Source organism: Parerythrobacter jejuensis (assembly GCF_039536765.1).
Classification (GTDB): domain Bacteria; phylum Pseudomonadota; class Alphaproteobacteria; order Sphingomonadales; family Sphingomonadaceae; genus Parerythrobacter; species Parerythrobacter jejuensis.
On sequence record NZ_BAAAZF010000001.1, the window covers coordinates 1869459 to 1924253 of the forward strand.

Below are 54795 nucleotides of genomic sequence, written 5' to 3' on the forward strand. Positions count from 1 at the left end.
CGACGTCGCCGCAAGTTTCTGAAGTGGTTGATCTTCTCTCCGCTATGACGCGCAAATCGGTTGGCACCGAACTACCCGCTTTGCTCGATCGCCTCGACGCCTCGGGGCGATATGCGCTGTTGAAGCTGGCTACAGGCGCGATGCGGATCGGGATCTCCTCCCGCCTTGCCAAAGTCGCCTTTGCCCAGGCTTTCGACGTCGATGTCGAGGAGGTCGAAGAATATTGGCACGGGCTCAAACCACCCTATGCCGAGCTGTTCGCCTGGGCCGCCGATGGCGCCGCGCCACCCGATATCGACAACCTGCCCACTTTCCGTCCCTTCATGCTCGCCCATCCGCTGGAAGACAGCGTGGTCGATATGAAGGACTACGCCGCCGAGTGGAAATGGGACGGCATTCGGGTCCAGCTGGTCCATGCCGGCGGTGAAACCCGCGTCTTCTCCCGCTCGGGCGATGACATATCACGGACATTTCCCGAAATGCTGGATGCGCTTCAAGTGCCGGCCGTACTGGACGGGGAGCTACTGGTTCGGGGTAGTACTCAGGGTGGGGAAGCCGGATCGCGCAGCCAGGGCGGTGCTGCCAGCTTCAATGCGCTGCAACAGCGGCTCGGCCGCAAGACCGTGTCCAAGAAGATGCTGGCGGAAAGCCCCGCCTTTGTGCGGCTCTACGATGCGCTCATACTTGAGGGCAACGATCTGCGCGAACACGCATGGGAGGATCGCCGGGCGCGTCTCGAGGAATTCATACCGCGGCTGCCCGATACGCATTTCGACATCAGCGCGATTGTGGAGGCCGACAGTTTCGAGCATCTCGCCAGCATCCGCGAAGGCGCGCGCGAGGACGCGATCGAAGGGCTGATGCTCAAACGCCGCGACAGCCCCTATCTGGCCGGCCGCAAAACCGGGCTGTGGTACAAATGGAAGCGCGATCCGCTGCTGGTCGATTGCGTGCTGATGTATGCCCAGCGCGGCAGCGGGAAGCGATCAAGCTTCTATTCGGACTACACATTCGGCTGTTGGGACGGCGATCCCGACAAGGGGGCGGACCTTCTGCCGGTGGGCAAGGCCTATTCCGGCTTCACCGACGAAGAACTGAAGAAACTGGATCGGCTGGTGCGCCAGACAACCCTTAATCGCTTCGGCCCGGTGCGCGAAGTCGAGCGGACCCTAGTATTCGAAGTTGCTTTCGACAGTGTCCATACCAGCAAACGCCACAAATCGGGCCTCGCCATGCGGTTCCCCCGCATCCATCGCATCCGCTGGGACAAGCCGGTGCACGAAGCAGACCGCATCGCCGCGTTGCATTCTTTGATCCGCGATTAGGTTGTAATTCAAAACTTACCTCTCTAGATCGAGGGCAAAGGAGAATTCCATGTCCCTCTATGATCTCGCCATCCCGACCTATCGCAACATGCTCCAGGCCCTCGACCGGTTTTTGGCAAAGGCCGAAGACCATAGCGAAGGTGACGCGCTGCTGGCCGAGCGCCTGAGCGAAGACATGCACCCGCTTTCGACCCAGGTCCGCTTTGTCACCAATTTGCCCTTCGAGGGACTCCAGCGCCTGACCGGCAAGCCTTTCACTTCACTGGAGGAGGATCCCGAGACGCTGGCAGCTTCGCGCAAGCTGGTGGCGGAAGCACTGCAGCGGCTGGCGACATTCACGACTGATGACTTCCCTGCCGCCGATACTGCTCTCGAAATGGAAATTCCGAACGGCATGACCTTCGATCTGACGGCGGAACAGCATTTGCGCGACTGGAGCTTTCCCAACTTCTATTTCCACACCAGCGCGGCTTATGCGATCTTGCGCATGAAGGGCATTCCGCTGGGCAAGCTCGACCTGATGGGGCACATGATGCCCTATCTGCGCCAGCCGACACCAGCCTGACCCAGTAGTAGCGCAATGCAACTTTGCGCTGTCTTTCAAGTAGCGTTGTCTGCAAACGGCTGCTGTTCTTTGCCACCTTCAACCCAACAATCCCCCGGGCGGTGTCGGGTTTGCCACCCTGTCAGGCCTTGCTGCCGTCAGCCCAGAGCTTTTACCGCCGCTTTGTGATGCCGGGCGTTCTCGACATAGTGCGCCACGCCGGCCCGCATGCCCATCACCGCCGGGTCGCTCAAATCCTTGAGCGGCTTGGCCGGGCGGCCCGCCCACAGGCTGCGCGGTTCCATGACTTTCCCTTCCGTCAGCATGGCGCCCGCTGCCAGCATCGCATCGCTGCCGATGAGCGCTTTGTTCATCGCAATCGCCCCCAGGCCGACAAAGCCGCGATCCTCGATCACGCAGCCATGGACCATCGCCATGTGGCCGATCAGCACGTCATCCCCGATCAACAGGGGGGAGCCATCCGGGTCGCCTGGTCGCTCGGGATCGCAATGCAGAACACTGCCATCCTGCACATTGCTGCGCTGCCCGATTACGATGCGGCTGACATCGGCGCGCAGCACGCAATTATACCAGATCGAGCTGTCTGCCCCGATTGTGACATCGCCGACCAGTATGGAACCAGGCGCAATAAAGGCGCTGTCGTGGATTTGCGGTGTCTTGCCGTGGATCGGGATGATGCGGACACCAGGTGGCGGAGTGGTCACTTCGAATTCTCCCATTGCTCTCGGGTCAGCGAATACTGGATGGTCGGGTTGTCATCCGGCGGGAAAGCCGGATCGTCAAAATCCAGATCCGGCCTGCGCTCCATGCCAAGCTTCTCCATCAGGCGCCAGCTTGGCACATTCCGCTCTGCGGTAAGAGCTACCAGAACAGGTGCATCATGACGGGTAAAGGCCCAATCGATTACTGCACGCATAGCTTCACCGGCATAGCCGCGACGCCAGCGATCTTCGCGCACCAGCCAGCCGATTTCGAAATCCCCCTGGTTGGGTGCAGCAGGATGGTCGACCTTCTTCAGCCCTGCATGGCCAACCAGTGCTCCGCTCGCCTTCTCGATCATCATCATGAAACCAAAGCCGTCGCGGGCAAACGAGCTCATCGATTTTGCGTGCTTCGCCTCGATCTCGTGCAGCTCCTTCACGCCGCCGAGATGCTCCATCACAATAGGCGAGTTGAGAACGCGAAACTGCAGCGCTGCGTCACTCTCCTCGATCGTGCGCAAGACCAGCCGACCAGTCTCGAGGACGAGATCAGCCATCGCGCCGGGCCGCCCAGCGTTCCCTGCTTATGAGATAGACGATGATGTTCTGGCCCGCCGCCCACGATTCGTGGTCGGGAAAGTCCATATCTGCCCGCCGCTCCATACCCAGGCGGCGCATCAGGCCCCAACTCGGCGCGTTCTCTTCTACCGTCAGTGCGATAACATGCGGGGCGTCGAATTGCGTGAAAGCAAGATCAATCGAGGCCTTGGCCGCTTCCTTGGCGTAACCGTGGCCCCAGGCATCCTCGCGCAACCGCCAGCCGGCCTCCATATCGCCGAGTGGGCCATTCTCCTCATTACACCGCTTGAGTCCGCAGAACCCGATGATTTCACCCGCCAAATGGCCGCCATCATCTTTGCGCTGCGTTACCCAGAATGTGTGCCCGTGATCGCGCTTGTAGCCGAGTAACCGTTCTTCTGCATGGCGGCGGACCTCCTCGCTAGCCAATCCACCAAGATGGCGCATAACATTCGGCGTATTGAGATGCCGCCAAAACGGCTCCCAATCCTCATCGCGCCAATCGCGCAGGACCAGGCGTTCGGTTTCGTGGCGAAAGTCAGCCATTGAGCAATCTGGCGGCATCTGGCGCATGATAGGTCAGCACCCCACTGCAACCGGCGCGTTTGAAGGCGATCAGCTTTTCCATCAGCAACGCGTTGCGATCACCCACGCCGGCGGCGGCACCTGCTTCGATCAGGGCATATTCGCCGCTGACCTGATAAGCGAAGACCGGCACGCCGAAGGCTTCTTTCGCGCGCCAGATAATGTCGAGATAGGCGAGGCCCGGCTTGACCATCACGCTGTCCGCGCCTTCGTCGATATCCAAGGCGATTTCGCGCAAGGCCTCGTCGCCATTGGCGGGGTCCATCTGGTAGCTCTTCTTGTCTCCCTTCAGCAGCCCGCCGGAGCCGACAGCATCGCGGAACGGGCCATAGAATGCCGAAGCATATTTGGCGGCATAGGCCATGATCTGGACATTGGGATGCTCACCCATTTCCAGCGCCATGCGGATCGATTTCACCCGTCCGTCCATCATATCGGACGGGGCAATAATATCGGCACCAGCTTGGGCCTGGTTGATGGCCTGGTCCACCAAGACGGCAACCGTATCATCGTTCACCACATATCCGGCGTCATCCAGCAATCCGTCCTGTCCGTGGCTGGTATAGGGATCGAGGGCGACATCGGTCAGGATACCAATATCATTGCCGCATGCATCACGGACCGCCTTGATAGCACGGCACATCAAATTGTCGGGATCGTAAGCTTCCTTGCCATCATCCGATCGTTTTTCCGGCGGCGTATTCGGGAACAGCGCGATGCACGGAATACCCAGATCAATGGCCTCTTTCGCCCGCGCAACGATCCCGTCGACAGACCAGCGTGATACACCGGGAAGGCTGCCAACCGGCTCTTCCTGCCCTTGACCCTCGATAATGAACAGCGGCCAGATCAAGTCGGCAGGCGTGAGCACCGTCTCGCGATGCATGGCGCGGCTCCATGCGGTGGCACGGGTACGGCGCAGGCGGGTGTTGGGATAGGCAGCAGGCATGGCGCGACTGTTGCCGCAAAGCAGGGCTGTGCGCAATCACTGGAAGCCGGGTTAGCCTTCGACCTTCCGCGCATAGGTCGCCGCGAGCTTGTCAATTTCGCGCTGGGGCTGCTCCTGCTCCTCCACGCGGGGGGCGAGATCTTCCAGCGCAGAGCCGGTCTCAAGCGTCTTGAGCTGGGACAGCGAAGAGCGGAACCGGCGCAGCTCATCGCCCGAAAGCTGGGCCCGGGTGACATAACGCACCGACGCCGGATTGATCGAACGCCCGTTACGATACATTTCGTAGTGCAAATGCGGGCCGGTGGAGAGGCCGGTCGATCCGACATAGCCGATCACCTGGCCGCGCCGGACGCTCTGCCCGCGGCGAACCGCCATCTTGCTCATGTGGCAATAGCGCGTTTCGAGACTACCCGCATGTTTCAACCGCACGGCAATGCCGCAACCGCCCATGCGCCCTGCCCCGGATACCCGGCCATCGGTAACAGCGCGGATCGGCGTTCCATATCCGGCCCGATAGTCGAGCCCGCTATGCATCCGGCGATATCCGAGGATCGGGTGGCGCCGCATACCGTAGCGCGAGCCAACCTTGCCATTCACAGGCGCAACCAATCCGCTGCGCTGCTCGCCTACACCCGAAGCTTCGAAGAACTTGCCGTCACTGCCCCATCGCATCAGCTGGGTCTTGGCCTTTCCGTCGCGCTCGATCCCGGCGAAGAGCAGCTTGCCGGCCTGGCGCTCCCCCGTGGCAGCGCGGCGGTAAGATACGATCATGTCGAATGTGTCGCTTGACCGCGCCGAACGGTCGAGATCGGTATGGTCGCCGAGCACTTTGAGATATTGCTGGACGGCACTGGCCGGTGCTCCGGCCGCCCGAGCCGAGCGGTACAGGCTGGACCCGACCGTCCCGCGAATGCGCAAGGGTGTATCGTCGACCCGAATTGGCTTGCGCTGCAATGACAGATTACCGTCATCACCACGCTGTATTGCCAAGGCGAGATCGAACTTCGCGCGGAAGTCGAGCGCTTCCAATGGGCGCGTGGCGCCCGGTTCGGGGCGGCGGCCCAGGGTTATGTCCAGCTGCGTGCCGGACTGGATATCACCAAGCGCTATGCTGCGTGACACCAAGTCGACAACCCTGTCAGCATCGCCTGCGCCAACTCCAGCACGGCGCAGCATGCGGCCAAAACTGTCGCCCTGCGCCAGTGTCGCGACCATCTGGATCTGCGGACGCTCGGGAGCTGAAGGCAGATCGGTAACAGATTGGGCTGCCCCCATCCGACTGCCGCTGTCACTGCCCAAGGCAAGCGGCATGATGGCCTGGCTGCGAAACTCTTCGCGCGCCTGCTGGTCCAGTTGGACGGCAGGAGCAGCCTCTAGTGGAGCAAAGCTGGGCCAGAAAGACAGCGCCGCTGCGGAAAGGCCCAGCAATGTCACGAGGCCACGGAACCAGCGGACCGTTCCGATTTGTTCGGCAAGGTCCGGCGCCAGATCGAGGGCTTCGAGCCTCTCGGTCGCCTCGAAGCGCCAATTGTGAATTTTTTCGCGCACATTGCTGGCGCGCTGCAGGACGCGGGGGCGATCAGCTTCGATGACCTGGGCATGCGAAAGGGTAACGGTGCGCCAATCGCCGCCGTTTTCCTGACCGGACATATCCCCGGCCCCCGTTTCTACACGCGCCTGATACAGTGCGCCCTCCTTGCTCAAAGGAGTCGCCGGCAGTTGTTGCCTGGTGCGACCCGACCCGCCGGACTCCATGCCTCAACGGGTTGGCTGATTAAAGTTAATGTCGGTTTAAGACGGGTTGAGTCGAGTCCCGCCTGCGACAAATGCACAAGGCTGTCCACGGCCTTGCGGCGATCGCGTCCAAATGCCACACGAACGGGGTGACCGACAGTATCATCCGGGCGGTTCTCGGCCCCACCAATACCGGCAAGACGCATCTCGCCATAGAACGGATGTGCGGGCATTCGAGCGGGGCGATCGGCTTTCCGCTGCGACTGTTGGCACGCGAAGTGTATGACCGTGTGGTGGCGATCAAGGGCGAAAAGCAGGTCGCGCTGATCACCGGCGAAGAACGAATCGAGCCGCCTGACGCCCGGTATTTCCTTTGTACCGCAGAAGCCATGCCGCCAGATGGCGGCGGGCATGCCTTTGTCGCGCTGGACGAGGCACAGCTCGCCGCAGATCGTGAACGCGGTCACATATTCACCGATCGCCTCCTGCACGCTCGCGGGCGAGAAGAAACGATGCTGTTGGGCGCGGCCACGCTTGAGCCGGTCCTCAAGAAGTTGGTCCCCGCCGCTGCGGTCGAGGAGCGGCCGCGCTTCTCAACCTTAACCCATATCGGCCCGCGCAAGCTTTCCCGCCTTCCGCCAAGAAGTGCGATTGTCGCTTTCAGTGCAGAGCAGGTTTACACTGTCGCTGAAATGTTGCGCCGGCATCGCGGTGGATCTGCTGTCGTCATGGGCGCTCTGAGCCCCGAAACCCGCAATCGCCAAGTCGAGCTCTTCCAATCCGGCGAGGTGGATTACATCGTCGCCACAGATGCCATCGGCATGGGGTTGAACCTTGACGTCACCCATGTGGCCTTTGCCGCCCTGACCAAGTTCGACGGCGTCAGGCAGCGTCGGCTGCAACCAGCGGAGATGGCGCAAATCGCGGGGCGCGCCGGTAGACACCAGAAGGATGGAACCTTCGGCACCCTTTCCGGAGGGCGCGGGTCGGCGCTCGAATTCGATGAGGAAGAAGTCTACGCCATCGAAGAGCACCGTTTCGCGCCCATCACACACCTGTGCTGGCGCGATAGTGAACCCCGCTTCGATACCATCTCGACCTTGATCGCGGATCTCGAGCGAAAACCGCACGAGCCCGAGCTGCGTCCCGCCCCTGAAGCTATCGATCTGGCTGTACTCAAGAAGTTGGCCGGCGAACCGATCGGCGCTGCGGTAAGGGGAGCCGGCAACATCCGCAGGTTCTGGGAAGCGTGTTCCCTGCCCGATTTTCGCCAGTCGGGCGCCGATACTCATGCCAGGTTCGTCGCAAGGCTCTGGCAGGACCTGCGCGAGGGCTATCTCGGTGCAGACTATGTCGCCGCGCGGATTGCAGAACTGGACAATATGCAGGGCGATATTGCCACGCTACAGGGTCGTATCGCCGCTATTCGTAGCTGGGCCTATATCTGCCAGCGACCTGACTGGGTGCTGGCGCGCGATGAAATGGCATCGCGGGCCCGGGGCGTAGAAGCGAAATTGTCGGATGCGCTCCATGCGCGGCTGACTGAGAGATTTGTGAACCGGAGGACGGCAATCCTGATGAAGAACCTGGGCAACGATCCCAACCTGCTTCCCGTCACCCTAGATGGTGACGGCGCTTTGCGTGTTGAAGACGAGGCAATCGGTACGGTCGAGGGCTTCCGTTTTGTTGTCGATCCCGGTGCCAATCATGCTGATCGCAAGATGCTGCTCTCGGCAGGCGAAAAAGCGCTCCCGCGCATTCTGGCAGGCATCGCTGCGAAGCTGCGGGAAAGTGGATTTGACGGTGTTGAACTGTCACGAGGAAAAATCATGTGGGGGCCGCAGGAGCTGGCCAGTCTCGATGATGGAGCAACAACGTCGAGGGCCCGCTTGAAGGCAAGCCGGGAGGTCGATGCCATACCGGATCCCGAGAAGAGTGCCTTTCTCACCGGGTTGCAGGCATGGACCGAACAGAAGTTCGCCTCGCTGGCGCCGCTCGAAAAGCTCGAACAGGCATCCGCCAGTCCTGATGCTGGTTCGGAGGCGCGAGCGTTGCTGCTCAATCTGACTGCCGGCCACGGCTATGTCGCGCGCGAAGACGCAGGCATCCAGCATTTGCCCAAGGAAATGAGACCATTCCTGCGCCGCCTTGGTGTCACCTTCGGGGCGCTTGACGTCTTTGCGGCTGCCTTGCTGAAACCAGCGCCGCGCGCTGCATTGCACGCAGCCGGGATCGATCGACGCCCATTGGAAGCTGCAATGCGATCCGTCTTGCCAGGAGCCCATGCAGTCCCAGCGGGCTATCGCCCGGCAGGAGAGCAGCTCGTGCGAGTCGACGTAGCAGAGAAACTGGTGCGCCACGCCCATGAGACAAGGTCGAAAGCCAAGGACGAGAAGAGTTTTGTCATTGACCCCTCTCTGGCAATTTCGACAGGGCTGACAGAAGCGAGCATTCGCCGCCTTCTGGGCGCGGCCGGCTTCAAATTGCAGCAGCCCAAAGCGCTGGCCGAGGGCGGGTTTGGCCCGCCAGCACCGGACAAGTGGAGCTGGCGCCCCGGCGCGATCGGCAGAAGCAAGGGCAAACGGGGCGGGAAGAAGCCAACTGGAAAACACGCCCGCAAGAACCAGAAGCAATCGTCGCAGCCGAGCGAAAACAGTCCATTTGCCGGGCTTGCCGACCTGATCCGCTAATGCGGCTGGACCTCGTTTTGTGCCGGCTCAGGATCGTCAAGACGCGCAGCATCGCCCGCGCATTGGCAGAGAGCGGGCATATGCGGATCAATAGCCGGCGAGTGCAATCGGGAAGCCATCCGGTCGAAACCGAAGATGTGCTGACGATACCGCAGGGACAAGCCGCCATCGTGATCGAAATACTTCGCCTTCCCGAACGGCGCGGTCCGGCCAGCGAAGCACAAAGCTGCTATCGGAAGCTTGACCCGTAAGGCGAAAGCGCTTTAGCGCGTATGGAAAGGCCTGCGGACAGGGCCGGAAGTGAAGAGGAATCGACTGCCATGACCTACGTCGTCACCGACGCATGCATCAAATGCAAATATACAGACTGCGTCGAGGTATGCCCGGTCGATTGTTTCTACGAAGGCGACAACATGCTGGTGATCAATCCCAGCGAATGCATCGATTGCGGTGTTTGTGAACCGGAATGCCCGGCCGAAGCCATCCTGCCCGATACGGAAGACGGCTTGGAAAAATGGCTTGAGCTCAACACCAAATTGTCTGCCGAATGGCCGAATATCACCCAGAAGAAAGATCCCCCTGCAGACGCGGACGATCACAAGGGCGAAGAAGGCAAATACGAGAAATTCTTCAGCGAAGCGCCCGGCGAAGGCGATTGATCGCCGCATTGCGCGGTCGAAAACGCTGACATCACAGACCCCACCCAAAAGAAATGCGATTCGCTGATTCCGCATCGGAAATCGGCTGCCGGGCTGCGTGCTGGCAATTTTGTTGCGAATCTGTTATATAATCGATCAACCGTGCACGCTCCGATTCCGTGTACGGACGATTATGGAAAGGTTGGATCGCGGATTTCGGACAGATTGGGTGCACTGGTAGGCGCGTTTCGCGTGGCCGGAGAACTCACCAACTGTCCCCGCAAGACCCTGCCTTTTGAAAGGAAGGACTCTACATGGCAGCCAAGGCTCCCGCCTTCGATGTAGGCGATTATGTTGTATACCCCAAGCACGGCGTGGGCCGTGTGATCGAACTGCAGAATGAAGAGATCGCCGGCATGCAGCTGGAACTCTATGTCTTGCGGTTCGAGAAAGAGCGGATGACCCTGCGGGTCCCGACCAACAAGGTCGAATCCATCGGCATGCGCAAGCTCTCCAGCGACAAGACGCTGAAAGAGGCGATGGAAACGCTCAAGGGCAAGCCCAAGGTCAAGCGGACCATGTGGAGCCGCCGCGCCCAGGAATACGAAGCCAAGATCAACTCCGGCGAAATTGTTCTGATTGCCGAGGTCACTCGTGATCTGTTCCGGCCTGATGACCAGCCCGAGCAAAGCTATTCCGAACGCCAGATCTTCGAAGCGGCCTCCAGCCGCCTCGCCCGGGAACTGGCCGCAATGGAAAAGACTGACGAGCCGACCGCACTCGAGAAAATCCTCGATGTTCTGCGCGAGCATGCTCCGCAGTATTACAACACCGAGGAAGAAGAAGCCTGATCGACAGGCGACTGACGGAATTCGATGAGGGCCGCTCCGAAAGGGGTGGCCCTTTTCTGTTGCGGCTTGTCCTGGCCTGATCGCTGTATTATATCAGCAATACACATTTCGGGAGGAATCCATGCTCAACACGTTTTTCAAAAAGATCATGCCTGTCGCGGCCATCGGAATGGGCCTGGCCCTGTCCGGCTGTGACGGAATGAACATTTCCATCGGCGATAGCGATGGCGTGCCTCTGGCGGAGCTCGACATGAGCGGCCCTGCCCCCACGGAGCTGGTCCTGGCAGGTCCGGACACAGTGGTGGTTACCGAAGGTGACGAACTATCCATCGATGTCGAAGGCGATGCTGCGGCCATCGAAGCGATGCGCTTCACCCTCGAGGATGGCACACTGGGTATCATGCGCGAGAAAGATGGCTGGGAAGACAACGGCACCACGACGGTCCGCGTCACCATGCCCAATCCTGCCGAAGTCGTATTGGCCGGTTCAGGCCGGGCAGAGTTGGCTGGCTTGGCAGAAGCCGCCGAAGTCACGATTGCCGGGTCCGGCACGGCCAATGCAGGGGAAATCGCTGCCAGCAAACTTGAAGTTACCGTCGCGGGATCGGGCAGTTTCGAAGCGGCCGGCACAGCGACCAGTCTGGAAATGACTATTGCTGGATCGGGTGATGCCAAAATGTCCGGGTTGAAAGTGGACACGGCTGAGATCACGATCGCTGGCTCGGGCAGTGCAGAATTCGCCTCCGACGGAACGGTCGAGGCTAGCATTGTCGGATCAGGCGATGTCGTCGTCACTGGCAACGCAACCTGTACTGTCGATTCGATGGGCTCGGGTACCGTCACCTGCAAAGCCACAGCAGCGGCCCCAGCTGATGAAGCGGTGGAAGAAGCGACCGACGAAGCGGCCACTGACGAAGAAGCCTGACCGAAAAGGTTCATGGACGGCTCATGGCTGCGCCTCTATCACGCGCAAAAGCCAAGGAGCTGTCCATGCGCCCCCTTCCTATCGCCACGTTGTTATTTGCCAGCCTTGCCCTGCAGGGCTGTCTCGCGGCTTCCGCGATTGATCTCGCCGGGAAGGCCGTGACCGCTCCGGTCAAGATCGCCAGCAAGGGTGTAGACCTTGCCACAACCAGCCAGTCCGAAGCCGATGAGAAGCGCGGCCGTGACCTGCGGAAGAGGGAAGAGCGGCTCGGCAAGCTCGAGCGACGTTACGACAAAGAGCGGGCGGATTGCGCCGAGGGCGACCGCGGTGCGTGCGAGGATGCGCGCGCAACGTATGACGAGATCCGAGATTTGTTGCCGACCGTCCCGGTAGAACCGGACGACGACTAGGCCGCTGCCCGGCGTAACCTGTCGTTGATGGCTGCACCGAGTCCATCGTCCGGGATAGGGGCAATCGCAATCCGGGCACGCACACTTTCCGCACCGCGATGCAAGCCAGCGTAGAGCCGCGCGGCTGCCTCTGTCAGACTTCCCTCTGGGGAGAGCGACCAGTCGCCAGCCACGTCACCAAAGCCGATATGAAACTCGTCAGATGATGCGCTGGTGGCATTGAGGCGCACCGGCTTTCCAGGCGCATAGTGGCGAGCCAATTGTCCCGGCGCCTCGATCGAAGACGTCATGGCGTTTTCGCAAGGGCCCAGGATCTCGGACAATTCACCTTCTTCGATCGGGCCAGGCCGGAGCAGGTTCCACGTTCCGTCATCACGCAGTGCCACAATGGTTGACTCCAACCCGTCAGCACTAGCGCCGCCGTCAAGAACTGCATCGATCCTTCCACGCAGAGTTTTCAGGACATGATCGGGACAGGTCGGACTGACCGTTTCACTGGCATTGGCGGACGGTGCCGCCAAGGGTGCTTCCGTTTGCGCCAACACTGCGCGCATGGTCGGGTGCGCGGGCATCCGCACCGCCAAAGTTGGCAATCCCGCCGTCACCGCCTTAGCGAGCCCGGAATCCGGGCGAACCGGCAGGACCATCGTAAGCGGGCCGGGCCAGAATCTCCGGACCAGTCCCGCGGCCCTTTCGTCCATATCGACGAGGCGCTCCGCCTGCTCCAGATCAGCGACATGTACGATCAGCGGATTGAAATCGGGACGACCCTTGGCGGCATAGATAGCTGCGACGGCGTCTGCCCGGTCTGCGCGCGCAGCAAGGCCGTAGACCGTCTCGGTCGGAACCGCCACCAGCCCACCGGCATTGAGAATTCGCGCCGCTTGCGCGATTCCCGCTGCATCTGCCCGCAGCACTTCCGTAGCGTTCTTGCCGCCCATCCCTGCGCGCTATATCTGATGCCACGATAAGCCAAGAGGACATTACTGCCGTGACACCTTTTACCCCGCCCACCCAGGACCAGTTGCTTGCCATTCGCGTCAATGCCGGAATCGACGAGCTGGGTCGCACCGAGCGATTTGCGTCCGCAGAGCCTGATATGGTGGAAGCCATCGTCGAAGGTGTGGGACAATTCGCCGCAGGTGAATTCGCACCGCTGAACCGCATTGGCGATCTTGAAGGGGCCAAGCTTGAGAACGGGGTCGTGCGCCTGCCTGACGGCTTTGCCGAAGCCTATGACGAGTATGTTGCCCAAGGCTGGAACTCGATTGCATCGCCAGTCGCACATGGCGGGCAAGGGCTCCCCTTTACGCTGGCCTGCAACGTCCTGGAGAATCTCGGCACGGCCAATATGGCCTTCAATCTGCTCCCGATGCTGTCAGTCGGTGCGATTGAAGCGCTGGAGCATCATGGCAGTGAGCAACAGCAGGCAACATATTTGCCGAAACTCGTTAGCGGCGAATGGTCAGGAACAATGAACCTCACCGAGCCTCAGGCCGGGAGCGATGTGGGCGCTTTGCGCGCAACGGCAGAGCCTATCGAAGAGGGCGAACATGCCGGGAAGTACCGCATCCAGGGGCAGAAGATCTATATCACCTGGGGCGATCACGAACTCGCCAAGAACATCATCCATCTTGTTCTCGCGCGGACCCCGGGCGCACCGGCGGGCAGCCGGGGTATCTCTCTGTTCGTCGTCCCGAAATATCACGTCAATGACGACGGAACCCTCGGACCGCGCAATGATTTGCGACCGGTCAGCCTCGAACACAAGCTGGGCATCAATGCCTCGCCCACCTGCGTTATGAGCTATGGCGACAATAATGCATGCATTGGCGAATTGGTCGGCGCGGAGAACAAGGGTTTAGCCGCAATGTTCACGATGATGAACAATGCCCGCATCAATGTCGGAGCCCAAGGCGTACAGATCGGGGAAAGGGCGACACAACAGGCCCTCGCTTATGCAAGGGACCGGGTGCAGTCCTCCCGTGCGGGGTCTCCGGATCGGACGCCGGTGGCGATCGTCGAACACCCTGATGTCCGGCGCATGATTCTGCGGATGAAAGCCATGACAGAGGGCATGCGGGCGCTGCTGTATTTCACAGCCGGACAAGTCGATCGCGGCACTCTGGGCGATGAAGCCGCAGCCCAACGCGCCGAAGTGTTAGTCCCGATGTTGAAAGCATGGGCGACCGATGTTGGCATCGAAGTCGCCTCGATTGGCGTACAAATTCACGGCGGGATGGGATTCGTCGAGGAAACGGGTGCCGCACAGCATTATCGCGACGCCCGCATCGCGCCGATTTATGAAGGCACCAATGGCATTCAGGCCGCCGACCTCGTAACCCGAAAGCTCGGCATGGATGGCGGCAACGCTGTCCTCTCTCTTTTCGAAGAACTCGCGCATGATGCAGCAGGCGAGTCTGCTTTGTTGGCGCTGGCACAGGATTGTGCCGCCATCGCGAAATGGATGCGTGATGAGGCGAGCCTGGATGACCGACTGGCCGGAAGCGTTCCGTTCTGCACCATGTGTGCAGTGGCTGTGACCGGTTGGGAGCTGCTCAAGCAATTGCGTGCGGTGAAGGATGGACAAGCCCCGGCAATTGCCGAAGGTAAAGCCGTAACCGTCCGGTTCTTCCTCGATCATATTGTTCCGGAGGCTGCCGGCCTCAGGGCATCCGCCACTGCCGGGGCCGGGCTGCTCTATGCGCTTGATGCCAACAAGCTGACAGCCTGAGGCCGGCGGGTCGTGTCCGATCAGGGAGATCCCTTGGCGCGGATTGCAGACGCTCTCGAGCGCTTGTCGCCGCCGCACATCGATCCTGATTGGAGTGCCTACCCGGCCCACTTCTGGAACGGACACACCACGCGCGGGCTAGCGCGGATTGAAGCGCCAACGTTAGAGCAGCTGCGTGGTATAGATCGGCAAAAATCGGTTGTTACCAGCAATGTCGCGCGCCATGCGCAGGGCCATGCTGCCCACGACATGCTGCTCTGGGGGTCTCGCGGAATGGGTAAGTCGGCCCTGATCCGTGCAGCCGTGATATCCAGCCAAAGTTCCGGCCACCCCTTGGTGCTGGTGCAGGCTTCGAATGCAAGTCTGGATCGCCTTCCCCGGTTGTTTGATGCTCTGGGCCAAGTCGAACGGCAATTCATCGTTCTCCTCGACGATATCGGCTTCGCTGTGGCCGATCGCCATGAATTGCGTCAGTTGCGCAGTTTTCTGGAAGGCGGGATCGAGCCAAGGCCCGCCAATATCCGCCTGGCCGTCACCACAAACCAGCGCGCCATTGTCGAGCGTAGCGCCTCCGAACAGTCGGGTTCGCTGCATGAACGCGACACTCTTGATGATTCACTGGCGCTGGCTGACCGGTTTGGCCTCTCGGTCGGGTTTCACGCCTGCTCGCAGGCCGAATACCTCGAAATCATATCCGCCTATGCCGATCCCCTGGAGCTGACTTACGATACGGGCAGTGCATTGGAATGGGTCCGTCAGCGCGGGGCACAATCCGGACGCACGGCGTGGCAGTATGTTGTCGAACTGGCCGGACGAGCTGGTCGAACCCTTTAAGGCTCAGTTCCCCAGCGGGTTGTTTTCGCGCGCGAAATCCTCGGAGAAGCTGGCGCGAGGATCACCGCGCAGCTCTGTACGTGGCCGCAAGCTTTCGCTTTCGAAGCGCGCAATCGCGGGAGCAGGCTCGGCATCCGGCGCCTGAACGCGCCAAACAATCCCGGCCGTATCATCGGTGACCAGCAACGATCCATCGCCGCCCCATTCGACCCAGGTCGGCCGCCCGCGTGTATCGCCATTGTCCTTGAGGAAATCGGTCAGAACCGGAATGGGCTTACCGAGCGGATTGCCCCTTTCATCGAAGGGAACATAGACCACGTCATACCCTGACGGCGGCTTGCGGTTCCAAGACCCGTGGCGAGCGATAAAGGCACCGCGGCCAAATGCCGGCCCCATTCGGTTACCCTCCGCGCTGAAGACCAGGCCCAGTGCGGCCACATGCGGGCCCATCGCGTATTCGGGTCGCCGGGTATATTCGGTCAGGAAATTGGGCATCGGCGCGTCGACGCGGTCGTCGAAATTGTCCTTCCAATAGACCCACGGCCAGCCATATTGCGCGCCGACCGGGACATTGGTCAGATAATCAGGCACCAGATCGCTGCCGAGCATGTCACGCTCGTTGACGGTGGTCCAAAGCTCGCCCGACATCGGATTCCAGTCGAGCCCGTTGGGATTGCGCAAACCAACCGCAAACGGGCGCTGCGAATTGGTCTCGAGATTATACTCCCAGATCATGGCTCGGCCCTCTTCGACCTCCATGCCCTGCTCGCCGATATTCGAGACCGAGCCGACCGCAACATAAATGCGTGTCCCGTCAGGACTGAGCTCGATATTGCGCATCCAGTGCCCCCCGCCCGGTGCAAGATCCATCAATTTGCGCGGTTCGCCGGTCAACTCCATCGTGCCCAATTCATAGGGAAAGGCCAGGAGCGCGTCGTGATTGGCGATATAAAGTGTGCCCTCGCGCCAGGCGATGCCCGAAGGTGAATCAAGGGCATCCGTCAGCACCTGTTTGACTTCGGCAGTGCCATCGCCGTCGGCATCTCGCAGCAGGACCAGCTCGTTGGCCGAATCGCCGGTTGCCCCGGCCCAGCCCATCAACAGGTCTGCGATCCAGCCGGTGATGCCGCCGCCGTCTTCACTTTTTGGTGCGCGGGTCAGCGTGACCAGAACGTCGCCGTTAGGCAGCCGATGGAGCACGCGTGGGTGGTCCAGACCCTCGGCAAAGCGGTTGACGACAAGACCGTCCGCCGCTGTTGGCAATTCGCCGTCTTCCCAGCCGACCGGTTCGGCGATCCGCACTGTCGGGACCGCCTCGCCCTGCGGTTCTGCAAGGGTCGGATCCGTTCCGGTGACTTCGTCCACGGACAGCGCGGCGGTATTACCGCGAGTGAGGAAGAACAAGGCAAGGCCAAGGGCCAGGACGATGACAAGAAGGGCGATCAGTATTTTGCGGCGAGTGCTCATGGCAGTGTGGAATAGGCAACCCAGCTAGCGGCGGCAATCTTTTTGAGGCGCCAGCGCTTGCGCCGCAGCGTCCACTGTCTAGATCGAAGTGTATATGTTCGATTTTGCCCCCGATGCCACCACCCCTCCCGCCGAACGCTACCGCCAATTGGCAGATGCGGCCGATGCACTCACGCAAGGCGAGAAGGATAGCGTGGCCAACATGGCCAATCTGGCCGCCTTGATGTGGGAGTATGTCCCCGACCTCAATTGGGCCGGCTTTTACCGTGTCGTTGGGGAAGAACTGGTCCTCGGGCCCTTCATTGGCAGGCCGGCCTGTATCCGGATACCGATTGGCCAAGGCGTTTGCGGCACAGCCGCCGAGACCGGCGAAACCCAGCGGGTTGAAGATGTTCATGCCTTCCCCGGTCATATTGCATGCGACGCGGCGAGCCAGTCGGAACTGGTGGTTCCGATCCTGCAGAGCGGAAGCGTGATCGCCGTTATCGATCTGGATGCGCCGACGAAAGCGCGATTCAGCGTAGAAGATGCTGAGGGTATCGAGACTCTGGCCAACCGGATCGCTGACCGCATTTGATGCGTTAGCCAACGATTCGACCCGAAACGGGACAGGAGCCGCGCAACCGCGTGACTCTGCGCCTTACGATGTTAAATTTTCTCTTAACGCACAGGATTCGTGCATCCGCGCACGATCTCGAAACTGCCTAAGGGGAATGCCATGTCGACCCGTTTGCCAATCCGTCGCCTCGCTGCAACGGGCTCTGCTCTCACTGCAATCATTGCCGCCGCGCCAGCTTTGGCTGCACAGGAAATGACCTATGAAGAGCGCGTCTATGAATATGCCCAGCCTCTTCCCGAGGGCGAACCGCAGCCGGTCTTTGTGCGCGAGCCGGTTGTGCAGCCGATCCCGGCCCGGATGCCGTCGGCTAATGGCTATGATGTCGAATACGACGTAGAATATGATCAGGCGCCGCCGATGCCTGCTCCGGTCGCCACCCATGGCCCGGCCGGCATGATGCATCCGCCCATGCCGCAGCCTGTCGCAGCCGCTCCGACGCAAGGTGGCTATCCTCAATCAGCCTATCCGCAGCCTTACCCGCAGCAAGCCGGTTACCCGCCACAGGCGGGATACCCTCCCATGCCGCCGGTTATGAATCGCGACACCTGGATCGATGATTGCCGCGCCTATCTCAAGGAGCGTCGTCGCCGAGGCGATCGTGGTGGTGTTATTGGCGGTGTGCTGGGCGCAGCGGCCGGGGGCGTCATCGGCAACCGAATTGCCGACAGCGAGCGGCTGGGCGGCACATTGATCGGTGCTGGCGTCGGTGGCCTCGCCGGTGTCGCAATCGGCGCTGCCATCGGTCTGGCCAAGGGGGACCCGACCAAGAAGGAATGCAAGCGCTGGCTTGAGCGTTACGAAGATGGCGGTCGCTGGCAAGGCGCCGGCTATCCCGGTGGCGGTCACGGTTATGGACATGGTTACGGTTACGGTTGGGGTGGATGGTCTGGCGGCTATGTCGTGGCACCGGTCACGACTGTCGTAGTCCATCACGGACCGGCCTATGTGCCGGTCGTCCGGGAAATTGTGACCGAGGAATGGGTCGAGGAAGAAGTGATCGTGCACAAGAAGGTGCATGCGCGTCGTCCAGCCCCTGCTCGGAAAGTGCGCTATATCAAGCAGCAGCCGACCAAGCGGATCAAATATTCCAAAGGAAAATAAGCGTTTGGCGAGACTATCGCCTAGGGGTTGCGGCCGACCGGGATTGACGGGTCAGCTTCAACTCCGGCGATAATTGCGGGCACGCCTTCTTCCAGCTGGATGGTACCCAGACGGGCAATATCGCTGTCGCTGTTGATGGTGACATCGGTGGCTAGAGCGGTCTTCACCTTCAACTGGCGCGCGATGCCGGGGGCTACGCGCAAGCGATAGTTTCCGTAAGGCACACGTTCGAAAAGGAAAAATCCGTCGAACTCGCTAATGGTGCTGGCAACCACGCGGCCTGCAGTGTCCATCAGCTCGAGATCCAGCCCTCCCAGCTCACGCCCGCTCGACGAGAGAATCACGCCTTCAACCTCTCCGGTGGCCGAGATGGGAATGTCGATTTCTGCATGGACACCCGGGCGCGGGACAATCACCACGCCTTCACTCGCAGGGGCCAAGAACGGATCATCGAGCGAGGAAGCATCAATGCCCACCAGAACCGGCCGGAATGGCTTGAGGGTATCGACCACGGTCCGGCCCTCTTCGTTAGTCGGCTCCGAAGTTCCTGCGAGGCCCGCGGTAACCGTCACGTCGGGCAGCATGGGTTCGTCGGCAGAGCGAACTCCGTCGCCATTGGTGTCCCGAAATACGTTCACAACCGCCTGGCCACCGCGTGCCAGTCGCCGTTGTGAGACGCGGATGCCGCCATTGACCGGGTCAGGCCCAAGGCTGAAGGCAAGGGAAATCCCGGCACCGATCGCCCCGTCCGTACTGTAATTCAGCGTGCTATTGAGGGCAAAACGGTCAAACGTATGCGTGTAGCCGGCGCCGAAAGTGGCTGTTTTGCTGGACGGAATGTAATCGACATCAATCGAAACATCATTGCGATCCGACAGGCTCTTGCGCGTCGACAAGCGTATGTTTCGCAAGCCTTTTTCGGGGCCCGAAAGATCGAAATTGGCGGCGCCGCGGACCCGGACGCCGAGGATCTGGGCATTGGCCAGCAATTGCAATGTCGTGTTCTTGCTCGTTTCGCCGGTTAAGGCATTTTCAAACTGCCCATGGCCCACTTGCGCGGTCAGGCTCAATCGCTTCAGCGCAATCGAGGTTGCGAGCGAGGCTTGCGTAGATGTCGAGCCATTGCGAAGGTTCGAACGATTGACGGCCGCCTGGATCGGCACGCTGACGCGCCCCAACCGCAGCGACGTGTCTGCCTGAAAGGTAAATTTATTCTTAACGCCAGAGCTCACAAACTCGCTGGTATAGTCGTCCGAGACCCACAGCACCGATGCGCCGAGGTTGAACCGACCGATTTGGCCGTTCCCTTGGACTATACCACTGAATCCCGCACCAATTTCATGTGCGCCGCCGGCCTGGATCTGGAAGGCACCAAAGGATCGGTTGACCAGTCCTTCGACATAGCTTCGCCGTCGACCGGCAAAGTCGATACTATGCGCACTCAGCGAAGCGCTGGTGCGTTTGTCGATCCCGTAGTCAAATCCAGCGGCAAGACGCCATGCACCCACTCCGGGCGGAGAATTGGACCGTAAATCAATGAGATCGCGGCGATCCTGCAGCGCATTGAACCAATAGTGCAAGGTTCCCGGCTCGAGTAAGCTTCCTCCCACCGGGAAGGAGACGACTTCACGCTTTTCCTGTCCCTGCGGGCCATACAGGACGACTTCAAAGTCGTTCCGTCCGTAAAACAGGTCCACTTCAAGGAATTCATACCGCCCATCGATCGGCGCATCGAGAAACGCGATCAGCTGTCCATTGCGATAGAGCTCGGCATCCCAACCCGCCGGCATCGTGCCGCGCAGATCGGTGGTCGAGAACCGCCGGTCGCGTCCGATAGGAAGGTTGTTGACAGCCACGCCGCGCCCCACGCCACCCTGGGCCGTCAACTGACCGGACTCGCCCTGGACATCGCCCGCAATGACTTGACGCGCCTTGAGCGGGCCGAGAAGTCCGGCTTCTGGATCAAACCTAAAGGCCTGCACCCGCAAACTGGTCGGCGAAAGCCGGTTATCCGTGGCCAGGCGTGCATTGTAGCTGACGCCCAGCGCCTCACCCGCCGCGTAAAGCTCAACACGGCCCTGTGTGCGCGTCTTCTGGCCGGGCGCCATGGCAACGCTGCTGCGCACATTCACATCGACTGACGGCGTGCGCCAGAGTTTGTATTCCATGTCTTGCGACGGAAATGCCGAGAGGTCGAAGGCCTTTTTCTTCTTGCCCTTAAGTCGCGCCGCGCGACTTCTGCGCTCCATCGCTTGCAGGAACGGGAGCGGCTTCTCGCTCTCCAAAGTCACGATCGAGTTGTACAAATCGTGCGTGAAAGTAACGCCGAACCAGCGCCCTAGCGCCTTGGTATCGACGCACCACCCTTCGGGCGTGTCATATATGTCGTTTGCCAGCGGCGCATTCCGACTGTTCACGTTTTGTACCGTATTTGCTTCGCGATCAAGCGTGAAAACCTGATCTTCCGAGAACAACCAGCCGGTTGCGCGGCGCGACTTCTTGTCGAGGCGCACAGGCAGGTCGAGTGACTGAATGACGTCGGCCAGGTCAAGGCACACGCCGCCATCCAATTGATAGCCACGGATATCGAGCGGGAGCCGGAAATTCTTCACCCGCATTTCAAGGATGACGAAGTCATCTTCTGTCGGTTGGTAGCGGGTGGATTCAGCGGTCCCGGCCTGGGCCATTGCCGGCGTCGCACAGCCGAACGCCGCCGCAGCGAGAGCTGCAGCGGCGCTAAAGGCCTTGGCTGTACGAGGTATCACCGTGTTTTCCGGTCAATGCCTGTGGCGGGCTAGCCCAGGTCCGCTTCGACGGAGGCGATCAATTCACCACCGTTTTCAGGGAGTTCACGATATTCGATCGTTACCGGTCCACGCCCGCGCATGGATGCGAGTTGCTCTGCGCTGACCGGGATAGAAACGACCCGCTGGTCAATTTCGGGATAAAGCGCGACTCCAGCGGCCAGAGTGATGGGCTTGTCTTCACCCGGCACCTTCACGTGCAATGCACCATAGGTTGAACCCGTGCCTTCGCGATTGAGGACCAAACCGATCAGTCCGCCGCGCGGATCCTCGAAGATCTGTGGTTTTGCCAGAGTCGCGCCGCTTTCCACCTTACCCTTGCGGATGATCAGCGGAATGGTGACGCCATATATCGCCTGGATATCGATCACGAGCCCTTGCGCTTCTGGCGCAGTGGGGTCGAGGCGCTTGGGTTTTGGGATGGCGCGAAACGAAAGGTGGGCCCGATACTCACCGTCGGGCAATTCAGCCGGCGGGCGGGCAGAGATACGAACCGATTGCGGCTGGCCTGGCGGCAGCACGATCCGGCGCGGTGCGTAGCGGACCATGGACAAGGCAGCCTGCTCGAGCGTGTTGGCATCTTCGCGCGAAATCTCGGAAAGATTGCCATTGCCATCCATCCGGCGCAGCTCGAGGCCGATCCGGTAAGTTGCTTCTTCGGAACCGATATTGCTCAAGATTACTTCGCCGCCGCGACGGCCATCGAGAATTACGCGGGTTGGGGCTACCAATAGGTCACCCTGCGCAACGGCAGGCGCCGACTGCAAGCCAACGGCCGCGGTCACAAACAGCAGGATAGTGGAAAAGGCCTTGCCGAACAGGCGGATGCGCATCGTTTGTCCTCCGATATGTCGCATGCCGGCATTCTTCCGGCATCGATGATTTCACCAACCATCGGTAATCGAAGAGGGTTAAGAACCGCTAAAGGATGGCCCGAGGGCACGTGGTAACGGCCCATAAACAGAAAGCCGCGCCCCGTTTCCGGAGCGCGGCCTTCGCTTTTTCGTCTGCAACCAGACTTATTCGTAGTTGACGCTCACGTCGAACTGACCGGTGTATACGCCGACCGACTGGTCACCGCGAACAGCCAAGGTAGCGCCGACGATGAAGCTACCTTCACCCGAGCCGTCCAGAACCATGCCCGGAGCGGCGGTCGTTGCGTCGCCGCTACGTACCAGAACCGGCGAGTTGTCAGGATTGAACAGCGGATCGCCGGTTACCGGATCGGTATCCTGGACCAGGGCGTTCAGCTCTTCGGTCGACGTCCAGCCCGAAACGGACATGGTGTCGCCACCGGTTTCGCTCAGCGTGATAGCAGCCGAAGGCAGCGAGATCACGACGGGCTTGCTGGCGGTACCGCCCGAAATGTTGAACTGCGGCATGTTGACGGTGCCCGAGCAGATCAGCTCGGCGTCGGCGCAGGTGATTTCAGGCGAACCGAGGTTGTCGGACAGCACAGCATCATAGGTGTTGAGCGAAGGGTCAGCCGAAGTATCGGTGACGGTGATCTTGCCGAAGTCCAGCAGCGTGCCGGTTTCGACTTCCAGCGTCAGGGCGCTGAGAATTTCTGCCTTGGCGTTTGCAGTGGCTTCATTGTCAGCCTGTGCATGAGCCGGAACGGCAATCATGGCACCTGCAGCAACAGCAATGGCGGCGCCCGTACGAAGCATATTTTTCATTCTTATGGTCCTTCCAACTTGGTCTTCGGATTCCCCGAGCGGGACCACGTGTTGGTTGCCCCGCCGAACTGGTCTCCCGACCGGTCCGTGGGCTCTAAGTAGAACTACCGAGTAAGGGCTTCGCTACTGAGAATGGTTAACAGGTGAACGGTTTTCTGTTAACTTTTTCGGCAGGTGAGGAAAATAACTCTTTGAAAAATATGATCTAGATGTCGCCGCCGGTCAGGCGCTGGCAAATCAGGTCAAGCTGATCGAGGGTCCGGTAACGGATCGTAACCGCCCCGGAGCGCGGATCTGTATCCGTCTTGATACGCACCGGAAGACCAAGAAATTCTTCAAGGTGCCCCTGAACGGCAGCGATATCGGCATCCTTCATCGGATCGCGCGAAATTTTCTGCTTTGCGGACGATTTCCGGGGAGCCTGCCCTCCCCGCACCAACTTCTCGACTTCGCGCACCGACAGTTTTCCGTCGACCGCCTGTTGTGCCAGTACCGTGGCATCATCATGCCCGATGAGAGCACGTGCATGTCCCATCGACAGGTCACCGCTCTCGACAAGCGCGATAACCGGCTCGGGCAAGATCAGCAGGCGCTGGAGATTTGCGACATGGCTGCGCGATTTCTCGACAATCTTGGCGATTTCGGCCTGGCTCAGGCCCTCCTCGTCAGAGAGTCGATGGTACGCCCGCGCCTCTTCGATCGGATTGAGGTCTTCACGCTGGATGTTCTCGATCAGCGCGAGGGCCATCACCTCACGCTCGTCCAGATCGCGAATGATGGCGGGAATCTGGTGCAATCGGGCCCGTTGCGCGGCCCGCCAACGGCGCTCGCCAGCGACAAGCTGGTATCGGCCCTTCGCCATTGGGCGCACGATAATGGGTTGAATCACGCCACGTTCGGCGATCGACGCGGCAAGTTCTTCCAGGGCTGTCTCGTCAAAATGTGTGCGCGGCTGACCGGGCAAGGGCGAAATCGAGGCAATCGGGAGCGAAGCCAGCCCATCCTGGGGCGCTCCCGTGGCTCCCGAACTTTCGCCTGCCGCGCTAGTTGGCGCATTCGTGACAAGAGGCTCCTCTCGCCGCGTTTCACCCATCAGGGCGCCCAACCCCTTGCCAAGCTTCTTTTTTTTGTCCGATGCGCGCGGAACGGCACTGATCCGAATTGGGTCTGTTGGCTTGTCGCTCACGCGGCTTTCCTCTCTTCAGGTAGGCGTCCGATTAATTCACGCGCCAATGCCATGTAGGCGCGGCTACCTGCGCAAGAATGGTCGTAAACCAGTGCAGGTAAGCCGTGGCTGGGGGCTTCCGACAACCGGACATTGCGCGGAATGACGGCCTCGAACACCAGATCACCCAGGCAGTCTCGCACATCGTCTGCCACCTGGTCAGTCAAGCGATTGCGTCTGTCGAACATGGTAAGAGCAACGCCGATGATGCCAAGGTCAGGATTAAACCTCTGCTGCACACGCTCTACGGTCTGTAAAAGCTGGCTCAGGCCCTCCAATGCAAAGAATTCGCACTGCAGCGGCACCAGCAAGGTATCAGCCGCTCCCAATGCGTTGAGGGTGAGCAGGCCAAGTGAAGGAGGGCAGTCGATGAAACAGATTTCGTGCTCGGTGTCCCCCAGGAGAGCCTGACGCAGCCGATCCGTCCGATCTTCAACCGAAACCAGTTCAACTTCAGCGCCGCTCAGATCCTGTGTGGCCGGCACGATGTCGAGACCCGGAATAGCCGTCGGTACGATACACTCGCGCAACGGCATCTCATCGACCAAGACATCGTAGCTCGACTTGACCCGATTTTGCGCATCGATACCCATACCAGTCGACGCATTCCCCTGCGGGTCGAGGTCGATAAGCAAGGTTTTCCAACCAGTTGCAGCCATTGCTGTGGCGATATTTATGGCGGTGGTCGTCTTTCCAACACCACCCTTCTGGTTCGCTACGGCAATCCGGATCATGCTGCACCCTTCCCTTTTGGTACCCCGCGCCCGACCAGGATGGCGGCCTCAGGGTCGGTGATTGATTGTTCCACGTGGAACAATCTCTGCCATTTCCGACTCACACCCCGCAATTCTTGCGCGGCGGAGCGACCTTTGGGCAAGGCCCATGTGGTGTCCTTGGTGGAAAACCTTGCGGACAAACTGAGGAGTTTCTCCAGCGGTGCGAAGGCACGTGCCGTTATGGCACCAACCCGCTGGCCCTCAACCGCCTCAAGACGACGGCCCTCAACTACACAGGTATCGAGGTGAAGTTCACTGACCATACGCTCCAGCCAATCGATCCGTCGCTTTCGTGATTCGACAAGAGTTACCCTCAATCCCGGCCGCATCGCCGCTATGACAAGGCCTGGAAAGCCGGCGCCTGACCCCAAATCGAAAAGCGAGGGCGTTTCACGTGGAACATGATCTAACAGCTGAGCACTGTCCGCAATGTGGCGCACCCAGACTTGCTTAAGTGAGTTCGCAGAGACGAGATTCTGTATCGCATTTTCTTCGCCCAGCTTCTCAACGAGCAGTTCCAGCTTCTGCATCGCGCCAGCATCGCATCGGTCGCGAACGAAGGCCTTACCCTCTTCCTCCGTGGTGAGGAGTCCCGTCACGCGGCCCTCTTGGCACGCTTGCGCGCATAGACAAGTACGGCAGCCAGCGCAGTAGGGGTGATCCCCCCTATGCGCCCTGCTGCCGCAAGTGTTTCGGGGCGCGCTGCTGTAAGGCGTTCCACCATTTCGTTCGACAGACCTGGAACCTCCGCGAACGGAAAAGCAGCATCGAGTGCAACAGCCTCGTTCGCGCGCAATTCCCGCAATTCGGCATCCTGACGCGCCAGATATGGCGCGTAGGATGCATCCTCGGCCAGTTCATCAGCCAATTCCGCATCCAGGTGAAGATCTCCGGTGAATTCGGCCAGATCACCCAATCCAATGCTCGGGAAGCGAAGCCATTCCCGCAATGTCATGCGGCCTGCATCACTCCGCACATCCATCCCTGCCCGTTGCATCTGCGTGGCGGTCACTTGCGTTTCGAGGGTTGCATCGGCTCGATCCCTCAGCTCACTGCGTCTCTCAAACCACTCGCGGCGCTGGATCGACACGCAGCCCAGTTCGATCGCCAAAGGAGTAAGGCGCGTCGAGGCGTTATTCGCCCTCAGTCGCAGCCTGTACTCCGCCCGCGATGTCAGCATGCGGTAGGGCTCGGTCACGCCGTGCAATGTGAGGTCATCTACCATGACCGCAATATAGCTGTTAGCACGATCAAGAGTTGGCCCCGCAGTACCCAGCACCTCACTGGCGGCGTGCAAACCTGCGACGAGGCCCTGCGCAGCGGCCTCTTCATAGCCAGTCGTGCCATTAATCTGACCCGCGCAATAGAGGCCTTTCAGATCCTTGAGCTCGAGGCCTGATGTCAGCGCGCGTGGGTCAATATGATCATACTCAACCGCATAGCCAGGAACGACCATCTCGACCTGAGCGAGCCCATCCATGGCCCGCAACATGTCTTGCTGCACGTCGGTCGGCAGCGACGTGCTGATCCCGTTCGGATAGATCAGGTGGCTATCCAGCTCCTCCGGCTCCAGAAAGACCTGGTGCCCATCGCGATCGCCAAACCGGTGGATCTTGTCCTCGATTGACGGGCAATAGCGCGGTCCTTCCGCGTCGATTGCCCCGGAGAAGAGCGGGGAGCGATCAAGATTGGCACGAATGATATCGTGGCTTCGCGCATTTGTGCGGGCAACGCCGCAAAAAACCTCGGGGTTGCGCCGTTCGGCGGTAATCGCCGACATTGTCCACCCGTCTCCGTCAGAGGGCTGCTCTGGCAGGCTTGCCCAGTCGATTGTGCGGCCATCCAGACGGGGCGGAGTGCCCGTCTTCAAGCGCGCCATCGGCAGGTCCAGCGCGTACATCTGCTCCGCAAGCCGCGAGGCAGAATCTTCGTCTATACGCCCACCGGTCATCCGCTCCTCACCCCGAAAGAGGGTGCCGCCCAGAAATGTCCCGGTACATAGGATCACCGCATTTCCGGCCAGCTCTGTACCGTCGGCAAGGGACACGCCATTGACGCGCCCCGCCCCCATTCTCAATGCAGAGACTTCTCCCGCGACGATCGTCAGATTCTCTTGCTCTGCTACCAAGCTTTGAACGGCAGACTGGAAGAGCTTGCGGTCAGCCTGGATTCTCGGGCCCCAAACAGCGCTGCCTTTTGAGCGATTCAACATCCGATAGTGGATAGCCGCGAAGTCAGCGGCTCGGGCAATAATGCCATCGAAAGCATCAACCTCGCGCACCAGATGACCCTTACCAAGGCCTCCAATGGCAGGATTGCAGCTCATCGCGCCGATCTTTTCGGGTTCGAAGCTTACCAAAGCAGCTGACACACCCATGCGCGCAGCCGCGCACGCAGCTTCTACGCCGGCATGGCCGCCGCCCACAATGATGACATCAAACTTGTGCATCTTAATGCTCATACAGCCCAGTTTGGCGGCAAGCCAGTCTGTTTCACGTGGAACATCGGTAGAAAAGCAGGGACTCGGTACGGCCAAAGAAGGCTCTATTTTCCGATGCAAAACTGTCCGAACAGGGCATCAAGCATATCTTCTGTGCCGGTTTGCCCCGAAAACCGGTCAAACGCCGATCTCGCAGTTCGCAGGTGCTCGCCCACAACCAATAGATCGGTTTCCGGAGTGATCATATCGATAGCACCCTGTGCCTCTGCCAACAACGCATGTTGGCGCTGGTTCACTGCAGATTCGCCAGGTCGGGGCAGAAGGTCGCGTGCTACTTGCGTCAGGCCGCCAATCAAGACACCCAGCCCCTCGCCCGTCGCAGCGGACAGCCTCATACGGGGCGACGCTTTCACGAAGTGCTCTACACGGTCGATCCGGGCTTCGATTTCCCATGCACCAGGCGGACCCTCACCCTCCGGCCCAAGCCACAAGACGATATCGGCCTTCTCCAGCGCCTCGCGAGCACGTTCGATCCCGACGCGCTCGATCGCGTCTTCACTGCCCTCATGCAAACCAGCAGTATCAGTCAGGACGAAGGGAATACCCTCGAAAGATACCGGACGTTCAATCACGTCGCGTGTCGTCCCTGCAATTTCCGAAACAATGGCCGCTTCGCTTTCTAGCAAAGCGTTGAAAAGGGTTGATTTCCCAGCATTTGGAGGTCCAGCAAGCACGACGCGTATGCCATCGCGCAAGCGCTCGACACGTGGCCTGTTGAGCCACGCCGCAAGCTCACCCGCCAACCGCGAGGCATGCGCGAAGAAGGGTGGCGCGAGCTGATCGACATCATCTTCGTCCGAAAAGTCCAAGGCGCTTTCAACCTGAGCCGACAGGCCCAGAACCTGTTCACGCCATTCCCCGATTGTCTTGGACAACCCGCCTCCTGCGGAGACTTGAAGAACCTGCCGCTGCAATTCGGTTTCGGCAAACAAGAGGTCTGCCAAGCCCTCAGCCTGCGCCAGGTCCATGCGGCCGTTTGCGAACGCACGTCGCGTAAATTCGCCAGGCTCTGCCTTGCGCAGCCCGTCTATCTCCAAAAGCGAAGCTTCGATGGCTCCGATGACGGCTCTGCCTCCATGGCAATGCAATTCCGTACTGTCCTCACCGGTCGCATTGTCAGGCCCGGGCAGCCACAGAACGAGAGCCGTGTCGAGAACATCCCCGTTGCTATTCCGTAGGGTTCGCAAGGACGCACGGCGGGGATCAGGTGCCCCTCCCCCCAAACTCTCCAGTGCGTGTTTCGCCAAAGGCCCACTAATGCGCATCACCCCTATGGCAGCAGGCGGTGCTCCGCTGGAAAGGGCGAAAATCGTATCCATGGTCTGGTTAGTTGGGCGCTAGTCGTCGTCTTTCTTGGACGACCCCGTAGAGCGCGCTCCGGCCGCCATGCTTCCTTCGACGAAGTTCTGGAACAGTTTCAGCCCCATCTGGCCCATCGGCGCCATATTCTTCGCAATTTCCTGCAGCTGGTCGGGGTTTGAAACCCCCTTCATCGCTTTGGCCATGGTATCGACATAGACCGTATTGGCCTTGCTGACATCAGGCAGTCCCATGAAGGTTCGCGCCTCCTCAGGCGTGCAGTCGATTTCGATATGGACCTTCATTGGGCTTCCTCCGTTATGCTCAAGACATCTATTTGGGTTTGCCAAGCGCCACACGCAAGCGATAGGTCACCAAACACAGGATTCTTCGCTGGAGAGAGATAAAGCATGACCGCCACCGTCACCATTGCTTCGCACACCGGAGATCACGAATTCTCGGCGTATGTTGCACGGCCCGAGAGCGAACCGAAAGCCGCAATAGTCGTCATCCAGGAAATCTTCGGTGTGAATGCGGGCATCCGGAAGAAGTGCGATCTGCTGGCCGAACAAGGCTATCTGGCCGTTGCCCCCGACCTGTTCTGGCGTTTGAGAAGGAACATCGAACTCGACCCGGATGTCGAAGCAGAATTTCAACAAGCTCTTGATTATATGGGACAATTCGATCCGGATGTCGGCATTGTCGATATCGAATCGACAATCAAATGGGCACGGGCTGAAACCGGCGGTAAAAAGGTCGGTGCTGTCGGATACTGTCTGGGTGGCAAGCTCGCCTTTATGACCGCAGCCCGGACCGATAGCGATGCCAGCGTCGGATACTATGCTGTTGGCGTGCCCGACATGCTCAATGAAGCAAACGCTATCGCCAATCCGCTGATGCTGCATATCCCCACGGCAGATGGCTTTGTCGATGCCGCAGCTCAGAAGGCGATGCACGAAGGATTGGATTCGCATCCCAAAGTGACTTTGCACGATTATGACGGGCTCGATCACGGCTTCGCGACTCAGTTTGGCAAGCGACGCGACGAAGACGGAGCCCAACTGGCGGACTCCCGGACCGACGCGTTCTTTGCAGAGCACCTCGGCTAGAACGCCCGGTGATACTCTATTGGCGCTATCTGATCCCGGCTCTTTTGCTGGCCTTGTCGGGCTTGGCGGCATGGTTCTTACCATCGGCGCTCGTCGTTCTTGCCCCGCTCAGCTTGATTGCCCTATGGGATTTTATCCAGACGCATCACACACTTAGACGGAATTATCCGTTGATGGCGCGGGTGCGGTGGATCATGGAAGACCTGCGCCCCTTCTTCCAATCCTATATTGTCCAGGGAGACCTGGAGGGCCGCCCGTTCAGCCATCAGGAGCGGGCGCTTGTCTACGCCCGGGCGAAAGGTGATCTGGATTCACACCCGATGGGGACCGAGCTCGATGTCTATTCTGATGAATATGACTGGCTCGGCCACTCGGTTGTCCCGCGCGAGGAAGCGCCGGAGAGCTGGCGTCTCGATATCGGTGGCAAGGACTGCTCAAAGCCCTATTCATCAGCCCTCCTCAACATCTCAGCGATGAGCTTTGGTTCGCTTTCAGCAAATGCCATCGAAGCCCTCAATCAAGGGGCCAAGATCGGAGACTTCGCCCACGATACCGGCGAAGGCAGTATCAGCCGCTATCATCGCAAGCATGGCGGTGACCTGATCTGGGAGCTAGGCAGCGGCTATTTCGGTTGCCGGCGAGTAGATGGTGACTTCGATCCTGACCAATTTGCGGAGCAGGCCAGCGACGACCAAGTCAAAATGGTCGAGATCAAGCTCAGCCAAGGCGCAAAACCCGGCCATGGCGGGGTACTTCCCGGAGAGAAAGTCACCGAAGAAATCGCTGAAGCGCGCGGTGTACCGGTGGGAAAGACAGTCTACTCCCCCGCCGCCCACTCTACTTTCTCTACCCCGATCGAGTTGATGGAATGGATTGCCGAGCTCCGAGACCTTTCCGGCGGGAAGCCGACAGGGATCAAGCTTTGTGTCGGCCAGCCCCACGAGGTCATGGCTTTGTGTCGGCCAGCCCCACGAGGTCATGGCTTTGGCCAAGGCGATGATTGAAACAGGCATCACCCCGGACTTCGTGGTTGTCGACGGCGCAGAGGGTGGCACCGGCGCGGCTCCTCTAGAATTGTCGAACAGCGTCGGCATGCCGCTGCGCGAAGGTCTGATCTGGATGCGCAATGCCCTGGTTGGTGTGGGCCTCAAAGACCAAGTCAGGCTTGGTGCCTCAGGCAAAATCCATTCTGGCGCACAAATGGCCAAGAGCTTCGCAATCGGGGCCGACTGGTGCAATGCGGCCCGCCCTTTCATGTTCGCGCTTGGCTGTGTGCAATCAATGGAGTGCCATACCGGCCACTGCCCTACCGGCGTTGCGACACAGATCCCGTGGCGACAGAAGGGGCTAGTGGTTGAAGACAAGGCTCCACGTGTCGCCAGGTTCCAGAAACAGACCTTACATTCGCTGCGCGAGATCACAGTTGCGATGGGGCTTGATTCTCCTTGGGATATCGAGCCCAAGGACATGCGAGAACGCATCAATGGCGCGCGATCCGACGCAATCGCGCAAATCTACACTTTCCTCGAGCCGGGATGCTTGTTGTCCCGCGTCGTCGAAGGGCAGACGGGGTTGGCCTGGTCCATGGCCCAAGCCAACAGTTTCAGGAGAAAACAATGAGTGCCGCCAAAGGTTTGAAAGCTTGGCATGAAGTGATTGAGGGAGGGAGCGATCCCGCCCAGCTAACAGCAATCATGCACGAAGATGCAGTGTTTCACTCCCCTGTCGTGCACACACCGCAGGAAGGACGGCCGATTGTTATCGCCTATTTGTCTGCCGCCGGGCAAACGCTCGGCAATGACAGTTTCGAATATCTGCGCGAGATCGTTGACGGAAACTGCGCCGTGCTGGAATTCCGCACGGACATGGATGGTATCCAGGTCAACGGGATCGATATGATCACCTTCGACGATGACGGATTGATCACTGACTTCAAAGTGATGGTGCGCCCGCTCAAGGCCGTCAACAAGGTTTGGGACATGATGGGCGCGCAATTGGAGAAGATGAAGGCAGGCTAAGTCTTGGGCCAGTGATCAGGTCCCAAATGCCGCTCGACAAATGCAACCCGTTCTTCGACGCTCGCTAGTGGCAGATCCAGCAGTTCATAGCCGAATTCGCGCCATGCCTTGGTGCATTGCCGATCGCTTTCGACGGCCTCGTCCCAGGTTTGGATCCGCTGGTCGTCCTGCCGGTAGATGCCCTTCCACGCCGGTGCGCGAAACACCGGTGCATCGAAGCGTAGGTGTTGGCAGGCCTTCTCGAATACGTCCGAAACCGGCACCTTCTCGATCCTGAGAAACGCTATAATATCGGCAAACCCGCGATCAAAGATCAGCGTTTGACCCGGCATCGCTTCCTCGAAAATAGCACGGTCAGCTTCCAGCATTGCCAGCGCAAAGCCATGCGGGTCATTCTCCCTCAGCTCCATACCACCCGGCCGCTGCAAAATTGCCCGCGCTGATTCGGTCACCACATTCCAGCCGCGCGCTGTAAGCGCTTCGATCAAGGTGGATTTTCCGGCCCCCGGCGCGCCTGTGATGGCAAAACGACGGGGGCCAGACAGACCCACTTTACTGATTCATTGTATCGAAGAAGTCTTCGTTGGTCTTGGAATCCTTCATCTTGTCGAGGAGGAATTCCATCGCATCGATGGTGCCCATCTGCATCAGGATACGGCGCAGGACCCACATCTTGGAAAGCTTGTCCTTCTCGACCAGCAGCTCTTCCTTACGGGTCCCCGACTTGCCAACATCCAGCGCCGGGAAGATACGCTTGTCGGCAACCTTGCGATCAAGCACGATTTCCGAGTTACCGGTGCCTTTGAATTCCTCAAAGATCACCTCGTCCATCCGACTGCCGGTATCAATCAGCGCGGTCGCGATGATGGAGAGCGAACCGCCCTCTTCAATATTACGCGCCGCACCGAAGAACCGCTTCGGCCGCTGGAGCGCGTTGGCATCGACACCGCCGGTCAACACCTTGCCCGAGCTGGGTACGACCGTGTTGTAAGCACGGCCAAGACGAGTGATCGAATCGAGCAGGATCACGACATCGCGCTTGTGCTCAACCAGCCGTTTGGCTTTCTCGATCACCATTTCCGCAACCTGGACATGACGCGTAGCCGGCTCATCAAATGTCGAAGAAATCACTTCGCCATTCACGCTACGCTGCATGTCGGTGACTTCTTCCGGCCGTTCGTCGACCAGCAGAACAAGCAGAAAGACCTCCGGGTGATTGTCGGTAATGGCCTTGGCAATATTCTGCAGCAGCACCGTTTTACCCGTACGCGGCGGAGCAACGATCAACGCACGCTGGCCCTTGCCCTGCGGCGAGATGATATCGATCACGCGGGCCGATTTGTCCTCGACCGTGGGGTCGAGCGTGTCGAGCGAGAGTTTCTGTTCCGGGTAGAGCGGCGTGAGATTGTCAAAATTGGTCCGCATGCGGACCTGGTCAGGGTCTTCAAAGTTGACGCTGGTCAGTTTGGTCAGAGCAAAATAGCGCTCGCCTTCCTTAGGCGCGCGGATTTCGCCTTCCACAGTATCGCCTGTGCGCAGGCCCATTTTGCGGACCTGGTTGGGCGAGACATAGATATCATCCGGCCCGGCGAGGTAATTTGCCTCTGGTGAGCGGAGGAAGCCGAAGCCGTCCTGGAGCACTTCGATCGTGCCGATACCCATGATGTCTTCAGTGTATTCGTCGTCCTCCGCCAATTCGCGCAGGATGCAGAACATCAAGTCCTGCCGACGCATTGTCGATGCGCCCTCTACGTCCAGTTCTTCGGCCATTTTAACGAGGTCGGCCGGTGCTTTTGCTTTGAGATCTTTAAGATGCATTTCAGTTTATTCCATTTGGAAGTTTGGGCCGGCCGGTCTCATTGGGCTTTGGGAAAGCAAGACACTGTCGGGCCGCGCTATGGACGCGCTAGCCATGGCCAGTTGCAAGCGAGATAGATGCACCGTTGTGGCCCGTCAATTCGTGATTTGGATACCGGGCTGTGCCCAGCCAAATTTCAGAACGGTTTGACGATCACCAGCACCACAACCAGCACGGTCGCCAGGGCCGGCACTTCGTTGAACAGGCGCAGTTGTTTTTCGGACAAGGGCCGCTCGCCTCGCGCCATCTTCTTCGCTGTCGCGCTCATATAGCCGTGATATCCGCTCAGGAGCACCACCAGCAACAATTTGGCGTGAAACCACCCTTGGGTATAAGCGCCCACAGCAGAGGCCAGAGCGAGCCCCAGAACCCAAACCAGGATGATACTGGGAATCAGGATGACCTTCGACAATGTCTGCGTGCGCGACGCCCACAAGGCCTCTTCATCTGATCCCGCAGCGGATGCATGCATGTACACCATTTGCCGCGGCAGGATGAACAGGCCCGCCATCCAGAAGATGACGAATATGATATGGCCAGCTTTCAGCCAGAAATAGGTTGTTGCGAGAAATTCCTGCATCACCCCGCCCTAGCGTGCTCGATCAGCCCTGCCAATTGCGAACCGTCGCGACCAGGCGCTCGACATGTTCGATGGGCGTGTGTCGATCGATGCCATGACCCAGATTGAAGACATGCGGTCTTCCTGCAAGACTGCGAAGAATATACTCCGCGCGTTCCACCATCGCATCACCACCTGCCAGAATCAGCAGCGGATCGAGATTGCCCTGGACTGGCATGTCTTCGGGAAGGACGGAATCTGCCCATCCGGGGTCGACCGTTTCATCCAGCGCAATCGCATCGACTCCAGTGCCTGCGACGTAATCTGGCAGCTTCGCGCCTGCACCTTTTGGGAATCCAATAATCGGCGTGTCCGGCCGGGCTGCCTTGAGAGCAGAGACGATCTTCGCGTTCGGCTTGATCACCCATTGCACAAACTGGTCTGGCGCGAGGCTGCCGGCCCAACTGTCAAACAATTGAACAGCTTCGGCACCGGCATCGATCTGGCCGATCAGATACTCGATGCTTGCATCGGTAATCGCATCGACAATGCCCTGCAATTTGGCTGTGTTCGTATAGGCCATGGAGCGGGCAGCGTGCTGGTCACGGCTTCCCTCCCCGGCGATCATGTATGTCGCGACGGTCCACGGGCTGCCGGCAAAGCCCAGCATGGTTGTGCTGTCATCGAGCTTCGCACGAACCTGCCGCACGGTTTCATAAACCGGATCGAAACGGTGCTTTGCCAGTTCAAGATCGCTGAGTTCGGCATCAGCAAGCGGGGGTGAAAGATGTGGCCCTTCCCCGGCGAGGAATTGGAGATTCTGGCCAAGGGCATGCGGCACGATCAGGATGTCGGAAAACAGAATCGCCCCGTCAAAGCCGAACCGGCGCAAGGGCTGGATCGTCACTTCGCAGGCCGACGGACTGTCATAGACGAGATCGAGAAACCCCCCTTTTTCGGCACGCAATTCGCGATACTCGGGAAGATAGCGACCTGCCTGGCGCATAAGCCAAAGCGGGACATTCGGCCCGCGATTTCCGCGAAGTGTGTCGAGCAAAAGACCAGGCATCGAGAAGGGAATCCAATCAATAAATATATTTATAGAAAGATGATGGAGTCTGTTGGCCCTGTGGAAACTGGGCACAAGCCGCGCCTGCCCGAATTCTCCCGCCAGGGCCAGCTTTTTCCGGCGCGCGAATCCGCATGAACGCTGAGTCAAAACATACTTATGCGCACTATCCCCACACTGGTGAAAAGGTTCCAGCCTGTCTGCAAATGACCTTGCAAGAGTCGGGACAGTGGGGGTGGAATCCGGTCCCGAACTTGTCCGCTATCCTGTCCCGTGGTTTATGCCGCCCATTCTCCACAGGGCTCATCCCCACCAGTCGAGGCATGCTGATGAACCGTATCCATCTCCATCTGTTGTCGGATTCCACCGGCGAAACCCTGGAGATGATTGCCAAGGCAGCCCTTGCCCAATTCGAGAATGCCGACGTGGTCCGGCATTTCTGGCCGATGGTCCGGTCCCAGCAACACCTTGAGCGCATTGTGCCCGAGCTTGCCAACAATCCCGGCCTTGTTCTCTACACGCTGGTCAATGTCTCCACGCGCGAGGCCCTGGAAGACCATTGCCGCAAATTGTCGCTCCCCGCTGTCGATGCACTTGATGAAGTGACCCACGCGCTGGAGCGTCAGTTGGGAGAGGAGGCACATGGCCGGCCTGGCCGACAACACCGGATGGATGATGCCTATTTCCAGCGCGTGGAGGCGATCCAGTACACGATTGCCCAGGATGACGGTGTTGGCGCAGAACATTGGGAAGAGGCCGATATTATCCTTGCGGGGGTCTCGCGGTCCTCCAAGACACCGACCAGCATCTATCTGGCCAACCGCGGCTACAAGGTGGCGAATATCCCACTGGTTGTAGAGAGCCCTCCCCCGGCGATCTTGTTCGAATTGAAGAAACCGATGGTAGTTGGCTTGACCACCGCGCCGGAGCGTCTTGTCCAGATCCGGCGCAACAGGTTGCTGACACTGAACGAGCAATCCGAGACATCCTATGTCGAAAAGGATCGTGTGACCGAGGAGGTCAAGTTCGCCCGGCGCATGTTTGCCGACAACAATTGGCCAGTCATTGACGTGACGCGGCGCTCGATCGAGGAAACCGCAGCCGCGATCATTCGTTTACACAATGAACGCCATGCCCGCATCAAGCCGGGGGAGAAGCCGATATGACCACTCTGATCCTCGCATCCAAAAGCGGCTCGCGTAGAGCAATGTTGGAGGCAGCTGGCGTCGCTTTTGAAGCAATTGCTGCCGATGTGGACGAACGCCAGCTGGAATCGGAGATGGCAGGAGCCGAACCAGCCGAAATCGCGCAGGCCCTGGCTGCCGCCAAAGCTGTTGCGGTCTCCGAGAAGGATCCTCATCGCTTGGTGCTGGGGAGTGATAGTCTGGTCGAAGTCGATGGCCAGAGGTTCGACAAGCCAAAAGACCGGGATCAGGCTGTCGAACACTTGCGCCTATTCTCGGGCAAGACGATGCGGCTGCATAGTGCCGCTGCACTGGCGGTCGACGGCCGGATCACATGGATCGATCACGGATTGGCAACGCTCAAGGTGCGGGACCTGTCAGAACAATTCATCGCAAGTTACCTTGATGCCGAGTGGCCCGAGGTCAGCGCCTGTGTCGGTGTTTTCAGGATCGAAGCCCGTGGTGTGCAATTGTTTGACCGGATTATCGGAGATCAGTTTACGGTTCTGGGCATGCCCTTGCTGTCCGTGCTTGGGGCGCTGCGTGAACGCGGTGTGCTTGCTGCATGACAATGCCCTATGCCGAAGTCATTGGAGACCCGATTGCACAATCGAAGTCTCCCTTGATCCATGGCTTCTGGATCGCGAAGTTTGGGCTAACAGCTGACTACAAGGCCCGGCACGTCCTTGCTGGAGATCTCGAGACCTATCTGGACCAGCGCCGCACCGATCCTGACTGGCGCGGATGCAATGTCACTATGCCGCACAAGCAGGCGATCCTGCCTTTGCTCGACCATCTGGACCCATTGGCCCGCCAGGTCGGTGCCGTGAATACTGTAGTGCGCAATCAAGACGGCTCATTGACTGGTTTCAATACTGATGTGGCCGGCTTTCTCGAGCCTCTCGCTTCCGATTTGCAAAACGACCATCTGTTTCGCATGGCCCGCATTCTTGGAACCGGCGGAGCAGCACGCGCGATTGTTGTTGCCTTGGCAGATCGGGGTTTCACACTGGTCATTGCGGGTCGCGATCCGGCCAAGGCCGAGCGCTTGTTGGAAGAGCTGGCGCCCCGCGGGGAAAGCTTCACGCCGCCGCTCAGTCATTTTGCCAAAGCAACCGACTTTGCCTTCGATGACCGCGAAGGATGTTATGATCTGGTCGTTAATGCGTCTCCCTTGGGCATGACGGGCCAGCCGGACTTGCCCTTTGATGTGTCCCACGCTCCACCTGGTTCCATCATCTATGACATCGTTACGTCCCCGGCGCAGACTCCATTGCTCAGGGACGCGCAGGCGAACGGATTCGACACCATAGACGGCTTGTCGATGCTGATCGGGCAAGCGCGCGAAGCTTTTCGGCTGTTCTTTCATGAGACTGCGCCGGGCGAGTGGGACGACGAATTGCGGGGACTATTGCTAGCATGAAGAAACCGACCATTGTCGGCCTCACCGGCTCTATCGGAATGGGAAAATCGACTGTCGCAGACATGTTCGAACGTGCCGGCGTCCCGGTGTTCGATGCTGATGCAGAGGTTCGCAGGCTTCAGGGCCCGGATGGAGAGTTGATACCTGCCATCGAACAGGCGTTTCCTGGGTCGACTGGCCCGACTGGGGTACTGCGCGAACGATTGGGCGAACTCGTCTTTGCGGATTCGGATGCCCTGGCCCGTCTCGAGGCAATCATACACCCGGTCGTCGGGCGCAATCGGACTGCTTTTCTGGCCGAACATGCCGACAAGCCTTTGCTGGTGTTCGATATTCCGCTGCTGTTCGAGAAGGGCGGTCACGAGGCTGTTGATTATGTCGTGGTTGTGTCTGCCCCGGCAGAAGCGCAGCGTGAGCGAGTGCTCGCCAGGCCGGGCATGACACCGGAGAAGTTCGAGCATATCCTCTCGCTCCAGGTCCCTGACGCAGAAAAGCGCGCCAAGGCCGACTACATTATCGATACCGGACAATCGCTGAAGGATACCGAGCAGGCAGTAGCTGCGCTGGTCGAGAAATTGATACTGGAACGCGTGTCAGACTGATTCGCACCCTTGCGCAGCCGCGATCATGGGCCGATAGTGTCTCCAATGCGTGAAATTGTGTTCGATACGGAAACCACCGGCCTAGATCCCAAGACGGGAGACCGGATGGTTGAAATCGGCTGCGTGGAAATGGTCAACCGGGTTGAAACCGGTGCTACCTTCCATGCCTATTACAATCCCGAGCGCGACATGCCTGCCGGTGCCGAAGCAGTACACGGCTTGTCCGAAGTGTTCCTGTCCGACAAACCCCTCTTCCGCGATGGCGCGCAAGACTTGCTGGATTTCATCGGCGATGCTCCGCTTGTCGCCCACAATGCCGGGTTCGATTTCGGCTTTCTCAACACCGAGCTCGAGTTGTGCGGGCTGGAACCAGTCAGTCTCGAACGGATGATCGATACGGTTGCCATAGCGCGCAAGAAACATCCTGGAGCGAAAGTTTCTCTTGATGCCTTGTGCAGCCGGTATGGAGTCGACCGAAGCCACCGGGTCAAGCATGGCGCGCTGCTGGATGCCGAGCTCCTGGCCCAGGTCTATGTCGAGCTGACGGGTGGCCGACAGATTGGCTTGACCCTTGATGCTGACCGACCCGTTGCGGATGTGACCCCGACGGCGAAAGCTATGCCAGCGACTGAGCGGAAATTTCGCGAGCCGCGCCAGCATATGGCGAGCGCGGACGAAATTGCGCGCCACAAGACTTTTCTTGAGGGGATAGAGTCACCACTTTGGAATGCATAGCTTCCCCATCAGGGTGGCTGCGACGAGTTGATATATAAGGAGAATGGCGACGATGGATATTCGTGTTTCAGGCCACCAGGTGGAAACCGGCTCAGCTCTGCAGGATCACGCTTCAGACCGACTCAATACCATCGTTGAGAAATACTTCAATCGAGCGATTTCTTCGCATGTTACTTTCGGCAAAGCGCCGGCCGGTGCGTTTGCCTGCGATATCGTCACCCATGTGATGCAAGGCCTTGTCCTGAAAGCTCATGGCGAAGCGCATGATGCGCATCTGGCACTCGATAATGCGGCCGAGAAGATCGACAAGCAATTGCGCCGATACAAGCGCCGCTTGAACGACCGGCATGAACAGACGGCCCACGCCCAGCGTGAGGAAGAGGCGGCCTATACGATTTTCGCGTCAGAGCCCGACGATATTGAAGAGCTGGAATCAGCAGATGCGCCGCCAGTGGTTGCCGAAACAAAAGTGGATATTCCCGAGGCTTCGGTGGCCGATGCTGTCATGATGCTAGACCTGCGCGACACAAACGCAATGTTCTTCAAAAATGCTGGAACCGGCAGGCATAATATGGTGTATCGCCGCGGTGACGGATCGATCGGTTGGGTCGAACCACACTGAGATGGGGGGATTTCAATCTCCCTAATGCTCCACCGGTATCCCCCGCGCGGCGCAGCATAGGCGACCCGCAAATCAACTGAGACTCTGAAAGCGACGATACGCGTTATGAATGCCCTGTTTCGTTTCCCCCCGGAAGCCGTGACCAGTGTTGCAGCTACCGACAAGACGGCAATTCTGTCGTTGTTGGCGGAGCATTTTGCCGAGGTCTACACTCTTGATGCTGTGGAAGTGCTTGATGCTCTGGAAGAGCGGGAAAAGCTTGGCAGCACCGGTTTCGGGCGCGGTGTTGCGATCCCCCATGCGAGATTGGACACTATCAATCGTCCACTAGCAGTACTGCTCCGGCTCGATCAGGCATGCGAATTCGGTTCTGCCGACGGGATGCCTGTCGATCTCGTGTTCGGCCTGCTTTCTCCAAGCCAGTCGGGCGCGACTCATTTGCATGCGCTGGCGGCAATATCCCGTCTCGTTCGAAACGAGGATACCCACCGTCAATTGGCCGAAGCCCCGGATGGCGAGGCGCTCTACGCGCTCATCACCAATGCGGTAGACCGTGACGCAGCCTGAGGAAGGAACTCCTGGAGCCAATCTCCATTTCAGGGCGCTCGAGCGGCTCTATGCCTCGGCCCCGGTCAACCACTTGTTCCAATCCGATCTCACGATCGAAGAAGAGGGCCGCTCGCGTCTCGTTTTCCAGGTGACAGAGCAGTCCTATCACGCTGCAGGCGCAGCCCACGGCACGATCTATTTCAAAATGCTGGATGATGCCGCCTTTTACGCGGCCAACACCTTGGTCACGGACCGGTTCCTTTTGACGACATCGTTCAACCTGCATTTTACTAAGCCGGTCAAAGTGGGCGAGGTGGTGGCCGAAGGGCGCTGGGTCAGCGGCCGCCGCCGCGTTTTCGTCGCTGAATCGCGCTTGATCGATGCCGAAGGGGATGAAATCGGGCGTGGAACAGGCACCTTTATGCGATCGCACATCGCCCTGTCTGGGCTGGATGGATATGCCCCGGGCGGCTGACCATGGCTGATTCGCGTCTCCCCGCCCATCTCGAAATCGCTGCATTTCTACGACTAATCGAAGCCCAGGGAGGCTTTGGAACGGTCCTTGCCAAAGGTGAGCGCGACGCTGGCACCGTCTTGCTGGTTACGACAGAAAATGGCCAGAATGCGCAACTTTACGAAAGAATGCCTCAACTCGACGGAACCCGTGCATGGGCACTATCTAGGGTTCAAGAGCCTGATAAATCAGAAGAATTTTCCGAGTATTTGGCCCGCAGGGCGCGCCAGGATAGTGACGTCTGGATTCTCGAGGCGGACGTCGCAGACGGGCAACGGTTCATCGAATCCCTGCCCCGATAAGTTGACTTAAACGTCAACCTGCCTATTTGGCCCTCAACTTCCAGACGCGCAGGCGGCCAGGGCAACAATGAGGTTGTTTGGCTAGCACGCAGACGGGGGGCGGCCGGCAGGCTTCAAAAGAACCACTCTCTCCACATCGCAAATAACGCGAAACAGGTTCCAGCCTGCGTCTTGGCGCGCTCACCGCCGTAAGTAAAAGATCACATGAGTCGTAAGACACACAAAGCCAGCGTCGTGGCAATTGCTGCTATGCTCGGCCTTATCGTTGCCAGCGCCGAGACATCGGGTGCAAATGCCCAGCAGGGCGACATGGCTACGATACCCGACCAGCCCATGGTCGAAGAAACCGTTCCGGTGTTTGTTTCGGAAGAAGTCGTGCAAACGGTTCCCGAAACGCCAGCAGAGCCCGAGGCGAAAGCCGATCAGCCTGTTTCCGCCAATTCGCTGCGCAGCCTTATTGCGCAGGTCGACGCGCCGCAGGATCTCTCGCGCCAGATGGAATGCCTTGCTGGCACCGTCTATTTCGAATCGCGCGGCGAACCGATCCATGGTCAGTTGGCTGTGGCGCAGGTTGTCATCAACCGGGCCGAATCCAATGCTTTCCCGTCGGACTATTGCGGCGTTGTCTATCAGCGTTCGCAATTCTCGTTCGTAAAGAATGGCACGATGCCACGCATCAAGCGCGGATCGGCTGCGTGGGTTCGCGCGAAGAAGATCGCGAAGATTGCGCATGAAGGCCTGTGGGAAAGCGAAGCGCAAGATTCGCTCTATTTTCACGCGAATTATGTGAAGCCGCGCTGGAGCTACCGCAAACAGCGCCGCGCCAGCATCAACACGCACATTTTCTACCGTTAAGCCCGCCCTTCGGTGGGTCGCAGGGGGCCTCTTCGTGCTGCGGCGCGGAGGGGCCTTCTTTATGTGCCGGTGATTTCAACCCAAACGGGTGCGTGATCGCTGGCTTTTTCGCGCCCGCGATATTCCTTATCGACGCCGGCGGAAACCAGCCTGTCGGCCAATTCGGGCGACAATAGGCAATGATCGATCCGGAAGCCGTGATCGCGCTGCCATGCGCCGCGCTGGTAATCCCAATAGGTCCACACTCCCCCTCGCGGATTGAGCGTGTCGAGAGCATCAGTCCATCCATCACCGAGCAATCGCCGGTATGCATCGCGCGATTCCGGTTGGGTCAGCGCATCATCGGCCATCGCGCGGACAGAGAATGTGTCTTTGGCCTCGGGAATGACATTGAAATCGCCAAGCACGATCGTCGGCCGTTCCAATTGCCACAATTCCCGCATCCGCGCTTGCAGCCGGCGCATCCATGCCAGCTTGTAATCGAATTTGGGCCCTGGCTGTGGGTTGCCGTTGGGCAAATAGAGGCAGGCGATCCGCACACCGTTAACCTCAGCCTCGAGGTAGCGGGATTGGGGGTCTTCCTCGTCACCAGGCAGCAGTGGCAAACCACGCTGCGTCTCCTCCGGCTTCACCCCATCCGCAAGAATGGCGACACCGTTGAAGCTTTTCTGCCCGTGCCAGATCGCATGATAGCCGATCTTTTCGAATGCTTCGGCAGGAAACCCTTCGTCCTGGCTCTTGATCTCTTGCAGACATGCCACCGCAGGCCGGGTCTCTTCCAGCCATTCCAGCAAGCGCGGCAGGCGCGCCTTGATTCCGTTGATGTTGAATGTTGCGATACGCATGGCGTGATCTGTGCCTGATCTGAGGGCGCGCGTCTAACCCAAAGCGCCCGAACCCGCCACCCGGTTCAGATCCCGAAGCTGGACCCGCAACCACAGCCTGCGGCGGCTTGGGGGTTTTCTACTTTGAAAGCGGCACCGCCCAGTGATTCCACGAAATCGACCACGCTGCCTGCAACAAGGTCGAGGCTGATCGGGTCAATTACCAGCTTCACGCCGGAAGTCTCGCTTTGCAGATCCTCAGCATCTGCTGCATCGGCAAGGTCAAACTTGTATTGGAACCCCGAACAGCCTCCACCTTCAACAGCCAGGCGCAGGATCGCGGGCTTGCCCTGCTTTTCGGCAATCCACTGCACGCGCTTGGCGGCTGCATCGGTCAAGGCAGGAGTCTCGCTCATATGCTACATGTAATGCCGATCTGGCCGGGTCTCAAGCAGTCTGGATGTAATCGCGCATTGCCGCTGCTTCATGCTCGACTTCGTCAATCCGCGATTTCACTAAGTCGCCGATCGATACGAATCCGGCAAAAGCCCCATTGTCGGTCACCGGCAAGTGTCTGATCCGGCGCTTGGTCATCAGGGACAGGGCTTCATCGACCTTGGAGGACTTTTCTACCGTGATGGCCGGAGCTGTCATGACCTGACCGACCAGCTTTTCCAGACATGCAGTGCCTTCGTCGGCCATGCGATAAATGACATCACGTTCAGAAAAGATGCCGGCAATTCGTCCGTCTTCCATGACGGGCAGGGCACCAATCCTTTTCTCGGCAAGGATGGCGACGGCTTCGCGTACGGGTTGGCCCGCCTCGCATGTGACAATATCCGACGGGTTCCGGCCTGCGATAAGCTGCGCGATTTCCATGGACGGCTTCTCCTTTCCAGTTTGTCCGGAACATGCCACGGCGCGGCGAGTTTGGCGAATCGGGGTATTTACCAAGCGCCCCATCCATCTAAGGAAGCGACATGATTCCCAAATCCCCCCTCGAGGATCCGGAAAACGCAGCTTACGCTTTCGCGCGATACAAGCGGCTGATGCGGTTCATGTTCGCTGTTACTGTGGGCGTGGTGATCATCGCGCTAGCGCTGCTTTACGAGCGCAATGGCATGGTATCGCCGCATTTCTTCATCGCGGTCGCGCTCGGGATCGGGTTTTCGATGATGCTGATGAGCGCATTGATGGGTCTGGTATTCCTGTCCAACGGAACAGGCCACGATGCCTCCGTCGACAACAATCTTCCCCGGTCAGACGAAGATTAGCACGGTCCGCGCAGGCGAAATTCTTCAACGGGCTGACCGCCTATCAAGTGCTCCTGGATGATCCGTTCAAGCACCGCTTCGTTACAAGAGTGATACCAAACCCGGTCGGGATAGACGACGGCAACTGGGCCCGCGGCGCAGATTTGCAGGCAATCCGCCTTGGTTCGCTGCAACCCGCCTTGTTCGGTCAATCCCAGTTCTTTCATCCGGCTCTTGAGGAATTTCCATGCGCGCTCCCCGTCCTCGCGCTGGCAGCATTTCTGCTTTTCACTCATCGCGCACAGGAAGATATGTCGCTTGACCGTCTCTCCGCCAGTAAAGGCGAGTGCGGTTCGTGCGTCCGCGAGCTTACGCTCGTGCGTCACTCGGCGTCGTCTCCCAGCCACCGGTCCAGCCAGGCAAACACCGTCTCGTGCCATTGCAGCGAATTCTTGGCTCCGAGGACCCAATGATTCTCTTCTGGGAAGACCAGCAACTTGGCTGGAATGCCGCGTTCCTGCAGGGCAGTGAAACTGGCGATTCCCTGAGTGTAGGGTACGCGGAAGTCCTTTTCGCCCGTAATCACGAGCATCGGAGTTTTCCATTGGTCGACATGGTTCACCGGGTTCCAGCGCTCATACTCATCGCGCGCTTCGGCATAGGAACCGCCGAAATCCCAGCGCGGGAACCACAACTCTTCGGTGGTGTAGTAAAAGCTCCGCATATCAAAGAGCCCATCATGCTGGACGAGGCATTTGAAGCGATCGGGCCATCTTCCGGCGATCCAGTTGACCATATAGCCACCATAGGATGCCCCCATGGCGCAGGCGCGTGATCCGTCGATCTGGCTGTCCTGGGCCAGCGCCGCCGCCAGGCCCTTGTGAAGGTCTTCCAGCGGCTTGCCGCCCCAATCACGGTTGATGCTGTCGGTGAAGGCCTGCCCGTATCCGGTGCTGCCGTGGAAATCGACGGAGATCACGGCGTAGCCCTGACTGGCCAGAACGCGTGGGTTCCAGCGGCTGGACCAGCCATCGTTGAAAGATCCCTGCGGGCCACCATGGATATAGAGGATCGCGGGCATCGGCCCTTCCTTGCCCTCCAGCTTGGTAATCTGGCCCCACACTGTGTCACCCTGTGCGCCTTCGAAATTGAACCGTGTGGTCACGATGGATGCCAACCCTCCAACCTGACGGCTCGCGGCCTGCGAAATGGGCTTGGCCTGTTTCCAGTTTTTCGAAAGGAAGAGTTCGGGTGGAGCACCGATCGAATCGCGGGTAAATAGCAGACGGCCTCCGGATAGTGGCTGGATATTGCCGAGATGCGCCTCGTTGCCGGCCATAAGGTCCAGCTTTTCGATTGCACCGCTTGTCGGATCAATCCGGAAAGCAGGTGTGTCGAGGACGTCCTGTGCAGCTGCGACAATCCATTTCGAATCCGGTGTCCAGCTGAGTGAGTGGAAGCTGCGGTCGAACCCTTGGGTCAGTGCGCGGGTATCGCCGCTGGCGAGATCGCGCAGCATGATGGTGAGTTTGTCGGATTCGTAGCCCGGTCGCTCCATCGCCAGCCAAGCCAGGAACTTGCCATCCGGCGAAGGGGCGGGCGAGGTATCCGTTGCAGCATTACCGGCAGTTATGTTGACGGGAGCGGCCCCTGCCAGCCCGGCGCGATAAATGTCGAGATTGGTCGAGGTTGGTTCGTTGGCGTCAGATCTTCGCGCGACGAAATAGACGGAAGATCCGTCTGCCGCCCAAGCTACGTCTTCCCCTCCGCCAAACGGCTTGGTCGGCGTATCGCCTGTCAGCGCTCCTTCAGATGAAGCTGGCCCATCGAGCGCTTCGCCATCTCCCACGGCCACACCATCCTCCAGGCCAAATACGAAAACCCGGCTGAATGTGCCGCTGGTCTCCCACTTGTCCCAGTGCCGCACAAAGCCTTCAATGGCGTCGTAGAGCCGCCCGTTGCCGGGACCGGGAAGGTGGGCCTGACCGTCCCCATCGCAACCAAAGCGCGGACATTCGCGAGCGATTTCGGCCCAGACGGCGATATTTTCGCCGGTCGGCGACAGCTTAAACCCGACAATGTCGGTCCCCAGGTTGGTCACCTGCATGGGCCCGGTTACATTGCCGTCTGCTTCCAGCGCAGCCCGCCAGACCTGAACGCTGCCGCTATCGTCATCGCTTCCTTCGGCGGGCCGGTCAGACAGAAAGTAGAGAAAGTCGTCAGCCCCAAAGGCAGCGGCGAAAGCCGAGCCACGTAAATCGAGTTTTACCGGCTTGGCATCCAGATCGGTCAGGCTGCGCAGGTACAGATCGGTGCTGCGTTCGAGCGTGTCTTCGTTGGTGGTGGTGACCGCATAGACCGTGAATGTTCCAGCCTTGGTGGTTGTCGGCCCGCCCAAACGGGGCGTGGTGATGAGGTCACGAGCCGTCATGGCGGGCGCACTGCCCGGTTCTTGCGCAACAATCGTGGTGGAGGCAGTGGCAGCCAGACAAGCGGCGAGGGCGGCGGTCCCGATATGTTTGATCATGGCGCGAAGGTTTAGGCCTTCGCCGCATCGCTGCAAGAATTTTTGACGGGACAAACCAACCCGGCGGAAATTACCCGCGCTTGCCAGCGATCCTCGAGATTTCGTCCCGGACCATCTGCTCCACCATCGGTGGCAGATTGGTATCGAGCCACTCGGCCAGCATCGGGCGCAGCATTTCGCGGACCAACCCCTCCAACGAGGTTTCCCCTGAACGTACGATCTGGGGTGGGGCGCCCGGCTCTGCCAACATGGCTAGAGCGGCGAGATTGTCGCGCATGGCATCGCGTGCAGTGTCTGTCAGAAGGGCTTCGTTAGCGTCGTTGTCGGCGCTTTCACCGAAGTCGACCACTGCCTCGTCTTCGACCATTTCTTCAGCGCCCAATTCGAGCACTTCCTCGGCTTCTTCCTCCGAGACGGGCTCGGGGCGATCCTTGGCTGCGGCTTCGCTTTCGCGACGCTTGCGCGCTTCCATCGCGCCAGCGCGATTATCGCGAGCGATTACCTTCTTGATCGAATCCAGTATTTCCTCGACCGAGGCTTCGCCTTCCTGGCGCATGCCCTATCCCCCTCAAGCAATTACGGCTGCGGTGTTTCCGCTGCCGTCACGTCGCCGGGAATCTCCGCACTTGCGGGCGGAATGTCAACGGTTCTTGTGCTCTTTGCGACAGGCTGAGGATCACGATCCCAGTCCAGCAGCTTGCCCCGGACCCTTCTGTAGTTGTCCATTGGATCATACAATGTGCCGCCCTCCAGGCCGAGATCGCGCGCTTCTGCCTTGCCCATCGCGGCCAAGAGCGAAAAGCCTGCGACGTAGGCGTTGCGGCGCGCGGTCACCAATTGTGCCTGGGCCTGGACCAGTTCCTGTTCGGCATTGAGCACATCGAGAATCGAGCGGTTACCGATCGAGTTCTCCGCTCTGACGCCCTCAAGGCTCAGTTCCGCAGCGGACACCGCAGTTTGCGAGCTCTCGATGATTTCGAGCGAGGCCTGATAGCTCGAATAGGATGCGCGTACCTGAGCGATGACGTTGCGTTCAGCTGCAATTATCTGCTCGAGGGCAGCACTTTCGCGGGCCTGCGCTTGCCGTTGACGGGCAGCGGGCGCCCCTCCCTGGAACAGGGGGATTGTGATCTGCACGCCCGCATTGGCAGTCTTTTCGACCTGGCGGAAATTCTGCGCGATCGGCCCACCCAGCGTATTGAAATAATTGGTATAATTGCTGTTGGCGAACAAGCCAACAGTGGGCAATCGTCCGGCGCCCGCGGCTTTCACGTCATAGCCGGCAGCTTCGGCTTGTTCACGCGCCGCGATCAAGTCCGGATTGTGTTCCAGCGCGGTATCAACCGCAGTGTAAGGCGAATCGGGCAAATTTGGCAGCGGCGGCGGCGGCATAAGATCGTTCGGCGCATCCCCGACCAGCTGGATATAGGTCTCCCGCGCCTGGATCAAATTGGCCTGGGCAGAGCGCAAGTCACTTCGGGCCACAGCTAGGCGCGATTCGGATTGGGCGACATCGGTCCGGGTCAAATCGCCAATTTCGAAGCGGTCACTGGTTGCTTCGAGATTGATTGTGAGCACATCGACCTGGTTCGCACTCAGCCCGACCAGAGCCTGCGTGCGCAATACGTCCATATAGGCCGCGACAACTTGGCTGAACACGCTTGATTCGGTCCCGCGTAGGCTTGCCTGCCCTGCAGATACGCGCTCTTTGGCCGCCTTCACGGAATTCTTGACCCCTCCGCCCGAATACACCGGAACAGTCAGCGTCTGCCCGATTTGGAGAACACGCTGAGGAGCAGTGAAACTGTTGGGCGAAACCTTGGGAAACTCCGTGTAGCGCGTCGTAGAGGATATATTGGGCAAACCCTGCGCGCGCTGGATCGGGACATTCTCGTCCTCGGCCCGTTGTTGAGAGCGAGCAGCCTGCAAGGTGGGGTTGGTCTCGTAAGCTTTGACAAGGGCCTCACGCAGCGTATCGGCCTGCGCTGGTGTTCCCACCAGTGCGGCAGCGCCACACAACAAGGCTGCGATCCGGCCCCTCCCTATCATGTTCAGAAACTCCAGCCTTTCGGCGCATCGAATTGGGCCAGTCGGGGCAGAGCGATATCTTCGACGGTCAGGAAGGCAATTTCTTTTCCTTGGCGCCGACCGGTCGCGAGCCGGGTTACACCGTTTTCGATGAGCCCGGTGACCATCCGGCCATCCTCAGCTAGCCGCTTTGCCAGGGCGGGCGTACTTGCTTCGATCGCGCCATCGATCAGGATCAAGCTGTAAGGTCCGCGCTTCTTGCTTCCGGCTGCGTCTGTCGGTGTTATCGACTCAACCTTCGCTACAACTGGCTCCACCAGCGCCGTCAGATACCCACTGCCGTTGTCGACGATCAGGACAGTGTCCGCCGGTTGGAGGTCGGCCTCTTCCAGCATTTTGGCGTGAGCGACCGGCTGGGCCAGAATGCCACCTTCGCCGAGCGGAATAGAGCGGTCCATATAGCAGAAGCCACGGGCGCTTTCGGGCACATACTGTTCGCGCGGAACGCTGATCATGCGCGACAGAACAAGCGGCGTATTGACCCCGCTGGTGCGCAGCTGGCTGTCAATCATCGCGCGACGCGCGGCGGCAAAATCCATAGGACGGGTGGCAGTATCGATCATGTTACCTCGTTCGTAGAGCTGTATTACACCAACAATACAGTTCGTCAATTGCCGCTTTATAGGCCCGTTGCGCATGCGCCAAGTGCTTTGACGCCTAGCGGCTGGTGAGACTATGGGGGCGCCGGTTCTACGAGAAGGAGTGATGCGTCGATGAGTGACATGGTAACGATCCGTGAAGACGACCTGGTCGAAAGCGTTGCCGACGCCTTGCAGTTCATTTCCTACTACCATCCGATGGACTATATACGCGCCCTGGGTGATGCTTACGAGGCTGAGCAAGGCCCGGCAGCGAAAGACGCCATTGCGCAGATCCTGACCAACAGCCGGATGTGCGCCGAAGGGCATCGCCCGCTGTGCCAGGATACGGGCATCGTCAATGTCTTCGTCAAGTGGGGCCAGGACTGCCGTCTCGATTCGAAGCGCGCCTTGCAAGATATCGTCGATGACGGTGTTCGGAAGGCTTATAACCACCCCGAGAACAAGCTGCGCGCGTCGATCCTGGCTGATCCGGCATTTACCCGCCGCAACACCCGTGACAACACGCCTAGCGTCCTGTCGGTTGAAATGGTGCCGGGCGACACAGTAAGCATCGATGTCGCGGCCAAAGGCGGAGGCAGCGAGAACAAATCCAAGTTCAAGATGATGAATCCGAGCGACAATATCGTCGACTGGGTTGTCGAGCAGATCCCGTCCATGGGCGCAGGTTGGTGCCCGCCCGGCATGTTGGGGATCGGCATCGGGGGCACGGCCGAGCACTGCCTCAAACTTGCCAAGCAGAGCCTGATGGATCCGATCGATATGGCCCAGCTCAAGAAGCGTGGGGCGGAAAATGACATCGAGCAATTGCGGATCGATATCTTCGATGCTGTCAATGCCCAAGGCGTTGGGGCGCAAGGCCTTGGCGGGCTTTCAACAGTGTTGGATGTCAAAATTCTCGATTGGCCGTGCCATGCGGCCGGCAAACCTGTGGGAATGATCCCGAATTGTGCGGCGACACGGCACGCCCATTTCACGCTCGACGGCTCGGGCCCGGCCTATCTCGAGCAACCGGATCTGGAGCAGTGGCCCAAGGTCGACTGGCAGCCTGACAGCGCGGCCAAACGGGTCGATCTGGACAATCTCTCTCAGGAAGAGGTGAACAGCTGGGAGCATGGTGATCGCCTGCTACTGTCAGGGAAGATGCTGACAGGCCGTGATGCCGCCCACAAGCGGATCAAGGATATGCTCGAGCGCGGTGAAGAGCTGCCGGTCGATTTCAAGGGCCGTGCGATCTACTATGTCGGGCCGGTAGATCCGGTGATGGGGGAAGTGGTTGGACCGGCGGGGCCGACCACCGCAACCCGGATGGACAAGTTTACCGAAATGATGCTCGATCTCGGCTTGCTGGCCATGATCGGCAAGGCCGAACGCGGCCACAATGCGGTCGAGGTGATCAGCAATTACAAGGTCGCTTACCTGATGGCGACCGGAGGTGCAGCCTATTTGGTGGCGCGCGCGATCAAGGAATCGAAAGTTGTCGGGTTCGAAGATCTCGGCATGGAGGCGATTTACGAGTTTACGGTCAAGGATATGCCGGTGACGGTCGCTGTCGATAGCGAAGGAAACAATGTGCACACGCTTGCCCCGGCCAAATGGAAAAAGCGCATCGCCGAGGAAGGCTTGCTGGGTTAGCGCGCCGACCAGCGACATGGACCTTCGACAAATGCCAGAGTCGGCTCGACCGCGGTGCTGGCCTCGGTGGGCCGTGTCAGGCTAGAGGCAAAACGAGAATATGTTTGCAAATGAAACTTCCCATGCCGGCGAGGCGGTGCGCCTTCCACTGCGCTATGTGCTCGGTTCCATTGTCGGATTGTGGTTCTGCTACTTTCTGCTGATTACCGCCCGAGGGTCGCTTGTGGGGATGGAGCTGGAAAGCGATCTCCTCCTGCGCCGAACTCTCGTTTGCGCTGTCGGGGCTGCCGTTACATTCGTCATCTGGTTGATCCTGCGGCTGTTCGATGCAAGCAAGACATGGCTCAAAATCGTTGTAGCCTTGATCATCTCCCTTCCGGGGGCTGTGATGATCGCACAGTTCAACCAATTCATTTTTGCCGAGTTCCAGGAGCGGATGTACCAGAAGTTCGCCGAAGAACGCGGCGTGAGCCTGCGTCGCGACGAGGCTGGCAACCTGCTCGTCGAAATTCCGCAACCCCGCGATTGGCAGGTCACGCGAGACACCGATAGTGAAGGGGTCAATGGCGATCCCGACCAGGAGCCGATGTATACCTTTACGCTGGAGGAAGCGAAGGAGGGGCTGGGCCGTTGGCTACCGATCGTCGATGCTGCCCTCAGCAGATATTACCTGCTGTTGACCTGGGCGGCGCTCTACCTCGCGATGCTTGCCGGCGCCCAGGCGCGAGCGGCCGAAAGACGAGGTGAACGTTTCCGATCGGCAGCCAAGGCGGCAGAGCTGCAAAGCCTGCGCTATCAGGTCAATCCGCATTTCCTGTTCAACACGCTGAATTCTCTATCCTCGCTGGTGCTGACGGGGAAATCGGATCGGGCAGAGGAAATGATCCAGGCGATGTCGCGCTTCTATCGGCATAGCCTCGCGGATGACATCACTGCGGACGTCTTGTTGACCGACGAATTCGAATTGCAAAAGCACTATCTCGAAATCGAGGAGCTGCGCTTCCCGGAGCGACTGCGGACGGAGTTCATTCTGCCAAGGCCGCTTGAGTCCTGCCGCATACCGGGAATGATCTTGCAGCCGCTGGTCGAGAACGCCGTCAAATATGGCGTTGCCCCGGTCAACCGGCCGGTGACCATCACCGTCAGTGCCGATGAAGAGTTTGATCGCTTGGTGATCCGTGTTGCCGACGATGGGCCGGGCGTACCGAAGGGCACCAAGCCGGGATTCGGCATCGGGCTGGCAAATGTAAAAGACCGTATAGAGGCACGCTTTGGGCGCGATGCGACCATCACCGCAGGGCCGGTCGCGGATGGCTATGTCACTGAACTGCGCCTGCCGCTGGAACGGAAAGGTTGATCCCTTGAGCGAAGAACAAAGCCTGCGCACACTGATTGTCGATGATGAGCCACTCGCCGTGGAGCGGATGCAGGTCATCTGTGCCAAGATCCCCCAGCTCAATGTGGTGGGCACGGCAAGCGACGGTGATGCGGCATTGCGACTCGTGGAGGCGCTGCAGCCTGATCTGGTGCTGCTCGACATGACCATGCCCGGCCTGGATGGGTTGGGTGTAGCGAGAGCGCTCGGCAAACTGGAGAAACGGCCTGCCGTCATCTTCGTGACCGCTCATGATCATTTCGCGGTCGAGGCCTTTGATCTCGATGCAGTCGACTATGTCCTCAAGCCGGTCGCCAAAGATCGGTTGGAACGTGCAATTGATCGCGCTGTGGCGCGCCAGGGCGGCGCGCAAGATGCTCGTACCGAAAGCCAATGGCTCGAAGAGCTTTGGGTCCCGCACCGGTCCGAATTGATCCGTATCGAAACAGCGCAAGTTTCCCGCATCGATGCAGAACGCGATTATGTGCGCCTGTATGTAGAAGATCGCACATACTTACTCCTCCAGACCATTGCCGGGCTGGAAAAGCGCCTTGATCCGGCGGAGTTCATCCGGATCCACCGCTCCACCATCCTGCGCAAGGATGGTATTCGAGGCCTGCGCCATGATGGTTTGGGCGTTTGGTCTGTCGAGTTGGACGATGGCGAGGCATTGCGGATTGGCCGCACCTATTTGCCCAAGGTGAAAGCCATGGCCGGACGCTGAAAAGCGCTGCTTGCCGGGCTCTTCCGATTTACTATGCGATGCGGCGCGCTATCTTGGCGCACCGTTGGCGCTGCGGGCGTCCAGTTGCCCTTGCAACACGTGATGCCGCCCTTCGCGACCAAACCTTCATTTTCGCCCCAGTTCGAGGCCACAGGCACCGTAAGGCCGACAGGCCGCCCGAGCTTTGCCCAGGAAGGAAAGGGCGCGGATGCGTTCCGCCCGCAGGGCCGACAAGAGATCTGCTAGAGAGCGCACGGAAAACACACAAAAACCCCGAGCCGGGGGACTGCATCCGGCTCGGGGCTCGGAAACTGGCCTTTGGGGGACAGCCTCCGGGTAGCTGGGGTTGCGTCAGCCACCCAAACGGTTGTTGTCGATCACTTCGGCGAACTGCTGGCGAGCGAGGCGCTTGGCTTCACGGTAGCATTTGCTTGCTTGCGAGTTGCTGATGCGAGTGCCGCTGCGCTGGGCACCGACGCGGCAATACCTTTTCGCCGCTGCATCGATCCGGCGCTCAAGAGTTTTCTGGCCCTTAACGCTGGAAAGATTGAGATCCTGGTACTGGACGACCATGTTGTCGCCGGTTTCGACAGCCAGAGCGGGCGTGCCAGCGATCAGGGTTGCGGTTGCTGCGAGGGCAATCAGGGGGGTTTTCATCGTTGTTTCCTCCGTCTGTGGGCCTGCAAGGGGGGTCAGAGGCTCTCCACGACTTTTGGAATAGGCGTGTTCGCCAGTCGGTGCATTCAGCCTTCGACTACAGGCGTGATCGCGTCGACGAAATTGGGCGCTTCGGGACGGAATGCGAAATTCCCCGGACGAACAACCATTGGCAACCGACCAATGATTACGCCAATGTGTGGCACATGGCATTGTTAGCAATCTTCTTGCTCGGGATCGGCAATTTTACGCTCCACAAAGCGGTTTTGGAGAGCAAGCACCCACTACTGGGAGAGATTCCGGGCTTTTCGCGCGTGCTTGGCGGACGGCTAACGCTCGCCACGGAATTCATCATTCTGCTGGCTGCAATGTTGCTGGCCGGAAATGGCTGGCCGGGCATCGCATGGGCTTATGCCGGCTATAGCGGCCTTAATGGTCTTGCGGCCTGGCTCATTCTGAATCGCCGCGTGTGAATCCGATTCTCGCCACGCCCCAGACCTGCTAGGCGGAGCGGATGGCGCGCGATATGACGACCCTGTTCCACGCGAGTGACATGCATTTCGGCGTCGAGGACGATGCTGCCATGGCCTGGTTCGCGCAAGCGGTGATGGCCGAGCAGCCCGATGCGATCATTTGCACGGGCGACCTGACGCAGCGCGCCACCCATCACCAATATGACACGGCGCGTGACTGGTTCGCCGGGCTTGGCGTTCCGGTCATGTTG

General features: G+C 59.5%; 61 protein-coding genes (2 of these 61 running past the window's edge). 32 read left to right on the forward strand and 29 right to left on the reverse strand.

The window, feature by feature from the left end:
- Window positions 1-1325, forward strand: partial view of a cisplatin damage response ATP-dependent DNA ligase gene (locus ABD653_RS09235; RefSeq protein WP_160778410.1) — the 3' portion only. 286 nt of this gene lie to the left of the window's left edge; only the last 1325 of its 1611 coding nucleotides appear in the window; its start codon lies off the left edge, out of view; it ends in the stop codon at window positions 1323-1325.
- Between the two features lie 49 nt (window positions 1326-1374).
- Complete coding sequence (locus ABD653_RS09240) at window positions 1375-1890, forward strand: DUF1993 domain-containing protein (protein ID WP_160778411.1); 516 nt, start codon at window positions 1375-1377, stop codon at window positions 1888-1890.
- 137 nt (window positions 1891-2027) lie between these two features.
- Here the strand turns inward: ABD653_RS09240 and ABD653_RS09245 are convergent, their stop codons facing one another.
- Genes ABD653_RS09245 through ABD653_RS09265 form a run of 5 tightly spaced genes read right to left on the reverse strand, consistent with a single transcriptional unit; the run spans window position 2028 to window position 6354 of the window.
- Entirely contained in the window at window positions 2028-2609 is a 582-nt protein-coding gene (locus tag ABD653_RS09245) for a gamma carbonic anhydrase family protein (protein ID WP_160778412.1), read from the reverse strand.
- Entirely contained in the window at window positions 2591-3148 is a 558-nt protein-coding gene (locus ABD653_RS09250; RefSeq protein ID WP_160778413.1) for a GNAT family N-acetyltransferase, read from the reverse strand. Before ABD653_RS09250 ends, ABD653_RS09245 begins: the two co-directional genes overlap by 19 nt.
- Window positions 3141-3716: a GNAT family N-acetyltransferase gene (locus tag ABD653_RS09255; RefSeq protein WP_160778414.1), complete on the reverse strand. Its 576-nt coding sequence runs from the start codon at window positions 3714-3716 to the stop codon at window positions 3141-3143. The genes ABD653_RS09250 and ABD653_RS09255 overlap by 8 nt, the downstream gene beginning before the upstream one ends.
- Window positions 3709-4704, reverse strand: a complete 996-nt coding sequence (hemB, locus tag ABD653_RS09260; RefSeq protein WP_160778415.1) for a porphobilinogen synthase — start codon at window positions 4702-4704, stop codon at window positions 3709-3711. The genes ABD653_RS09255 and hemB overlap by 8 nt, the downstream gene beginning before the upstream one ends.
- Window positions 4705-4755: 51 nt before the next feature.
- Complete coding sequence (locus ABD653_RS09265; RefSeq protein ID WP_160780321.1) at window positions 4756-6354, reverse strand: peptidoglycan DD-metalloendopeptidase family protein; 1599 nt, start codon at window positions 6352-6354, stop codon at window positions 4756-4758.
- A 233-nt stretch (window positions 6355-6587) separates the two neighbouring features.
- Between ABD653_RS09265 and ABD653_RS09270 the strand changes: the two genes are divergently transcribed.
- The 6 genes from ABD653_RS09270 (at window position 6588) to ABD653_RS09295 (ending at window position 11952) form a co-directional block, all read left to right on the forward strand.
- Window positions 6588-9128: a helicase-related protein gene (locus ABD653_RS09270; RefSeq protein ID WP_160780322.1), complete on the forward strand. Its 2541-nt coding sequence runs from the start codon at window positions 6588-6590 to the stop codon at window positions 9126-9128.
- A complete protein-coding gene (locus ABD653_RS09275) occupies window positions 9128-9379 on the forward strand; it encodes an RNA-binding S4 domain-containing protein (protein ID WP_160778416.1) in 252 nt (83 codons plus the stop codon). Before ABD653_RS09270 ends, ABD653_RS09275 begins: the two co-directional genes overlap by 1 nt.
- 69 nt (window positions 9380-9448) lie before the next feature.
- Window positions 9449-9787, forward strand: coding sequence for a ferredoxin FdxA (fdxA, locus tag ABD653_RS09280; protein WP_160778417.1), 339 nt, complete (start codon window positions 9449-9451; stop codon window positions 9785-9787).
- Window positions 9788-10080: 293 nt separating this feature from the next.
- Window positions 10081-10617, forward strand: coding sequence for a CarD family transcriptional regulator (locus tag ABD653_RS09285; RefSeq protein WP_160778418.1), 537 nt, complete (start codon window positions 10081-10083; stop codon window positions 10615-10617).
- A 121-nt stretch (window positions 10618-10738) separates the two neighbouring features.
- A complete protein-coding gene (locus ABD653_RS09290) occupies window positions 10739-11542 on the forward strand; it encodes a head GIN domain-containing protein (protein ID WP_160778419.1) in 804 nt (267 codons plus the stop codon).
- A 65-nt stretch (window positions 11543-11607) separates the two neighbouring features.
- Window positions 11608-11952, forward strand: a complete 345-nt coding sequence (locus ABD653_RS09295) for a hypothetical protein (RefSeq protein ID WP_160778420.1) — start codon at window positions 11608-11610, stop codon at window positions 11950-11952.
- On the opposite strand, the gene ABD653_RS09300 is transcribed toward ABD653_RS09295, so the two are convergent.
- Entirely contained in the window at window positions 11949-12893 is a 945-nt protein-coding gene (locus ABD653_RS09300) for an L-threonylcarbamoyladenylate synthase (RefSeq protein ID WP_160778421.1), read from the reverse strand. The two genes, ABD653_RS09295 and ABD653_RS09300, sit on opposite strands and share 4 nt — an antisense overlap.
- Window positions 12894-12943: 50 nt before the next feature.
- Here ABD653_RS09300 and ABD653_RS09305 point away from each other — a divergent pair, with 50 nt between their 5' ends.
- Window positions 12944-14686: an acyl-CoA dehydrogenase family protein gene (locus ABD653_RS09305; protein ID WP_160778422.1), complete on the forward strand. Its 1743-nt coding sequence runs from the start codon at window positions 12944-12946 to the stop codon at window positions 14684-14686.
- 12 nt (window positions 14687-14698) lie between these two features.
- On the forward strand, window positions 14699-15520 hold the full coding sequence (locus ABD653_RS09310; protein ID WP_160778423.1) for a DUF815 domain-containing protein: 822 nt from the start codon (window positions 14699-14701) through the stop codon (window positions 15518-15520).
- Window positions 15521-15523: 3 nt separating this feature from the next.
- Here ABD653_RS09310 and ABD653_RS09315 read toward each other — a convergent pair whose 3' ends face one another.
- Window positions 15524-16987, reverse strand: coding sequence for a PQQ-dependent sugar dehydrogenase (locus ABD653_RS09315; RefSeq protein ID WP_160778424.1), 1464 nt, complete (start codon window positions 16985-16987; stop codon window positions 15524-15526).
- Between the two features lie 94 nt (window positions 16988-17081).
- On the opposite strand from ABD653_RS09315, the gene ABD653_RS09320 reads away from it, so the two are divergent.
- Both ABD653_RS09320 and ABD653_RS09325 read left to right on the forward strand, forming a co-directional pair.
- Window positions 17082-17564: a GAF domain-containing protein gene (locus tag ABD653_RS09320; RefSeq protein ID WP_160778425.1), complete on the forward strand. Its 483-nt coding sequence runs from the start codon at window positions 17082-17084 to the stop codon at window positions 17562-17564.
- A gap of 141 nt (window positions 17565-17705) precedes the next feature.
- Window positions 17706-18707: a hypothetical protein gene (locus ABD653_RS09325; RefSeq protein ID WP_199801082.1), complete on the forward strand. Its 1002-nt coding sequence runs from the start codon at window positions 17706-17708 to the stop codon at window positions 18705-18707.
- Between the two features lie 20 nt (window positions 18708-18727).
- Here the strand turns inward: ABD653_RS09325 and ABD653_RS09330 are convergent, their stop codons facing one another.
- The 9 genes from ABD653_RS09330 to ABD653_RS09370 all read right to left on the reverse strand — a co-directional run bounded on the left by ABD653_RS09330 (window position 18728) and on the right by ABD653_RS09370 (window position 29295).
- A complete protein-coding gene (locus ABD653_RS09330) occupies window positions 18728-21472 on the reverse strand; it encodes a hypothetical protein (protein WP_160778426.1) in 2745 nt (914 codons plus the stop codon).
- 29 nt (window positions 21473-21501) lie between these two features.
- Entirely contained in the window at window positions 21502-22344 is an 843-nt protein-coding gene (locus tag ABD653_RS09335) for a fimbrial biogenesis chaperone (protein WP_344705330.1), read from the reverse strand.
- Window positions 22345-22530: 186 nt separating this feature from the next.
- Window positions 22531-23190: a DUF4402 domain-containing protein gene (locus ABD653_RS09340; RefSeq protein WP_160778427.1), complete on the reverse strand. Its 660-nt coding sequence runs from the start codon at window positions 23188-23190 to the stop codon at window positions 22531-22533.
- Between the two features lie 205 nt (window positions 23191-23395).
- Window positions 23396-24376 (reverse strand): ParB/RepB/Spo0J family partition protein, encoded by a 981-nt coding sequence (locus tag ABD653_RS09345; protein ID WP_407672741.1) that lies wholly within the window; start codon window positions 24374-24376, stop codon window positions 23396-23398.
- Window positions 24373-25149 carry a ParA family protein gene (locus ABD653_RS09350; RefSeq protein WP_160778428.1) on the reverse strand — a complete coding sequence of 259 codons (777 nt, stop codon included), beginning with the start codon at window positions 25147-25149 and terminating at the stop codon, window positions 24373-24375. The genes ABD653_RS09345 and ABD653_RS09350 overlap by 4 nt, the downstream gene beginning before the upstream one ends.
- Entirely contained in the window at window positions 25146-25721 is a 576-nt protein-coding gene (gene rsmG, locus ABD653_RS09355) for a 16S rRNA (guanine(527)-N(7))-methyltransferase RsmG (RefSeq protein WP_160780325.1), read from the reverse strand. Before rsmG ends, ABD653_RS09350 begins: the two co-directional genes overlap by 4 nt.
- Window positions 25722-25786: 65 nt before the next feature.
- A complete protein-coding gene (gene mnmG, locus ABD653_RS09360) occupies window positions 25787-27640 on the reverse strand; it encodes a tRNA uridine-5-carboxymethylaminomethyl(34) synthesis enzyme MnmG (protein ID WP_160778429.1) in 1854 nt (617 codons plus the stop codon).
- Window positions 27641-27735: 95 nt separating this feature from the next.
- Entirely contained in the window at window positions 27736-29010 is a 1275-nt protein-coding gene (gene mnmE, locus ABD653_RS09365; protein ID WP_160778430.1) for a tRNA uridine-5-carboxymethylaminomethyl(34) synthesis GTPase MnmE, read from the reverse strand.
- Window positions 29011-29028: 18 nt separating this feature from the next.
- Entirely contained in the window at window positions 29029-29295 is a 267-nt protein-coding gene (locus ABD653_RS09370; RefSeq protein ID WP_160778431.1) for a DUF6489 family protein, read from the reverse strand.
- Window positions 29296-29400: 105 nt separating this feature from the next.
- On the opposite strand from ABD653_RS09370, the gene ABD653_RS09375 reads away from it, so the two are divergent.
- Genes ABD653_RS09375 through ABD653_RS09385 form a run of 4 tightly spaced genes read left to right on the forward strand, consistent with a single transcriptional unit; the run spans window position 29401 to window position 32117 of the window.
- Window positions 29401-30099, forward strand: coding sequence for a dienelactone hydrolase family protein (locus ABD653_RS09375; RefSeq protein WP_160778432.1), 699 nt, complete (start codon window positions 29401-29403; stop codon window positions 30097-30099).
- A gap of 8 nt (window positions 30100-30107) precedes the next feature.
- A complete protein-coding gene (locus ABD653_RS14175) occupies window positions 30108-31103 on the forward strand; it encodes a glutamate synthase-related protein (protein ID WP_407672742.1) in 996 nt (331 codons plus the stop codon).
- Window positions 31096-31719: a glutamate synthase-related protein gene (locus ABD653_RS14180; RefSeq protein ID WP_407672743.1), complete on the forward strand. Its 624-nt coding sequence runs from the start codon at window positions 31096-31098 to the stop codon at window positions 31717-31719. Before ABD653_RS14175 ends, ABD653_RS14180 begins: the two co-directional genes overlap by 8 nt.
- Window positions 31716-32117: a nuclear transport factor 2 family protein gene (locus ABD653_RS09385; protein ID WP_160778433.1), complete on the forward strand. Its 402-nt coding sequence runs from the start codon at window positions 31716-31718 to the stop codon at window positions 32115-32117. Before ABD653_RS14180 ends, ABD653_RS09385 begins: the two co-directional genes overlap by 4 nt.
- Here ABD653_RS09385 and ABD653_RS09390 read toward each other — a convergent pair.
- The 4 genes from ABD653_RS09390 to hemE all read right to left on the reverse strand — a co-directional run bounded on the left by ABD653_RS09390 (window position 32114) and on the right by hemE (window position 35603).
- The gene (locus ABD653_RS09390) at window positions 32114-32668 is read right to left on the reverse strand and encodes an AAA family ATPase (RefSeq protein WP_160778434.1); all 555 of its coding nucleotides are present in this window, start codon (window positions 32666-32668) and stop codon (window positions 32114-32116) included. The genes ABD653_RS09385 and ABD653_RS09390 overlap by 4 nt on opposite strands.
- 1 nt (window position 32669) lies before the next feature.
- A complete protein-coding gene (gene rho / locus ABD653_RS09395) occupies window positions 32670-33935 on the reverse strand; it encodes a transcription termination factor Rho (protein WP_160778435.1) in 1266 nt (421 codons plus the stop codon).
- A 176-nt stretch (window positions 33936-34111) separates the two neighbouring features.
- Entirely contained in the window at window positions 34112-34555 is a 444-nt protein-coding gene (locus ABD653_RS09400; protein WP_160778436.1) for a CopD family protein, read from the reverse strand.
- A 22-nt stretch (window positions 34556-34577) separates the two neighbouring features.
- The gene (hemE, locus tag ABD653_RS09405) at window positions 34578-35603 is read right to left on the reverse strand and encodes a uroporphyrinogen decarboxylase (protein WP_160778437.1); all 1026 of its coding nucleotides are present in this window, start codon (window positions 35601-35603) and stop codon (window positions 34578-34580) included.
- Window positions 35604-35932: 329 nt separating this feature from the next.
- Here hemE and ABD653_RS09410 point away from each other — a divergent pair, with 329 nt between their 5' ends.
- The 10 genes from ABD653_RS09410 to ABD653_RS09455 all read left to right on the forward strand — a co-directional run bounded on the left by ABD653_RS09410 (window position 35933) and on the right by ABD653_RS09455 (window position 42389).
- Complete coding sequence (locus ABD653_RS09410) at window positions 35933-36769, forward strand: pyruvate, water dikinase regulatory protein (RefSeq protein ID WP_160778438.1); 837 nt, start codon at window positions 35933-35935, stop codon at window positions 36767-36769.
- Window positions 36766-37356 carry a Maf family protein gene (locus ABD653_RS09415; RefSeq protein WP_160778439.1) on the forward strand — a complete coding sequence of 197 codons (591 nt, stop codon included), beginning with the start codon at window positions 36766-36768 and terminating at the stop codon, window positions 37354-37356. Before ABD653_RS09410 ends, ABD653_RS09415 begins: the two co-directional genes overlap by 4 nt.
- Window positions 37353-38210: a shikimate dehydrogenase family protein gene (locus tag ABD653_RS09420; RefSeq protein WP_160778440.1), complete on the forward strand. Its 858-nt coding sequence runs from the start codon at window positions 37353-37355 to the stop codon at window positions 38208-38210. Before ABD653_RS09415 ends, ABD653_RS09420 begins: the two co-directional genes overlap by 4 nt.
- Window positions 38207-38812 carry a dephospho-CoA kinase gene (coaE, locus tag ABD653_RS09425; RefSeq protein WP_160778441.1) on the forward strand — a complete coding sequence of 202 codons (606 nt, stop codon included), beginning with the start codon at window positions 38207-38209 and terminating at the stop codon, window positions 38810-38812. Before ABD653_RS09420 ends, coaE begins: the two co-directional genes overlap by 4 nt.
- Before the next feature lie 45 nt (window positions 38813-38857).
- On the forward strand, window positions 38858-39547 hold the full coding sequence (gene dnaQ / locus ABD653_RS09430; protein WP_160778442.1) for a DNA polymerase III subunit epsilon: 690 nt from the start codon (window positions 38858-38860) through the stop codon (window positions 39545-39547).
- 52 nt (window positions 39548-39599) lie between these two features.
- The gene (gene hpf / locus ABD653_RS09435) at window positions 39600-40169 is read left to right on the forward strand and encodes a ribosome hibernation-promoting factor, HPF/YfiA family (RefSeq protein WP_160778443.1); all 570 of its coding nucleotides are present in this window, start codon (window positions 39600-39602) and stop codon (window positions 40167-40169) included.
- A 105-nt stretch (window positions 40170-40274) separates the two neighbouring features.
- Window positions 40275-40736, forward strand: coding sequence for a PTS sugar transporter subunit IIA (locus ABD653_RS09440; protein ID WP_160778444.1), 462 nt, complete (start codon window positions 40275-40277; stop codon window positions 40734-40736).
- A complete protein-coding gene (locus tag ABD653_RS09445) occupies window positions 40723-41193 on the forward strand; it encodes a PaaI family thioesterase (protein ID WP_160778445.1) in 471 nt (156 codons plus the stop codon). Before ABD653_RS09440 ends, ABD653_RS09445 begins: the two co-directional genes overlap by 14 nt.
- Window positions 41194-41195: 2 nt before the next feature.
- Window positions 41196-41534 carry a DUF1491 family protein gene (locus tag ABD653_RS09450; protein ID WP_160778446.1) on the forward strand — a complete coding sequence of 113 codons (339 nt, stop codon included), beginning with the start codon at window positions 41196-41198 and terminating at the stop codon, window positions 41532-41534.
- A 204-nt stretch (window positions 41535-41738) separates the two neighbouring features.
- Window positions 41739-42389 (forward strand): cell wall hydrolase, encoded by a 651-nt coding sequence (locus tag ABD653_RS09455; RefSeq protein ID WP_160778447.1) that lies wholly within the window; start codon window positions 41739-41741, stop codon window positions 42387-42389.
- Between the two features lie 59 nt (window positions 42390-42448).
- Here the strand turns inward: ABD653_RS09455 and xth are convergent, their stop codons facing one another.
- From xth to ABD653_RS09470, 3 genes are all read right to left on the reverse strand, one after another.
- The gene (gene xth / locus ABD653_RS09460) at window positions 42449-43234 is read right to left on the reverse strand and encodes an exodeoxyribonuclease III (RefSeq protein WP_160778448.1); all 786 of its coding nucleotides are present in this window, start codon (window positions 43232-43234) and stop codon (window positions 42449-42451) included.
- Between the two features lie 65 nt (window positions 43235-43299).
- Window positions 43300-43629 (reverse strand): HesB/IscA family protein, encoded by a 330-nt coding sequence (locus ABD653_RS09465; RefSeq protein ID WP_160778449.1) that lies wholly within the window; start codon window positions 43627-43629, stop codon window positions 43300-43302.
- A 31-nt stretch (window positions 43630-43660) separates the two neighbouring features.
- Entirely contained in the window at window positions 43661-44092 is a 432-nt protein-coding gene (locus ABD653_RS09470; protein ID WP_160778450.1) for a CBS domain-containing protein, read from the reverse strand.
- A gap of 101 nt (window positions 44093-44193) precedes the next feature.
- Here ABD653_RS09470 and ABD653_RS09475 point away from each other — a divergent pair, with 101 nt between their 5' ends.
- Window positions 44194-44487: a hypothetical protein gene (locus ABD653_RS09475; RefSeq protein ID WP_160778451.1), complete on the forward strand. Its 294-nt coding sequence runs from the start codon at window positions 44194-44196 to the stop codon at window positions 44485-44487.
- Here ABD653_RS09475 and ABD653_RS09480 read toward each other — a convergent pair.
- The 5 genes from ABD653_RS09480 to ABD653_RS09500 form a co-directional block, all read right to left on the reverse strand.
- A complete protein-coding gene (locus ABD653_RS09480; RefSeq protein ID WP_160778452.1) occupies window positions 44484-44852 on the reverse strand; it encodes a (2Fe-2S) ferredoxin domain-containing protein in 369 nt (122 codons plus the stop codon). The two genes, ABD653_RS09475 and ABD653_RS09480, sit on opposite strands and share 4 nt — an antisense overlap.
- Window positions 44849-46993: a dipeptidyl-peptidase 5 gene (locus tag ABD653_RS09485; RefSeq protein ID WP_160778453.1), complete on the reverse strand. Its 2145-nt coding sequence runs from the start codon at window positions 46991-46993 to the stop codon at window positions 44849-44851. Before ABD653_RS09485 ends, ABD653_RS09480 begins: the two co-directional genes overlap by 4 nt.
- 70 nt (window positions 46994-47063) lie before the next feature.
- A complete protein-coding gene (locus ABD653_RS09490) occupies window positions 47064-47549 on the reverse strand; it encodes a DUF2497 domain-containing protein (protein WP_160778454.1) in 486 nt (161 codons plus the stop codon).
- Between the two features lie 20 nt (window positions 47550-47569).
- The gene (locus ABD653_RS09495) at window positions 47570-49042 is read right to left on the reverse strand and encodes a TolC family outer membrane protein (RefSeq protein WP_160778455.1); all 1473 of its coding nucleotides are present in this window, start codon (window positions 49040-49042) and stop codon (window positions 47570-47572) included.
- Window positions 49043-49044: 2 nt separating this feature from the next.
- Complete coding sequence (locus ABD653_RS09500; RefSeq protein WP_160778456.1) at window positions 49045-49644, reverse strand: protein-L-isoaspartate O-methyltransferase family protein; 600 nt, start codon at window positions 49642-49644, stop codon at window positions 49045-49047.
- A 159-nt stretch (window positions 49645-49803) separates the two neighbouring features.
- Between ABD653_RS09500 and ABD653_RS09505 the strand changes: the two genes are divergently transcribed.
- The 3 genes from ABD653_RS09505 to ABD653_RS09515 all read left to right on the forward strand — a co-directional run bounded on the left by ABD653_RS09505 (window position 49804) and on the right by ABD653_RS09515 (window position 53414).
- Complete coding sequence (locus tag ABD653_RS09505) at window positions 49804-51315, forward strand: fumarate hydratase (protein WP_160780326.1); 1512 nt, start codon at window positions 49804-49806, stop codon at window positions 51313-51315.
- A gap of 100 nt (window positions 51316-51415) precedes the next feature.
- Window positions 51416-52672, forward strand: a complete 1257-nt coding sequence (locus tag ABD653_RS09510; RefSeq protein WP_160778457.1) for a sensor histidine kinase — start codon at window positions 51416-51418, stop codon at window positions 52670-52672.
- Between the two features lie 4 nt (window positions 52673-52676).
- On the forward strand, window positions 52677-53414 hold the full coding sequence (locus tag ABD653_RS09515) for a LytR/AlgR family response regulator transcription factor (RefSeq protein WP_234032128.1): 738 nt from the start codon (window positions 52677-52679) through the stop codon (window positions 53412-53414).
- Window positions 53415-53765: 351 nt separating this feature from the next.
- On the opposite strand, the gene ABD653_RS09520 is transcribed toward ABD653_RS09515, so the two are convergent.
- Window positions 53766-54071 carry a UrcA family protein gene (locus ABD653_RS09520; RefSeq protein ID WP_160778458.1) on the reverse strand — a complete coding sequence of 102 codons (306 nt, stop codon included), beginning with the start codon at window positions 54069-54071 and terminating at the stop codon, window positions 53766-53768.
- Between the two features lie 206 nt (window positions 54072-54277).
- Here ABD653_RS09520 and ABD653_RS09525 point away from each other — a divergent pair, with 206 nt between their 5' ends.
- Window positions 54278-54544 carry a hypothetical protein gene (locus ABD653_RS09525; protein ID WP_160778459.1) on the forward strand — a complete coding sequence of 89 codons (267 nt, stop codon included), beginning with the start codon at window positions 54278-54280 and terminating at the stop codon, window positions 54542-54544.
- 41 nt (window positions 54545-54585) lie between these two features.
- A protein-coding gene (locus ABD653_RS09530) for a metallophosphoesterase family protein (protein ID WP_234032129.1) crosses the window boundary here: on the forward strand, window positions 54586-54795 show its 5' end (the start). The gene runs 543 nt beyond the window's last position; only the first 210 of its 753 coding nucleotides appear in the window; it begins with the start codon at window positions 54586-54588; its stop codon lies beyond the right edge, outside the window.

Bases quoted from the DNA above. Each gene is read 5' to 3' on its own strand.
- ABD653_RS09240 (WP_160778411.1), top strand. From the start codon at position 1,375: ATGTCCCTCTATGATCTCGCCATCCCGACCTATCGCAACATGCTCCAG.
- ABD653_RS09245 (WP_160778412.1), bottom strand. From the start codon at position 2,609: ATGGGAGAATTCGAAGTGACCACTCCGCCACCTGGTGTCCGCATCATC.
- ABD653_RS09250 (WP_160778413.1), bottom strand. From the start codon at position 3,148: ATGGCTGATCTCGTCCTCGAGACTGGTCGGCTGGTCTTGCGCACGATC.
- ABD653_RS09255 (WP_160778414.1), bottom strand. From the start codon at position 3,716: ATGGCTGACTTTCGCCACGAAACCGAACGCCTGGTCCTGCGCGATTGG.
- hemB (WP_160778415.1), bottom strand. From the start codon at position 4,704: ATGCCTGCTGCCTATCCCAACACCCGCCTGCGCCGTACCCGTGCCACC.
- ABD653_RS09265 (WP_160780321.1), bottom strand. From the start codon at position 6,354: ATGTCCGGTCAGGAAAACGGCGGCGATTGGCGCACCGTTACCCTTTCG.
- ABD653_RS09275 (WP_160778416.1), top strand. From the start codon at position 9,128: ATGCGGCTGGACCTCGTTTTGTGCCGGCTCAGGATCGTCAAGACGCGC.
- fdxA (WP_160778417.1), top strand. From the start codon at position 9,449: ATGACCTACGTCGTCACCGACGCATGCATCAAATGCAAATATACAGAC.
- ABD653_RS09285 (WP_160778418.1), top strand. From the start codon at position 10,081: ATGGCAGCCAAGGCTCCCGCCTTCGATGTAGGCGATTATGTTGTATAC.
- ABD653_RS09290 (WP_160778419.1), top strand. From the start codon at position 10,739: ATGCTCAACACGTTTTTCAAAAAGATCATGCCTGTCGCGGCCATCGGA.
- ABD653_RS09295 (WP_160778420.1), top strand. From the start codon at position 11,608: ATGCGCCCCCTTCCTATCGCCACGTTGTTATTTGCCAGCCTTGCCCTG.
- ABD653_RS09300 (WP_160778421.1), bottom strand. From the start codon at position 12,893: ATGGGCGGCAAGAACGCTACGGAAGTGCTGCGGGCAGATGCAGCGGGA.
- ABD653_RS09315 (WP_160778424.1), bottom strand. From the start codon at position 16,987: ATGAGCACTCGCCGCAAAATACTGATCGCCCTTCTTGTCATCGTCCTG.
- ABD653_RS09320 (WP_160778425.1), top strand. From the start codon at position 17,082: ATGTTCGATTTTGCCCCCGATGCCACCACCCCTCCCGCCGAACGCTAC.
- ABD653_RS09325 (WP_199801082.1), top strand. From the start codon at position 17,706: ATGTCGACCCGTTTGCCAATCCGTCGCCTCGCTGCAACGGGCTCTGCT.
- ABD653_RS09335 (WP_344705330.1), bottom strand. From the start codon at position 22,344: ATGCGCATCCGCCTGTTCGGCAAGGCCTTTTCCACTATCCTGCTGTTT.
- ABD653_RS09340 (WP_160778427.1), bottom strand. From the start codon at position 23,190: ATGAAAAATATGCTTCGTACGGGCGCCGCCATTGCTGTTGCTGCAGGT.
- ABD653_RS09350 (WP_160778428.1), bottom strand. From the start codon at position 25,149: ATGATCCGGATTGCCGTAGCGAACCAGAAGGGTGGTGTTGGAAAGACG.
- rsmG (WP_160780325.1), bottom strand. From the start codon at position 25,721: ATGCAGAAGCTGGAACTGCTCGTTGAGAAGCTGGGCGAAGAAAATGCG.
- mnmG (WP_160778429.1), bottom strand. From the start codon at position 27,640: ATGCACAAGTTTGATGTCATCATTGTGGGCGGCGGCCATGCCGGCGTA.
- mnmE (WP_160778430.1), bottom strand. From the start codon at position 29,010: ATGGATACGATTTTCGCCCTTTCCAGCGGAGCACCGCCTGCTGCCATA.
- ABD653_RS09370 (WP_160778431.1), bottom strand. From the start codon at position 29,295: ATGAAGGTCCATATCGAAATCGACTGCACGCCTGAGGAGGCGCGAACC.
- ABD653_RS09375 (WP_160778432.1), top strand. From the start codon at position 29,401: ATGACCGCCACCGTCACCATTGCTTCGCACACCGGAGATCACGAATTC.
- ABD653_RS14180 (WP_407672743.1), top strand. From the start codon at position 31,096: ATGATTGAAACAGGCATCACCCCGGACTTCGTGGTTGTCGACGGCGCA.
- ABD653_RS09385 (WP_160778433.1), top strand. From the start codon at position 31,716: ATGAGTGCCGCCAAAGGTTTGAAAGCTTGGCATGAAGTGATTGAGGGA.
- rho (WP_160778435.1), bottom strand. From the start codon at position 33,935: ATGCATCTTAAAGATCTCAAAGCAAAAGCACCGGCCGACCTCGTTAAA.
- ABD653_RS09400 (WP_160778436.1), bottom strand. From the start codon at position 34,555: ATGCAGGAATTTCTCGCAACAACCTATTTCTGGCTGAAAGCTGGCCAT.
- hemE (WP_160778437.1), bottom strand. From the start codon at position 35,603: ATGCCTGGTCTTTTGCTCGACACACTTCGCGGAAATCGCGGGCCGAAT.
- ABD653_RS09410 (WP_160778438.1), top strand. From the start codon at position 35,933: ATGAACCGTATCCATCTCCATCTGTTGTCGGATTCCACCGGCGAAACC.
- ABD653_RS09415 (WP_160778439.1), top strand. From the start codon at position 36,766: ATGACCACTCTGATCCTCGCATCCAAAAGCGGCTCGCGTAGAGCAATG.
- ABD653_RS09420 (WP_160778440.1), top strand. From the start codon at position 37,353: ATGACAATGCCCTATGCCGAAGTCATTGGAGACCCGATTGCACAATCG.
- coaE (WP_160778441.1), top strand. From the start codon at position 38,207: ATGAAGAAACCGACCATTGTCGGCCTCACCGGCTCTATCGGAATGGGA.
- dnaQ (WP_160778442.1), top strand. From the start codon at position 38,858: ATGCGTGAAATTGTGTTCGATACGGAAACCACCGGCCTAGATCCCAAG.
- hpf (WP_160778443.1), top strand. From the start codon at position 39,600: ATGGATATTCGTGTTTCAGGCCACCAGGTGGAAACCGGCTCAGCTCTG.
- ABD653_RS09440 (WP_160778444.1), top strand. From the start codon at position 40,275: ATGAATGCCCTGTTTCGTTTCCCCCCGGAAGCCGTGACCAGTGTTGCA.
- ABD653_RS09450 (WP_160778446.1), top strand. From the start codon at position 41,196: ATGGCTGATTCGCGTCTCCCCGCCCATCTCGAAATCGCTGCATTTCTA.
- ABD653_RS09455 (WP_160778447.1), top strand. From the start codon at position 41,739: ATGAGTCGTAAGACACACAAAGCCAGCGTCGTGGCAATTGCTGCTATG.
- xth (WP_160778448.1), bottom strand. From the start codon at position 43,234: ATGCGTATCGCAACATTCAACATCAACGGAATCAAGGCGCGCCTGCCG.
- ABD653_RS09465 (WP_160778449.1), bottom strand. From the start codon at position 43,629: ATGAGCGAGACTCCTGCCTTGACCGATGCAGCCGCCAAGCGCGTGCAG.
- ABD653_RS09470 (WP_160778450.1), bottom strand. From the start codon at position 44,092: ATGGAAATCGCGCAGCTTATCGCAGGCCGGAACCCGTCGGATATTGTC.
- ABD653_RS09475 (WP_160778451.1), top strand. From the start codon at position 44,194: ATGATTCCCAAATCCCCCCTCGAGGATCCGGAAAACGCAGCTTACGCT.
- ABD653_RS09485 (WP_160778453.1), bottom strand. From the start codon at position 46,993: ATGATCAAACATATCGGGACCGCCGCCCTCGCCGCTTGTCTGGCTGCC.
- ABD653_RS09490 (WP_160778454.1), bottom strand. From the start codon at position 47,549: ATGCGCCAGGAAGGCGAAGCCTCGGTCGAGGAAATACTGGATTCGATC.
- ABD653_RS09495 (WP_160778455.1), bottom strand. From the start codon at position 49,042: ATGATAGGGAGGGGCCGGATCGCAGCCTTGTTGTGTGGCGCTGCCGCA.
- ABD653_RS09500 (WP_160778456.1), bottom strand. From the start codon at position 49,644: ATGATCGATACTGCCACCCGTCCTATGGATTTTGCCGCCGCGCGTCGC.
- ABD653_RS09505 (WP_160780326.1), top strand. From the start codon at position 49,804: ATGGTAACGATCCGTGAAGACGACCTGGTCGAAAGCGTTGCCGACGCC.
- ABD653_RS09510 (WP_160778457.1), top strand. From the start codon at position 51,416: ATGTTTGCAAATGAAACTTCCCATGCCGGCGAGGCGGTGCGCCTTCCA.
- ABD653_RS09520 (WP_160778458.1), bottom strand. From the start codon at position 54,071: ATGAAAACCCCCCTGATTGCCCTCGCAGCAACCGCAACCCTGATCGCT.
- ABD653_RS09525 (WP_160778459.1), top strand. From the start codon at position 54,278: ATGGCATTGTTAGCAATCTTCTTGCTCGGGATCGGCAATTTTACGCTC.